The sequence below is a fragment of the Arsukibacterium perlucidum DSM 18276 genome (genome assembly GCF_000382165.1).
GTDB lineage: Bacteria > Pseudomonadota > Gammaproteobacteria > Enterobacterales > Alteromonadaceae > Alishewanella > Alishewanella perlucidum.
On sequence record NZ_KB907727.1, the window covers coordinates 1 to 54,669 of the forward strand.

The following is a 54,669-nucleotide window of genomic DNA, read 5'->3' on the forward strand; positions in this document are numbered from 1 at the left end:
ATGTTTTAGAACGCGAGAAAGCGTTTAGAAGTACGGTTGTGAGAACTTAATCAGCTTGCTAAATAATGGAAATGGTTTTTATAAATTCCTGTCCTGGAATTTACCCTAACGGGCCGCACTGAAGTGCGTTAAAAACTGTTCCCGACAGTTTTTTGCCTGGTGGCAATAGCGCTGTGGACCCACCTGATCCCATTCCGAACTCAGAAGTGAAACGCAGCTGCGACGATGGTAGTGTGGCATTCGCCATGCGAGAGTAGTACACCGCCAGGCTCCCAATTCAAGCAAAAGGCCTACCCTAACGGGTGGGCCTTTTTGCTTTATCCACACTATAAAATCTGGCTATTATCTAGACAAAGCAGCGAATTAAGTTAACACTGTATCGACAGTCAAAAGGAGTTGCATGTGTCTCTTGCCCGCTTATTTAAACAAAAAACCTACTCCAGCTGGTTAATTATTCTGGCTTCCAGCCTGATATTTGCCAATATTTTATTCGGCATGGCGCAAGTATCTGCTTTAGTTAGTTTGGCAAATTGGCAGCTAATTTTGTTGTTCAATACAACTATTATTATCTTTCTGGTGGTCTTATTTTACGGTGTACAGCGGCATCGCCGCTCGTTAGCAACCACTGTATTGCAAGTCGATCACGCGATTAAGCGGCTGGAAGAGCGGCTGGAATTAACCCAGCGTGCTGATTTAACTCCCGACATGCGGCTAGACAAAATTAATGATCGCCTGCTGAACTATATTCGGCGCGATCATGAAGTACGCCATCTGGTAAGGGTTCAGGGCCTGATTGACCATGAGCTGGCGATTGGTAACCGCATTTTTTTTGAAAGTAAATTACAGCACTTTCTGAGTGATGCTTCAGAAGAGGGCAGCGGTGCTTTGTTTATTATTGAGGTGTCGCATCCCGGGCACAGTGTCAGTGCACTGAAGCAACTAGCCTGCCTTAAAGCCTGTATTGAAATTATTAACAGCTACTGTGAGTCTTATCAGGATAGGATTCTTGCCCGCTTATCAGAAAACGATTTAGTACTGTTACTGTCAGGCATTTCTAAGAAAGAAATGGCTAACCTGGCTGATTCTCTTGTTGTTGCAATGGGCCGGGCAAATTGTTTCGCCAATTACCTGAGTTCAGACTTTGTCCATATTGGTTATGTTGCCTATCAGCGCAACCAGACGACCTATCAATTGCTGTCTGAAGCCGATATGGCGCTTCGCACCGCTCAGTTATATGGTCATAACAGTGCTTTTGGCTTTGAGCCGGAAAAAAAGCCCGCAGCCAAAGGCTCGGTATGGTGGCGTTCAGAATTAACTAAAGCATTAGCACAGCATCGATTTAGTTTAAGTTTTCAACCGGTATTTTCCTGGCAGGATCAGGAGTTGCTGCAGCAAGAAGTGCTTGTGCGCTTGCAAACTTCAGAGGGTGAAAACATTCAAGCCGCTATTTTTCTGCCTATGGCTCATAGTTGTGGTTTAACCATACAAATTGACCAACATGTATTGTTGCGAGCTGCTAAGTTGGGTTCTCTGGAAAGCCGCAGTGCCATTCGGTGTAGCGTTAATATTAATGCACACTCTCTGTTAAGCAAAGATTGGCAACAATGGTTGGAACAGCTTGTGGTTGCCGGCCAGCTCGATCCAACCCAGCTGGCTTTAGAAATTACCGAGCATCATCTTATCCGATATTATGCAAAGTTGAAGCCTGTATTAGATAAGGTGATTAACCTTGGTTTCTCGCTGGTAGTGGATCAGGTGGGGTTGACTATCGATATCCCTCCTTACGCCGATGATTTAGCTATAGAGTCTGCCAAACTGCATCCGTCTGTCGTGCGCAATATTGATCAACACCTGGAGCAACAGTTGTTTGTCCGGGGTTTGATTTCTCATTTCGGGGAGCGGGGTATAAGGGTGATTGGTACCGGCGTAGAATTGGCTGCTGAATGGCAAACACTGCAAAAACTGGGTGTTGCCGGGGGGCAGGGTTTTTACTTTAGCCAACCGTTGCCGCAGACAGTATCTGGTACTGCTGCTGATTAATTAATTGCCGGTAATATAAGCCGGCCAGGCCCTGCAAACCACCGGTATGAAAAAAGCTAATCCGGCTGCCTGGGGCAAACTCACCCGCTGCTATCATCTGATAAAGTTTAAATAACGCCCTACCCGTGTAGACCGGTTCAAGCGCTATATTGTGGCTAAGGGCAAATTTACAGCAAAAATCGATATGTTCAGCGGCACACCTTGCGTAACGCTGGTCCGGTGCAGTGGCTATTATGCGCCAGGGTGCCTGATGGTCTGCTTTAGCTTTAAGCAGCGCTTTTATCTTCGCCGGCAGTGACGCATCGTTAACCACCGCCAGTCCTAAGATCTGTGTTTGAGCAGTACCGGTATTCTGTTGTTTGCTTGCGCTAATTATGCCGGCAAGCGTACCCCCGCTGGCAGTAGCGGTAGCTATCACATCTGCTGGTCCTGCGGGAGTGTCGTTAAGGTTTAAACCGGCAATACCACGAACCCCCAAAGCAGAACTGCCGCCTTCCGGGATGATCAGACAATCAGGATGGCGAAGGGCCAGCAACTCCAGAAAATCTGACTGCTGGCGTCGCCGGTATGTCTGACGATCTGTGGCAATTAGCGTCATACCTTTTGCCAGGCAAAACTGCAAGGTGGGATTTTGCTGGTCAATGCTGTCAGCACGGACATAAGCCGTTGCCGGAATACCAAACAATTCAGCGGCTGCAGCACTGGCTGCCAGATGGTTAGAGAAGGCGCCACCAAAAGTGACGAAGCCACGATATTGTTGTTGCTGAATCAGCTTTATATGATATTGTAATTTCATCCATTTATTGCCGGATATCATTGGCTCAGCAGTCTTCGGGCAATATAACCAAAGTTCAACCCGGGCCTTTGCCAACAGAGGGTCAAGGATCTTGTACCAATTGGCAGAAAGATCTGCAAAGTCAGCGATTGGTAATAACATAAAGCGGAATGGCAAATTTGAAATAGAAGTTGCCAGTATTATAAACCGATATCAGGGTTAAATAGCATTAAGATGTTAGCCAGTGTTTTGCAACAGTTCAGATTTGGCCACAATAGCGTAGCGGGTGTTGCTGTGCTGCATATTCGTGAGCATGAAATGCAATTGCTACTTCGACCAGCTGACGGAAAAGAAGCGACAGTGCAAGTTCAGGCTGTGAATCGGGGTAACTGGCAGTTGGCAATGCAGGATGTCCTGGCGAAAGTCAGTAAAGCGATGGCTGTTACCCTGATCATTCCGCCCAGCATGTATCAGATTATACAACTGGAAAAGCCCGCCATAGCTGAACAGGAATTACTAACTGCTTTACCATGGCAAATCAAAGATCTTACCGATATTGCGCTAGATGATCTGGTACTCGATTACATTGATTTACCTGCGGCTCCTGGCCAGCCAGCAAAAATTAATGTTGTCGTTAGCGTAAAGAGCCAATTGCAGGAGTTGGTAGCAGTTGTGCAGCGTGAAAAATTGAATTTGCAGCAAATCCTGATTGAAGAGTGGTTAATACACGAGTTACTCGACTATGCAGACCATGCTGCTCTGGTATTAATGCATCAACCCGATCAAGATGTGTTACTGCAAGTTATTCGTCAGGGACAATTGCAGTTCTCCAGACGCTTACGTGGTTTTAATATGCTGCATCAATATACTGAATCAGAATTGCAGCAAGGGGTGTTTGATAATTTACTTCTTGAAATTCAACGCTCTATGGACTACATCGAAAGCCAGCTTAAGTTGCCGCCTGTGCGCAGTATTCATTTGCTGTGTAGTGGCTCCGAACGTACCGATCTAGTGCCGCTATTTCATCAGGCAGGATTTAGCCAGGTTCAGGCGTTGCAGCTGAAACCGGGGTTGCAATGGGCTGCAGCGTTCGATGTAAATGAGTTTTGGCCTGTGATTGCGGCCACTGGCATCTCTATCGGAGAGCCTTCAGCATGAAACAGCGGATAAATTTGTATCAGGTTGGCTTAAAACCACAACAGGAAACCCTGGCACTATCGTCACTTTTTGGTTTGTTGGGGCTGGTACTGACAGTTAGTTTGCTGGTGTGGGGAGGCTTACAGTGGCAACAACGCCAGCAAATACAGGTAAATAAGCAGGCAGAGCAGCAGTTAAATCAGCAGCAAGAGCAGCTTGGGTTATTACAACAGGCTTTATTACAACGCCAGCCATCTAAGACATTAGTTTCTGAACGTGATCAACTTAAACGACGGGTTGAGCAGCAAATTGCGCTGCAACGTTATTTATTAGCTCAGCAAGTAGGTGCTGATTATGCCTATAGCAAAGTATTACAACAGTTAGTTGATGCGGATATTAACAGTGTCTGGTTAACCCGTTTTAAATTGCGGCCTGGGAGCAGTGAGTTGCAGGGTCTGACAATAGCGCCAGCCGCAGTACCCGGATGGTTGGAAAGTCTGCGCCACTTCGACTACTTTAAAGGTCAGCGCTTTAATGAGCTGCGTTTATCTCAACTGCCAGAGCAGCCGGCGGTGCAGTTCCATCTTATTGCTGAGCAGAGAGACTGAGCATGGCTAACTGGCAACAAATAAACCAACGCTATCAGGCTTTGCAGTTCAGGGAAAAACGGCTTATTTTCTTCGGCTCTATAATACTGGTTTTCTGGTTACTATTAATATATCTGCTCGAACCGGCCTGGCAGCAGCAACAGCAGTTGACAGGACAACAGCAAAAGTTACGGTTACAACAGCAGCAGGTGCGCCAGCAACTTGAACTATTACAATTGCAGCTGGCAATAGATATCGATCAACCTTTGCGGGATGAAATTGCCAGCCTTACCCAGCAACAAACAGAGTTGACCGCGCAACGGTATAACCAGAGTAGTTTGTTTATTGGCGCTGATCAGATGTTAGCGCTGCTGCGGGAAATTCTTGCAAAAAGCCAACAGTTAACGCTGAAGTCGTTATCAACTTCAGCAGCTGTACCAGTCGTCCTTGCCGGGCAGCTGGCGGGCGAGGCACCTTTATTGTATCAACATAAAACAACCTTGATAGTCAGCGGTGCCTATAGAAATGTACAACAGCTATTAAGCGAACTGGAAAAACTGCCCTGGTTAGTGCAGTGGCAGCAACTGGATTATCAGGTAACTGACTACCCGGCAGCGGATATTAGCATTGAGTTTATTACAGTGAGCGAGAATGAAAACTTTATTCAGCTTTAGTGCTGTGTTGTTAATAGCGTTTGCCAGCCATGCTGACCCAACCCGGCCAGCTTCTGGTTACACAGAAAGCTACAGCAGTAATAGCGTGGCAGCAAACCCAGTCAGCGCGTTAAAGCTACAGATAATCCACAACAGCAGTAAGGGTAAAACCGCCACCATAAACGGTCAGCTGCTGCAGCCGGGTGATCAATATCAAGGTTATACCCTTACCGATATCAGTGCCACCGCGGTAGTGCTGAGCCGGGGGGATGAACAACAAATTTTGCAGTTACATAATAAAACGATAAAAAATTATGATAAATAATACCCCATTTAAAGTGTGTGTTGTCAGCAGCGTGTTGTTGCTTAGCGCTTGCCAGGCGCTGGAACCTAATGCCGGACCAACTGCCGCCAAAAAAGCGTTGCAACCAGCAGAGGTAACAGCAAAGCCGGCGCTGGCGGTTCCGGCCGCGGTAACCCAGGATTTACTGGCCAGACCGCCAGCTGCAATTGCCAGCACTGAGCCACGGTTTAATGTGTCTGCAACGGACGTGGCACTTACAGATTTTTTCCATTCGATAGTACATGACACACCCTACAGCCTGGTGGTTCATCCCAGCATTAGTGGCACTATAAGCCTGCAACTGAAACAGGTGACCCTGGCGGAAACTCTGGCCATCGTCCAGTCACTGTATGGTTTCGATATCCGGCGCCAGGGCATGGTGTACCAGGTTTATCCTGCTGGTTTGCGGACTGAAACTATCGCCGTCAATTATTTAATGCTGCAGCGCAACGGATTTTCGTCTATTTCTGTTAACTCCGGTGGGGTGTCGCAGGACAGCGCAAACCAGAGCAACAATAATCGCAGCAATCAGGGCTTGGCCAACAATAACCAGCAGAATAGTCCTTTAGGTAACAACAATGGCCAGAACCAAAATAGCCAACAGCAATTTAATGGCAGTTCTATTCAAAGTGAAAGCCGTACAGATTTCTGGAGTGATTTAAAGGAGGCAGTTGAAGGCGTGTTAGGTGAGGGACCACAACGGATGGTTGTGGTCAGCCCGCAGGCAGGCTTGGTTACGGTCCGCGGCATGCCGGATGAAATTGCTGCTGTTAAAACCTTTTTAGGGCAGTCAGAGCAGCAACTGCAGCGTCAGGTTGTGCTGGAAGCCAAAATTATTGAAGTAACATTAAGCGACGAATACCAGCAAGGTATTAACTGGCAAAATGCGCTGGCAACCATAGGCTCTACCAGCTTTAACTTTACCACCTCCGGCGTTATACCTACCAACCCAACCACTACAAATTTAGGGGGGGTAACCGCTATTTCGTTTAGCAATGCTGATTTCAGTGGCGTAATTAACTTACTGGAAACCCAGGGTAACGCTCAGGTATTGTCCAGCCCGCGGGTTACCGCGATGAATAACCAGAAAGCCGTTATTAAAGTGGGGCAGGATGAGTATTTCGTAACCGATGTTACCAGTAACACTACCATTGCCGGTACCGGAGCAACGACGACATCTCCCAATATTTCACTGCAACCTTTTTTCTCAGGGATTGCGTTGGATGTAACACCGCAAATAGACCAGCATGGTAACGTTATTTTGCACGTACACCCTTCAGTAACAGAAACGTCTGAACAAAGTAAAACCATTCGCTTTAGTAATGAACAAATCGTGTTGCCGCTGGCGCAGAGCAACATTCGCGAGTCTGACACTATTATTAAAGCGCAGAGTGGCGAAATTGTAGTGATTGGCGGCTTGATGCAAACAGTCACCAGTGACAGTGAGTCACGCACGCCGGTGCTCGGTTCAATCCCATTGCTGGGCCAGTTGTTTACCAGCAAAAATAAGATTGAGCGTAAAAAAGAGCTGGTGATCCTGCTCAAGCCAACAGTGGTAGGTAATGGTGTCTGGCAACAACAGGTACAGCAGTCTGCAGAATTAATTACTGACTGGTATCCCGAGCAATAAGCTTATGTATGCTGCCCATTTTAATCTGGCCTTAACGCCGTTTTCACTCACCCCTGATACCCGGTTTTATGTTGGCTTACCGCAACATGAGGCCGCCCTGGCGGTGTTGAACACAGCGTTAAATGCCGGCGAGGGCTTTATTAAAGTGACCGGGGAAGTGGGTACCGGCAAAACCTTACTGTGTCGTCTGCTGTTAAAACAAGCGCCAGCTGACTGGCAATTAGCCTACCTGCCCGACCCGAGCGTAAGCCCGTTAGAGTTACGCTGGGCCCTGGCAGCAGAGCTGGGGTTAAAGTATTCAGCTAATATTGATGCCAGTCAGTTACTGCAGTTGCTGCAACGACAGCTGATCCTGCTGGCAAAACAAGGTAAAAAAATTATTCTGGTGATTGATGAAGCGCAGGCGTTACCAGACGATACACTTGAATCACTGCGCTTGCTTACTAACCTGGAAACTGAGCGTCGTAAACTGCTTCAGGTAGTATTGTTTGGTCAGCCAGAGCTGGATCAGCGCCTCGCCAGTCAGCAATTCAGGCAGTTACGGCAACGTATTTCCTTCGCCTATAAACTGCCGGTCATGTCCCCTGAGCAAATTCGTTATTATGTCCGGCAGCGCTTGCAAATAGCCGGAGCTACACCTGCATTGTTTAACCGTTTTGCCTTGCTGGCGATTAACCGTTATAGCCGCGGTATTCCAAGACTGGTTAATTTGCTTGCCCACAAAGGGTTGATGTTGGCCTATGGCGAGGGCAAAAGCCGGGTAACTGGCCGGCACATCCGTTTTGCGGCATTGGATACAGAAGATACCCGGCGCGCAATTCCCCGTTATTTATGGTTGCTGACCGGAGCTGCTGTATTTAGTGCGGCCTGTTTCGCCTGGGTGATGCGATGAGTGTCATTAATAAAATGCTGCAGGATCTGGAACAACGGCAGCAACCCCAGGTTACAGCAAGTAACAGACAATACCCGCCCCAGCCTGGCCGTGGTAGTAAAACAGTTTATATCTGGCTGGTACTGCTGCTTGTTTTTATTATGCTCAGTGTGCTTTGGTTTAGTCAGCGAGCTCAGCCGCAGGCGGTGTTTGCTGACAGCAACGGTAAAGTGACTGCGGCCACTTCAGAACAGGTGAAAGTTAACATTGAGCAAAGTTTGCTAACCGATAGTGCTGAGCCTGCCACTATAATGGCAGCGCTGACAGTTGAGCCTGCCAGGGTGGCTGAACCAACAAGTAATACTGAGCTTACTGAAATGGCAGAGACAGCAGAGCCTGCGGCAATTAAACAGCTCGCAACCCAGCCGGTGAGCGCCCTAACTGAGCAAGTGGCGATTGTTTCGGTAGCAGAGCCTGAAGTTTCAGCTGTGCTAAATTCACAGGCTATTGTCGATAAACAGCCGCTTAGCGCCGAAGCTGAGCAGCATAATATGCTATTACGGGCCAATGCCAGTGAGGCGGCCGGTGACACCAGTGGCGCTATAGTGATCTGGCAGCAAATTGTTGCCAGGCAACCGGCAGAGGCCATTGGTTATCTTAATCTGGCAAGACTTTGGCTTAAGCAGCAGCAAATAGTCAGTGCCAGTCAGGTATTGTTGCAGGCCCGGCAAAACGGCGTACTTAGTGCTGAAATAAATATGCAGCTGGCACAACTGGCCGTGCGGCAAGGCCAATGGCAGCAGGCGCTGGAGTTTTTGCCAGATCAGTTTGAACTGGCAGCAGAACCCGAGTATTTTGGTTTTAAAGCCACTGTACTACAGCAAGTACAGCAGCATGACGAAGCGCTGCAATGGTACCAGCGTTTGCAGCAGCTGCAACCAGAGCAGGGCCGCTGGAGCCTGGGCGCGGCACTAGCCAGTGAGCAGCTTGGTCAGCCGCAGCAGGCGCATCAGTATTATCAGCACGCCTGGCTGCACCGACAGGCACTGTCGGTAAGCAGCCATAACTTTATCCAGCAACGGCTTAAGGCAACAGAACCCTAGTATGCAAAAACCAAAGCTTAAAATGCGCCTGGGCGATTTGCTGGTGCACGAACACATTATCACTGAATCTCAGCTGGAGCAGGCGCTGGCACGTCAGAAAAGCAGCGGCCGCAAGCTCGGTGCCACCCTGATTGAAATGCAGTTTCTGTCAGAGCAGCAATTGTTGCAGTTTTTAGCACAGCAATTGCAGGTGCCTTTTCTGGACATTGCCCAGCGGAAAATCGACCCGAAAGCCGCACAGCTTTTGGCTGAAGTGCATGCTCGTCGCTTCCGGGCGCTGGTTATTGAAGACATGGGTGACGCAGTCTTGCTGGGTATGAACGACCCCGCCGACTTAGCAGTGCTGGATCAGATAGCGCCTTTACTGGCACCGCGTGAAATTAACATTGCGGTGGTGCGGGAAAGCCAGCTGCTGGAAGCGTTTGACTCGTTATACCGGCGCACCAAAGATATTGAAACCTTTGCTACTCAGTTAAAACAGGAGCACAGCGGTGATACCGAAGATGTGCTGCTGGCTGATGAAAACGGGGAAGAAACCGACAATACCATTGCTAAACTATTGCGCTCCATTTTTGAAGATGCGGTGCAGGTAAAGGCATCAGATATTCATATTGAGCCCGATGAGAAAGTGCTGCGCATCCGCCAGCGGGTAGATGGTATTTTGCAGGAAAGCACCTTAAATGAAGTCAGTATTGCGGCGGCGCTGGTGTTGCGCTTAAAACTGATGGCCAGCCTGGATATATCTGAAAAACGGCTGCCACAGGATGGTCGTTTCCAGATTAATGTGAAGCAACATAAAATTGATATCCGGATGTCGACTATGCCGGTGCAGTATGGCGAGTCAGTGGTAATGCGACTGCTGGATCAATCAGCCGGGCTCTTGAAAATGGAAGATACCGGAATTCCCGGGCCCATGCTGGCAAGGCTGCGCCGCATTGTGCAAAGTCCGCATGGCATGATATTAGTCACTGGGCCAACCGGCTCAGGTAAAACCACCACCCTGTATGGCTTACTTAGCGAGCTTAATCAGGCGGGCAGCAAAATAATCACGGTGGAAGATCCGGTCGAATATCGCTTACCACGAATTAATCAGGTGCAGGTTAACCACAAAATTGGCCTGACCTTCAGTAATGTGCTGCGTACCACCCTGCGCCAGGACCCGGATATTATTATGGTGGGGGAGATGCGCGATCAGGAAACTGCGGAAATGGGCCTGCGCGGCGCCTTAACCGGCCACTTAGTGTTGTCTACCCTGCACACCAACGATGCGGTATCAAGTACCCTGCGCTTAATTGATATGGGCGCTGCACCTTATCTGGTAGCCAGTGCCCTGCGGGCGATTATTGCCCAGCGCCTGGTACGCCGGCTTTGTGATTATTGTAAAAAGCCCCATCAACCCGACGAGCTGGAGCTGACCTGGCTACGCCATCATAAAGCTAATGAACAGGCGCGCTACTGGCAGGGTGCGGGGTGTCAGTCTTGTCACCATACCGGTTATAAAGGGCGGCTGGGTGTGTTTGAACTGCTGGTGATCAACAAACCATTGGCAGATGCGCTACGCCGCTCTGATATTGAAGGTTTTAGTAACCTGGCATATCACAGTGCCGACTTTATCAGCCTGGGTAATATGGCGCTTGATTATGCGCAGCAGGGGGTGACGACTCTGGAAGAAGTGATCAGGGTATCAGAATATCTGGAAACCGAACCGCTGACACCTGATTTTGACGATACCCCGTCTGAAGCGGCAGAGGAAAACTAAATAATGGCCAGCTTTCAGTACAAAGCGCGTGACGCCAGCGGTAATGCGGTATCCGGTCAGCTGGAAGCAGGGAGCCAGGCCGCGGCGGCCGATATCCTGAAGCAGCGGCGCTATATTCCGCTTAGTATTGAGGCCGTGGCCGCTGCCGATACCACGGTAAAGTTCGCGTTGTGGCAGGCGAAAGTCAGCCTGACTGAGCTGATTATTTTTTCCCGCCAGATGTATTCCCTGATGAAAGCCGGCATCCCTATTATCAGGGCGATTAAAAGCCTGGCTGAAAGCACCGGCTCGCCACGCTTACGCCAGGTAATGAGTGACCTGGCGAGCGAACTGGAAAATGGCCGCAGTTTATCTGTGGCAATGGCTAACCACCCTACAGTATTCAGCCGTTTAATTGTCAGCCTGGTGCATGTTGGAGAAAATACCGGCCGGCTGGATGATGCATTTTTGCAGCTTACTTTTTATTTTGAACAGGAACTGGAAACCCGCAAGCAAATAAAGCAAGCCACCCGTTATCCCATTTTTGTGTTAATTGCCCTGGTGGTGGCGATGATAGTGCTGAATATTTTTGTTATTCCGCAATTTGCCAATATGTTTGCCCGTTTTAATGCCGAGCTACCCTGGTCTACTCAGGTGTTGTTGGCAAGTTCATCGTTCTTTATCAACTTCTGGCCGTTGTTGCTGGTGTTGCTGCTGGCAACGGTGATTGCTATCAGCTTTTACTTACAAACCCCTGCCGGCAGGTTGCGCTGGGGTCGCTGGAAACTTAAAGTGCCTATTATTGGCAGTATTATTAACCGGGCGACTCTGGGCCGCTTTGCCCGCAGCTTCTCGATGATGCTAAAAGCCGGGGTTCCTATTACCACCGCGCTTAACCTGGTTGCCGAAGCGGTCGATAACGACTATCTTGGTGATAAGATCCGCGAAATGCGGCGCAGTATTGAACGGGGCGAAAGCCTGCTGCGGGTATCGCAGCAAAGTGAGATGTTTACTGATCTGGTGTTACAGATGGTATCGGTGGGCGAGGAAACCGGTCAGATGGATGAAATGCTGACTGAAGTGGCCGGTTTTTATGAGCGTGAAGTGGCGTTCGACTTAAAAAGCCTGACCGCGAAAATAGAGCCAGTGTTAATTGTTATCGTCGCAGCGATGGTGCTATTGCTGGCGTTGGGGATTTTCACACCAATGTGGGATATGCTAAACGCTTATAAAGGCGGTTAATTGTTGACACAAATTAAGCTACTAACAATAAATAACGATATACTCAATATTACAAGTGCCTGGGAGAAACCAATATGAAACAACAACGTGGCTTTACCTTAATTGAATTAGTGATAGTAATTATTATTCTTGGCCTGTTGGCTGCTACCGCTTTACCGCGGTTTTTAAGTGTTACCGAGCAAGCAGAAGATGCTGCGGTAGAGGGAATTGCCGGTGGTTTTGCTTCTGCTGTGGGCTTGGTACGGGCGCAATGGGAAGTAGCAGGGCGGCCTATTGGCAACAATGCGGTGCCTGCCGATAACGGTACTTTTGTTAATGTCGATGGCGTTGAAGTGGGTGTTAATGGTGACGGTGTAGTCCGCGGTTACCCTACAGGCGCCCGCTCTACTGATACCAGAGCAACGGCCGTTGATGCAGATAACTGCCTGGAAACACTGCAACTGATACTCCAAAATGCGCCGACTGCAGCAACCGCTTTTAATACCAGTAATAACCTATTTGTTCGGTTTGCAACACCAAATTGCGTGTATCACCAGACTGTAGGCCTGACCTCGGCCCCAACTGATAATGCAACAAGTAATGGCTTTACCTATAATCCTGCCACTGGCGTAGTAGCAGTATTCCGCAATAAACCATAATTTTTAAAGGTAGTAAAAAATGAAACGTAATCAAGCAGGTTTTACACTAATTGAACTAATCATTGTTATCGTCATTTTGGGCATCCTTGCAGTAACTGCTGCGCCAAAGTTTTTAGATTTTGGTGCGGATGCTAAACGCTCTACATTAACCGGTGTAAAAGGAGCGTTGGAGTCAGCAAGTTCTTTGGTTTATGGTAAAGCTATTATTGCTGGCAAACAGAATGCTGAAACCGAAACACTTACTGACCCCGCTATTAGTATTGCCTATGGCTATCCAGTCGCGACCGCTATAGCAATTCGGGCAACGGCTGAACTAGCAGCGGCGGAATGGGATATTGTGGTTAGCACGGCTGATGATACGCCTGGGTTTGGTGCTGTAGGTACGACCAGCGTAGTTGTTTCAGCTGCAGGATCTACTCTTGGCACTACAGCAGAAACAGCTTGCCATACGGTTTATGTACAATCCACCGGGCCTGCTGTTAAGCCGGTTATTACCGTTTACGGCGCTGGCTGCTAATCGCAGTAAGTTGTAATGAACAGTCCTCAGCGTCACTCTGGCTTTACCTTAATAGAGCTTATTGTGGTACTGGTAATAATAAGCGTGTTAGCAGTGTCCCTGCTACCACGCTTTTTTTCTGGTAGTGGTACTAACGAGTACTTATACCGCGACCAGGCCTTAGCCCTTATTCAGCGCCAGCAAATGCAGGCGATGCAATGCACTGATTGTGGCCCGGTGGGTTTTCAGGTTGATAACTTCAGCATAAACCCGGCAAGCAGTCCCGGTTGTGACAATACCGCTACCCGGCTTTGTATCAGCGAGAGGGATCGCAGCACAATTCGTCTGCAGCCAGTGGCTTTTAATCTTGATTTGTATTTTAACAATCTGGGCCAGCCTGTTACTCAAACCGGAGTGCGGCGTTGCAACGCAAACTGCCGTCTGAATGTGCAGGGCAGCGTTACCCTGGCTATTTGTATTGAGTACGAAGGGTATATTCACTTATGTTAGCCCCAGCTATGTCAGCCCGAAGCCAGCAAGGATTTAGCCTGATTGAGCTGATTGCCGGCATAGTTGTGCTGGCAATAGCACTCAGTCTGGTTACTGCGGTGCTGGGGCCTCTGTATATTAAAAGCACTGATCCCTGGCATCAGGTACGGGCCACTGAACTGGGCCAGAGTATGCTAAATGATATTATGTCCCGTTCGTTTGACCAGCAGAGCCCTCGCAGCGGCAGTATGTTACGCTGCGGGGAAAGTAGCGCCCCGGCTTGTACAGTGCAGAACGCCGATGGCAGCTGGCCGGCCGACCCGGGGGAAAGCGCTGCAGACAACCGGCTGCGTTTTAACGATGTCGACGATTTTGATAACTTTACCGTTAACGGGTCCTTGTTAACCAATATTCTGGCGGAAGATTTAGCCGACGTATACCGTAGCTATCAGCTGACAGTAAGTGTCAGTTATGCCGCTGCTGGCGAGGTTGGCGGCATCAGCCTGGCGTCTGATCAGGTAAAAGTGATTACCGTCACCGTCCGCACCCCAACAGGCAACGAGTTACAGTTCAGCAGCTATAAGGGGAACTGGTGATGAGGCCGACAATCCAGGTCAGAGCGCTGCAACCGCTGTACTTAAAAAAACAGCATGGTTTTACCCTGATAGAGCTCACCATTGTTATCGTGCTGTTATCGGTGCTGGCATTGGGATTAAGCAGTTATATTGGCCTGGGGGCAACGATGTACAGCGACGCCACTGAACGCGAGCAGGTACTGAACCAGAGCCGCTTTGTTGCCGAGCGGTTGCAGCGGGAGTTACGTAACGCCGCCCCGAACAGTATTCGCACTAACAATGCAGCTTTACTGCGCTGTATTGAGTTCGCTCCGATTCTGGCCAGTGGTGTTTATTTGCAGGCACCGGTGGCGCCGGACGCGGGCAATGAATTGCGATTGGCGATGTTAAGCTGGCAGGGCACTTATCTGGGCTCACCCTTTACTATTTATCCACGCGAACTTGCTGATATTTATGGTAATAGCGGCAGTACCATCCTGCTGGCTGGTACTGAACAGGATGATGGCGACGGCAACAGTGCAACCCGCACTGTGCAGCTGGCCAGTAGCCATAGTTTTCCGCTGGACTCGCCCGAACAACGGTTTTATTTACTGGCAGCAAGCCCGGTAAGTTATTGTTTTAATGGAGTGGATGGCAGTATTCGCCGCTACAGCAATTACAGCTACAGTGCGGCGCAGCCCTTACCTCCTGCAGGTAGTGCTGACTTAATGGCCAGCGATGTGCAGCAGGTTCGTTTTGCTGTAAACGACGCGGTACTCACCCGCAACAGTGTGGTAAATTTGCTGCTGCAGTTTGGCCAAAGCCCGGCCAGCGACATGTTTTTCAACTATGAGGTGCACATTCCCAATGTCCCTTAAGCTGGCATTATCTCAAAATAAGCAGCATGGCAGTGCGCTGGTCGTTGCCGTGTTTATTATCGTGGTAATGCTGGCCATCGTGTTGGCGTTGTCCCGTATTTTATTGAGCAGCAGCGACAGTGTGGTATACGAAGTGCAGGGCACCCGTGCCTTATTTGCCGCCCAAAGCGGTATGGAATTAGCGTTAACCGAATTATTTCCACGCAGCGGCGCCAGCAACTGCAGTAACTGGACGTTTAATTTTGGCACGGCTGGCTTAGCCGGGTGTGAGGCGCAGGTGCAATGCACCGCTCAGGCCATCACCAGCCCGCAACTTAGCCAGTTGTACTTGCTGCAAAGCACCGCCAGTTGTAATGCCAATGAATTTATTACCAGTCGCAGTATTGAACTGGAGGTTCGGCAATGAGATGGTTACTGGCCAGTTTGTTAGTTATGTTCAGCATTGATGCGCTGGCGATTAATTGTGAGGACATCTGGACTCAGGCTATTCGCAGTAACAGCCCGCAGCCAGATTTAATTAACTATCCCACCACTCCAAATCAGAGTTTTCCAGAGCCATTGCAGGCCATTGACTATTACTATGCTGAAAACGCCGACTGGTTTGTCGCTAATAACACCGTGCGCAGCACTGTTGGTGCCACCACCCGACTGTTTATTAATGGCAACCTGGAGCTCAGGAATGGTGTTGAGCTTAATGCCGGAGGCCCGCCCGAAAACTTTATTTTGGTAGTTTCAGGTAGTCTTTCTATTCAAAACAATGTTCAGATAAATGGCTTTATTCTGGCCGGCGGCGCCATCAGTATTGGTAATAACAGCACTGTTAACGGTGCAGTAACCGCTAAAGGGGCTGTGGCGAACGCAGGGACTGTAACTTACCAGCCTACTGCGTTAAGCGAGCTACAAGGTGGTGTATTGTGCGATACACCTCTGGTGTTGCCGTTAGCGGAATACCGCTTTGATCAATTCAACTGGGACGGTAGCCCGGATGAAGTAGCCGATAGTATAGGCAGCAATCGTGGCCGGGCGATCAATACTGAAACCATAGCGGAAGGTCAGATTTGCCGGGCAAGTGATTTTACTGGTGCCGGTTATATCAGTTTGAATGATTTATCGGTGCTGGGTGGCACCGCCTCACTTAGTTTCTGGATAAACACCACTGCCAGCGGTAATAATACCGGTTGGCAGGCGCCTGCGGTGGCCGGTGTTGAACAAACCGGCGGTACCAACGATATTTTCTGGGGCTGGTTGGATGCCAGTGGTCGGATTGGTCTGACCAAGGGTAATGACTTTGCTGCGACCAAGTCGACGGTAGCGGTCAATAATGGCCAGTACCGCCATGTGGTGCTAACCCGCAATGCCAGCAGTGGTGCGTTTCAGATTTTTATTGACGGTGTGCTCGATAACAGCGGCACCCTTGCATCGCAACAGGGTGTAGTGACTACACCTTTTAATGATCTGGGCCGGGTGCTTCATACCAATGGTGTTGGCGTTAGTTTTTTAACCGCCGCTCTGGATGAGGTGCAGGTGTACGATCGGGTCCTAAATGCCAGCCAGGTGCAGCGGTTATACCAGCAGCAAACTGAGCAACGTGACGCAGACGGCACGGTTCGGCTGTGTCCGGCTGAACCGTTGCAGTGCCTGGCCGACGATTTTGCCGATGATTTAACCGATTGGGTAACAGCCAGCAGCCGGGGAACCTTTACCCCAAGTATTGTTGGCGGCCGGCTGCGAATGACCCAGGCGGTTACCAACCAGGCAACATCTGCTACATTTCAGCGACTGTATCCAGCAGCCGATAATCTGGTGGTGATTGAGTTTGATTACTGGGCTTATGGTGGCAGCGGGGCCGATGGCCTGGCGGTGGTGCTGTCAGATGCCACGGTAACGCCACAACCGGGTAGTTTTGGTGGTCCACTTGGTTACGGTTTTAAACCCGGCATACCTGGCTTTGTTGGTGGCTGGCTGGGATTTGGTCTGGACGAGTTTGGTAATTTTTCAAATGAAGGTGGTGCTGCCAGCATCGGGCGGCGCCGGCAAAGTGTTGTGGTGCGGGGTTCCGGTGAGGGTACTACCGGTTATCGTTACCTGCGGGGAACCTGCAACAATGGAACGACTAACACTGGTGGAAACTGTTTGTCACCGGCCGTTGATGGTAACGAGAACTCTCCGCACCGTTATCGCTTTACGGTTGACTCCAGAGCCCCAGGTACCACTATTGTATCGGTTGAACGCGACCATGGCACAGGGTTTATTACCCTGATCCCGCCATTCGACGCTCGCAGCCAGCCCGGACAGGCGCCGGCACCAGAGAATTTCTTTTTGTCGTTAACGGGCTCAACCGGCGGTTCAACTAATATTCATGAACTCGATAACATTAATATCTGCGCCCTGCGGTCGTCACCGGTTGGCCAGCAAATTGATCATTTTGAATTTGATCACAGCGGCCAGGCGTTAACGTGCAAGCCTGAAACCATTACTGTTCGTGCTTGTGCCAATGCCGATTGCAGCCAGCTTATCACCGACCCGGTAACGGCCACCTTAAGCCCTGCCACCATTACCAGCGGTGGTTGGGTGGGGGGTAATGTTATCAATTTTGCAGGTGGTACTACTACGGTCGATTTAAGACGTAATACTGCTGGTAACACCCTGGTTGGGGTAAGTGGTTCTGTGCCGAACAGCCGGCCGCTTAGCCAAACCTTATGTCGTGCTGGTGCTGGCCCCTTAACTACTGCAGCCTGTAATATCAGTTTTGCCAGTGCCGGTTTGGTGTTTAATGTGCCTGATGGTGTTGCTAACCAGCCCGCTAACAACATTATTGTCAGTGCAGTGCGCCAAAGTGACAACAGTCAGCAATGTGTACCTTCGTTTGCTGATGTCAGCCGTAATGTCGGTTTCTGGAGCAGTTATATTAACCCCGGGCCGGCAGCCCGCCCGGCATCATTACCTCTGCAGGTCAATGGTAGTGATATTGGTCTAACCGAGGGTAGTTTGACCCCTTTGGTGCTTAATTTTGATGCAAATGGCGAAGCGGTTATCAACGTTAATTATGCCGATGCCGGCCAGGTCCAGCTAAATGCCCGCTACAGTGGCAGTGCTGCCAATGATGATAACGGGCTTGTTCTAAATGGCAGTGATCAGTTTATTCGTCGCCCGGCAGGCCTTTGTATCGAAACCGCCGGCCATTGTCTGGCAGCTGATGCCAGTTGCCCGGTATTTAAACGTGCCGCAGAGTCGTTCCCGCTAACAATCAGTGCCCGTGCCTGGCAGGACGGCAGTACAGATCTCTGTGCTAACCCGGTCACCCCGAATTTTCAGCAGGCTGCAGTCGGCCTGAGTCATAGTCTGGTAGCGCCAGCCGGCGAGCCCGGAACCCTTGGTTTGCTTAGTTATGCGCATCAACGGGCAGTCAGTGGCATTACCACAATCGAGCAAAGCGTGTCAGAAGTTGGCATTTTCAGGTTCAATACGGCAGCTGTAAGTTATTTAACCATGGCTGACCCAATTTCGGCGGCCAGTGGTCAACCCACTGGTCGCTTTATCCCGGCCGACTTTGCCGTTAGCGATATCAGTAGCAGCGCGGCCTGTGGCAGTTTCAGCTATATGCAGCAGCCTTTTTCGCTCGGCTTTACCTTAACGGCGCGCAATACTCTGGGCCAGCGCACCCGCAATTATTTCGATGCTTTTGCTAACAGTACCTTATTGTTGCAGGCGGAAAACGCTGATGACGGCATTGAGCTAACTGGCAGGTTAACCAGTAGTGGTTTTGGTGGCTGGGCGCTGGGCCAGCAATCATTCAGCACTACTGAGCTGCAGCTTAACCGCCAGGCCAGCGGTGCGGCAGATGGTCCCTTTTCAGAGCTGACCGTGGCGTTAAATGTTATTGATGCAGACGGCAGCCTGGTTGCCAATCCTGATACTAATGTCAGCAATATCGCTTGTGCAGCCGACAGCAGTTGTAATGCTGCGGCCCTGCTGCTGACCGATATCCGCTATGGCCGGATGCAAATGGCTAATGGTTTTGGCCCTGAATTTGACGACATGCCGGTTAATTTAACCGCAGAGTACTGGGATGGCAGCCGTTTTCTCAGCAACAGTGCGGATAACTGCAGTGTGATCAGTGCTGCCAGTCTTAATTTAAGCAACAGCCTGACCAGCGCCGTCGCCAACACGGCTGCACTGAGCGCTGGCAAAACGCCGCCAGACGGCTTATTGTTGCTGGCCCCTGATGAAACAGGCACTGTCGGTGCCACCTATCAGGTACCGGTTTGGCTGCAATATGACTGGAATGATGACGGTAGCTACAATAACTCGCCGGTTGCTGAGTTTATGTTTGGCCGTTATCGCGGTAACCCACGGCAAATATACTGGCGCGAGCGCTTTTAGCTGTTAAAACCCAATGCTTAGCAGAGTAAGCACTGGCTTCGCCGACAGATAGCGCGATAACACTGATTAATTTCTGAAAATTGTCATAAAAGGCTATTTTCTTGGCATAGACTTACTTAGAATAGCCTGAGTAACTGATTTTAACTCCGGCGTTAATGCTGCAGTGTGCCCGCCAATGGTGCCTCTGCTGGCGGAGTACTTGTTAATAGGATCTGGCGTCTACATGTTTAATAAATTGCGTGGCCTCTTTTCAAACGATTTATCTATCGATTTAGGTACGGCGAATACTCTGATTTATGTAAAAGATCAGGGCATAGTGCTGAACGAACCGTCAGTGGTTGCCATTCGGCAGGAACGTGCCGGTGGCCCGAAAAGTGTTGCGGCAGTAGGCCATGCCGCCAAACGAATGTTAGGCCGTACCCCGGGAAACATCAAAGCTATCCGGCCAATGAAAGACGGCGTAATTGCTGACTTTTATGTCACTGAAAAAATGTTACAGCACTTTATCCGCCAGGCTCACAGCAACAGTTTTTTACGTCCCAGCCCACGGGTGCTGGTGTGTGTGCCCTGTGGCTCCACCCAGGTAGAACGCCGCGCCATTCGTGAATCGGCGCAGGGCGCTGGTGCCCGCGAGGTGTATCTGATTGATGAGCCGATGGCCGCGGCCATAGGTGCTGGTTTACCAGTGTCAGAAGCCACCGGCTCTATGGTGGTCGACATTGGTGGCGGTACCACTGAAGTCGCCATAATTTCTTTAAATGGCGTGGTTTATTCATCATCAGTACGGATCGGTGGCGACAAATTTGATGATGCCATCGTTAACTATATTCGCCGTAACTACGGCATTTTAATTGGCGAAGCGACAGCTGAGCGAATTAAAACTGAGATTGGTTCTGCTTACCCTAGTGATGACGTGCTGGAAATTGAAGTCCGCGGCCGCAATCTGGCAGAAGGTGTACCACGAAGTTTCACCATGACCAGTAATGAAATTCTTGAGGCACTGCAGGAACCTCTGGCAGGTATTGTCAGTGCGGTGATGGTAGCACTGGAACAGGCACCACCGGAGCTGGCTTCAGATATTTCTGAGCGCGGTATGGTATTAACAGGTGGTGGCGCTTTGCTGCGTGACCTGGATCGGCTGCTAATGGAAGAAACCGGTATTCCGGTAGTAGTAGCTGATGATCCGCTTACCTGTGTTGCCCGTGGTGGTGGCAAGGCCCTGGAGATGATTGATATGCACGGCGGTGATGTATTCAGTTATGAGTGATAGGGCGCTTAGCGCAACTGGTAGCGCTCTGACTAAAATAGTGATTTTATGAACGCCATATTCAGCCGGGGCCCGCTGCTCGGACTGCGTCTGTTACTGGCGGTGCTTTGCAGTGTCGGCTTAATGGTAGTAGATCGCTACACTGAGCGGTCTACCCAACTTCGCAGTTTTCTCACTTCGGCGGTCAGCCCGCTGTTTTACGTTGCCAGCTTACCCGAAACCCTGCTCTCCGGCGCCACCGAGCAGTTTATGTCGCACCAGCGCCTGCTGGATGAAAATGCCCGTTTGAAAGAAACAATGCTGCGCCAGAATGGCCAGTTGCAACTGCTTGGGTATCTGCAGCAGGAGAACAGTAAATTACGCGCTTTACTGGGCTCGGCACCACTGACGGATGGCCAGCGCTTGGTTGCTGAAGTGCTGGCCGTATACAGTCATCCATTCAGCCATCAGGTAGTATTAAATAAAGGCAAGAATGACGGGGTAACAGTGCATCAGCCCATAATTGATGAAAGTGGGGTGGTTGGCCAAATCGTCAGTGTCGGCCCTACCAGCAGCCGGGCCTTACTTATTTCAGACAACACCCATGCTATTTCAGTCCGGGCGGAGCGTACCGGCATCCGCACCGTGGCCGAAGGTCTTGGCCAGTGGGATTTATTGCGGGTAATTCATTTACCGCAAAGCGCCGATATCCGGGTGGGCGATCGTTTACTTACCTCCGGGCTGGATGGTCTGTTTCCCGAAGGATACCCGGTAGCTGAAGTCAGCCGGGTACAACAAGATGAAAGCCAGCCTTTTATGACTGTTTATGCTAAACCATACGCGCAACTGGATCGAATTCGCCACGTACTGCTGTTGTGGCCTGGCTCCAGGCTGGAAGATGTGCTGGATGCTGAGGAGCCAAACTAATGCGCAGAAACGGTGGGCTGGGTTTTATCTATTTGTCGCTGCTGGTCGCCTTGCTGCTAACCGTTATGCCTATGCCGCAACAAGTAAAGTTATTCCGGCCAGACTGGGCTTTACTGGTGGTGCTGTACTGGACGATGGCATTGCCGGGGCGGGTAAACATTCTTACGGCTTTTTTACTCGGTTTTTTAACAGACGTGCTGATTGGCACCGTGCTTGGGGTAAATGCCCTGGCATTTTCTGTTGTTACCTTTATTGTCGCGGTTAATCATTTAAAGATCAGGAACTTTTCAGTGATCCAGCAAGCCTTACTGATAGGCCTGTTTTTAGCGCTGTATCATTTACTGTTATTCTGGCTCAGCCATTTTTTAACCGGTGTATACTTTTTGCCCGCATATTTATGGCCGGTATTAACGGGTATGTTGGTCTGGCCCTGGTTATTCTGGTTGTTAAGGCGTTATCGCCGGCAGTTTAAGATCCAGTAATTTACCTTTTAACACGACTAAGATCCTATAATAATGTATCCAGAAATCGCTCTAGCCTCTGCTTCACCCCGGCGCCGTGAATTGCTGCAGCAAATTGCTGTGCCGTTTAGCCTGGTGCAGGTTGATGTTGATGAAAGCCACCAGGGCAACGAAAGCCCGCAGCTTTACGTAACCAGACTGGCGCACGCTAAGGCACAGGCAGGTGCTGAAAAAATACAGTTTGCCCTACCGGTGCTGGGCGCAGATACCATAGTAGTGGTAGACCAACACATTTTAGGCAAGCCGGCTGATCAGGCTGATTTTAGCCGGATGATGCAGCTTTTGTCCGGCCGCTGTCATCAGGTAATGACTGCAGTGGCGCTGGTTGGCAAGGGTAGCAGCGATAGTTGCTGTGTCAGCACAGAAGTGTGCTTCCGTGAGCTCAGTGCGGCAGATATCACGGCTTACTGGCAAACGGGCGAGCCGCGCGACAAAGCGGGTGGTTATGGTATTCAGGGCCAGGGGGGGCGTTTTGTCAGCCATATTAGTGGCAGCTACAGTGCGGTGGTAGGTTTACCACTGTGCGAAACTGATTTTTTATTACGTAACTGGCAGGAGCAGGCATGAGTGCAGAACTACTGTTAAACGTTACGCCCACCGAAACCCGGGTTGCTCTGATTGAAAATGGTGTGCTGCAGGAACTTCATATTGAGCGTCAGGCAAAACTGGGTCTGGTCGGCAATATTTACGTAGGTAAAGTCAGCCGGGTATTGCCGGGCATGCAGGCCGCTTTTGTCGATATTGGTATGGATAAAGCGGCTTTTTTACATGCCTCTGATATTGTGCAGCATAATGAAAGTACCGAGCAGGATAGCAAGCCCGCCGTCAGTAAAGACATCCGGGTACTGGTGCGCGAAGGGCAGCATTTGCTGGTACAGGTGGTCAAAGATCCACTTGGTACTAAAGGCGCCCGTTTAACCACCGACATTACCCTGCCATCCCGCTACCTGGTGTTTATGCCTGACTCCAACCATGTTGGCGTATCACAACGACTTGAAACCGAAGCTGAACGCAAACGCTTAAAAGACATTGTCAGTGATTGTCTGGACGACAGCGGTGGTTTTATTATCCGTACTGCTGCAGAAGGGGCGGGCGCTGAAGAACTGGTGCAGGATGCCAGATTTCTGAAGAAACTCTGGAGTAAAATTGTTAAGCGCAAGCAGAAAACCAGGAAAGAAGGCGTAGTATACGAAGACTTAACCCTGTGTTATCGCATCTTGCGTGACTTTGTTGGCAGCGAGCTGGAACGGGTACGCATCGACTCAAAAATTACTTATCAGCAACTTACTGCCTTTTGCGAAGAGTTTATGCCGCACATCTCGCCATTGCTGGAGTATTACCCCGGCGAGCGGCCTATTTTTGATATGTTTGATGTTGAAAATGAAATTCAGCGCGCATTAGAGCGCAAGGTTCCACTGAAAAGCGGCGGCTACCTAATTATCGACCAGACCGAAGCGATGACCACAATTGATGTTAATACCGGCGCCTTTGTTGGCCATCGCAATCTGGAAGAAACGATATTTAATACCAATACTGAAGCGACTCAGGCCATTGCCCGCCAGCTGCGGTTACGTAATCTGGGCGGTATTATTATTATCGACTTTATCGATATGCAAAGTACCGAACATCAACGGCGGGTATATCACAGCCTCGAGTTAGCGCTGGCACGTGATCGGGCGAAAACCAATATTCATGGCTTTTCGGCCCTGGGCCTGGTAGAGATGACCCGCAAGAGAACCCGGGAAAGTCTGGAACACATCCTGTGCTCTGAGTGTCCGGTATGCAAGGGGCGTGGCACGTTAAAAACCGTCGAAACCGTCTGTTTTGAAATTCTGCGGGAAATCGTCCGGGTCAACCGGGCCTATGCCGCAGATAAATTTGCAGTATATGTATCGCCGGTCGTCAAAGACGCCCTGACAACCGACGAGTTTCATAGCCTGGCGGAGCTACAGGTTTTTATTGGCAAGCAAATAACTATTTACGGTGAGCCAATGTATTCTCAGGAGCAATTTGATGTGGTGATGATGTAGTGCAACAAGCAAAGCGAGTCTGCTTTTATTGTTTACATAAGATCTGGCTACTGTTGGCCATTGGCCTGGTGTTGCTTGCTACTCTGGTGTCCATCCTGCGTCTGGCATTGCCCTATGCCGATAGTTACAAACATCATCTGGAACAACTTATCGCCAGCCAGCTGGATACCGAAGTACGAATAGCGCAAATCAGCGCAGGCTGGCAAAAACTCGGCCCGGCTTTGGTGTTAAACCAGATGGAACTGGGTAACCCGCAGCAGGGCGTGCAGCTTAGTATTGAGCAAACCAGAGTTCATTTTGATTTCTGGAAAAGTTTACGTAGCATGCAATTGCGGGCGGAGCACTTTGAACTCAGCGGCCTGCGCTATGCAATTGACAGCAGTGCTTTGCTAAATAGCCCGCAAAGTGAGCAGCCACTTGATACCGCCCCGGCGATTAACGCGCTTGAGCAATTATTTTTTCGCCAGTTAAACCACTTTACTCTGCTCGACAGCGAGCTGGTGTTAACGGCCGAGAGTAGTGACGCTATTGTTATCTCTGTTCACAAGCTGGACTGGCGCAACGAAGGCGAACGCCATCAGGGAATTGGTGAACTGGCGGTCGCTGATATCACCGGCAATTCCTTGTCTTTTATTATTGATTTATATGGCCCCAGCTTAGACCAGGCTTTTGGTCAGATATTTCTGGAAAGCCGTGAGCTGGATATTTTGCCGTGGTTTCAGCAATCCTTGCCAGAAACAGGCCGGCTGGATCTGGCCAACATTAACTTTGAGGCCTGGGGCCGGGTCGATAAGGGCGAATTACAGCGCTTTCAGATTGAACTGGCTGATAACAGTTTAAGCTGGCAACGACAGGGCCAGGCCCATCAGTTGAAACTGGGGCCTGGCCAGCTGTTGTGGTACCCCACTGCAGCTGGCTGGTCCTTATATTCAGGGCCTTTGGCATTATCAGATGGTCAGGCTCTATGGCCTGATCTTAGGGTGCAGTTACATCGGAGAACCGCGGGTTGGCATGGCCAGTTGCAGCAATTAAAGCTGGACGCCTTAGCGCCACTTAGCCAGTTACTTAGTGATGAAATACCTCAGCTGGCAAGGCTGACATCTACTGAGTTACAGGGTGAGTTAACGTTGGCACAGTGGCAGTTTCAAAGCAGTGACAACTGGCAGCTGCAGGGACAGCTTAGCAATTTAAGTAAAACAAGCAGTAATGAGCTGCCGGGTTTAGACGGCCTGGACGGCAAGTTCTGGGCAAGGCCGACTGCGGCAGGCTTAACCCTGAGTGGCCAGCAAAGCGAATTAAGCTGGGATAGCATGTTCAGTGCGCCGATAGCTTATCAGCAATTACAACTGGAGTTACTGGCCCGGCAAAGCACAGCAGGGATCTGGCAGCTACAACTACCCGCATTGCAATTGACGGCAACAGATTTCAGCCTTGCTGGCAGCGCGCAATGGAGTATGCAGCAACAACCTGAACTGAGCTTATTTGCGGTATTAACCGGGGCCAGTGCCAGCAACATTGATCGCTACCTACCGTTGCGTTACTTACCGGAAAAAACCAGAGATTATCTGACGGAGGCAATTGTTGATGGTCAGCTGGAGCAGGCGTCTGTGCTGTGGCAGGGGCAGCCAGCCCAGTATCCTTTTACCGAAGGTCAGGGCATCTTTCAGGTTGGGGCAAGTGTGAGCAATGGCCACTTTAAGTTCAACCCTGATTGGCCGGCTTTGCAGCAGCTGAACAGCCGCTTGTGGTTTGAAAACGCCCGGATGCAAATAAGTACCGACAGCACTACTATCGGCGGTATGGTATTGCAGGGTAATGTTACCGCTGACATTGCCAATTTACTGGACGCAGAATATCTGACTATTGGTATCGACAGCGCCGTAAAACTGCCCGACGCCACAGGCCTGATTAACGCTTCACCGCTGAGTGAAAATTTAGGTAAGGTATTACAGCAGCTGGCGCCGGACGGCCCGGCCCGTGCTGATATTGAGTTGCAGGTGGGTTTACGCCAACCCTCGGTTCAGGCCAATGGCACAATAACACTAGATAACGTTAGTCTGGATTTAACTACACCACCGCTGGCTATCCGGCAGTTAACGGGCCAGGTAAAATTTAGTGACAGCGAGGTAAGCGCTGAAAATCTTCAGTTCAACTGGCGTGAATTGCCGGTAACGGCCAGCCTTAATGGCGCGCAACAGAGCGACCATTACCTGTTCAACCTTAATGCCAGTGCTAATAATACCAGCAGTACTGCAGTGCAAGCGCTGTGGCCGGCAGCTATAGATCTGGTTGAGGGCGAGCTGAGCTGGCAGTTGGCGTTAGCGCTGCAACTGCAAGCTGATGATTTCAGCTATAACTCGAAGCTAACAGCTGATTTAACCAATACCGGGTTACTGCTACCGGCTCCCTATCATAAAGATGCTGCGACAGCTGCCCAGCTGGATATTATTGCTCAGGGTGGCAGCCAGCAGGGTTTACTGACCCTAAATTACGCTGATCAGTTGTATTTTAGCGCTGAGCTGGACCATTCAGCAGCGCAGGTGCGGCGGGCTAACCTGAGCCTGGGCGCTGAAGATTCTGGGATCAGTGGCCCACATTTTACTATCGATGTCGATGTAGGCCAGGCTGAATTATTACCGTGGCAACAACTGCTTAGCGAGCAATTGTTAAGCCGCGATACTTTGGCAGGCGGGGTTATGCCACCGTTAAGCAGGGTAAGGGGCAGAATTGCTAAGCTTGGGTTGGTGGCAGGTACTGCATTAAACAATACCGTATTTGAACTGGAGCCGGGATCGGATGCCTGGCAGTTAAGTTTACATGGTACTGAAATCGCCAGCCGCTGGTCATTCAGCCACGACTGGCAGCAACAGGGCGTACAGGCCGACATAGACTATTTGCATTTGCCGTTACCGGGGAAAAACCTCAATCAGGCAGTTGTCGCGACTGAAGGTGAGGTGCTGCCGCAACTGCAGGCCAGTCTGCTGACCATGCCACCGCTAACGTTAAAATGTAATGACTGCTCAGTTGGTAACTACCGCTTTGGTAAGCTGGAGCTGATGGCGCTTGGCCAGGGCGGGCACTGGCAGTTATCAGAGTTTAACAGTCGTTATAAAGGCAACCAACTGACGCTGCAGGGCAACTGGGTGCCGGACCAGCAGCTGGGCGTTACCGAGCTTACCGGTCGTTTTCAAAGCCCTAATCTTGGCGCGCTGTTAAACGAATTTCAGCTGACAACTGGCATCAGTGGTAGCCGGGCCGATATGAACTTTAAACTTAACTGGCCAGCCGCACCTACCCAGTTTGATTTAGCCGGGCTTAACGGCCAACTGCAGTTTAATCTGGGCGAAGGAGCCTTAACCGAAGTCAGTGATCAGGGCGCGCGGCTTTTTTCCATTTTCAGTCTCGATTCACTGGTACGTAAATTACGGCTGGATTTTCGTGATGTCTTCTCCAAAGGGTTCTTTTACAACAAAATGAGTGGCGCGCTGGCTATTCATCAGGGTGTGGTGCAAACCAGCGACACTACTATCGACGGTGTACCTGGCAACCTGGCCATTCAGGGCTATGCTGATTTAGTCAGTCAGCAGCTGGATTATCAAATGTCATTTTCACCTAAAGTTACCTCCAGTTTGCCGGTGATTATTGCCTGGATGGTTAACCCGGCTACCGGCCTGGCGGCGCTGGCGCTGGATGAAGTATTTCAATCAGCAGAAGTGATCTCACGGATTAACTTTACCGTTACCGGTAACTTTGAACAGCCGGTGGTTACCGAGGTTAACCGCCATAGTACCGAAGTACCGGTACCGGTGCGGATAGCTCAGCCTGAGACAATGATTGACCAAGAGGAGCAACAGCCCCGTGGCGACTAGCTGGCGTTTATCAGCCATTCAGTTAACCAGTGGTCCTGAGCCTGCGGCTAACCTGGCAACAGTAGAGTATTACCTGCAACAACTGCCCCGGGCTAAGCAGCATCTGGTGCTATTGCCAGAATGTTTTGCGGTATTTGGTGGTGGTGACAGACTGCAACTCACTCATCAGGCGGCTATTGGCGCAGGTGATATTCAGCAGGCCTGCCGGCAACTGGCTGTTAAATTTGGGGTGTATCTGGTAGCCGGCAGTCAGCCAACTACCACTACTAACCCTGAGCGGTTTGCTGCCAGCTGCCTGGTGTACAGCCCGGCCGGTGAGCTACTGGCCGATTATCAGAAATTGCATTTGTTTGACGTCAATGTGGCTGATAGTACCGGCAGCTATCGTGAGTCGGCCACTACTATCCCGGGTGAAAAGATTAGTTTATGCCAATTGCCTGATCTGAAACTGGGGTTGAGTATATGTTATGATGTGCGCTTTCCCGGTTTAATGCAGGTGTTAGCCGCGCAGGGTATGCAAGTATTAACAGTACCATCGGCGTTCACCCGGCCAACCGGCACGGCCCACTGGCATACCTTGTTAAAAGCCAGGGCGATAGAGAACCAGTGCTTTGTACTGGCCGCTAATCAAACCGGAGTGCATGCTAATGGCCGCGAAACTTATGGCCACAGCCTGATTATCGACCCCTGGGGCGAGATATTAGCTGACGCAGGCACAGGCCCAGGATGGGTGTCAGCATTGGTTGATATCAACCAATGCCAGCAACTTGGCCAGAAAATGCCGGTCCACCAGCACAATCGTTTTAACAGTGAGCTGAAATAATGAATGCAGTTGAACAGAATTTAATTACCGCCTCCGATCTCAGCATGGCAGATCTGGAGCATACTCTTGGCTATTTATTTGGCCATCAGCTCGATTATGCCGATTTATACTTTCAATCCAGTATTCATGAATCCTGGGTGCTGGAAGATGGTCTGGTTAAAGATGGCTCTTTTAATATTGAACGCGGTGTGGGTGTCCGGGCCATCAGTGGTGAAAAAACCGGGTTTGCCTATGCCGACACTATTAGTGCTGCCGCGTTGCAGCAAGCCGCAGGTGCAGCGCGGGGCATTGCCAGCCATGGCCAGCAAGGCCGGGTAAAAGCGTTCAGCAAAAGTGGTAACAGTAATATTTACCTGCCATGCGAGCCGCTGCAAAGCATGACTAATACCGAAAAGGTGGCGCTGTTAAAGCAGATCGAAGCTTTTATCCGCACTCTTGATAGCCGGGCTGAGCAGGTGATGGTGAGTTTGTCCGGCGTGTATGAAGAAGTATTAGTTGCCGCCAGCGATGGCACCTTTGCTACCGATATCCGGCCACTGGTACGGTTGAACTGTTCAGTGTTACTGGAGCAGGATGGCCGGCGCGAGCGTGGCAGTGCCGGCGGCGGAGGTCGTACCGATTATTTGTATTTCAGTGAGCTGGTAAATGGCCAGCCGCGCTGGCAGCAATACGCCCGTGACGCGGTGCGGATGGCCCAGGTTAATTTAACCGCCATAGACGCCCCTGCCGGCACCATGCCGGTGGTGCTGGGTTCGGGCTGGCCCGGCGTGCTGTTGCACGAAGCGGTTGGCCATGGCCTGGAAGGTGACTTTAATCGCAAAGGTTCGTCAACGTTTAGTGGCCGGATTGGCCAGCAGGTCGCCTCTAAGTTGTGTACTATCGTCGATGACGGTACTTTAGCACACCGGCGTGGCTCGCTTAATGTCGATGATGAAGGGGTACCAAGTCAGCACAATGTGCTAATCGAGAAAGGCATTCTGAAAGGCTATATTCAGGATAAACATAATGCGATGCTGATGGGGGTTAACCCTACCGGCAATGGCCGGCGCGAGTCGTTCGCTCATTTGCCAATGCCGCGAATGACCAACACCTATATGCTGGCCGGCGAGCATGATCCGGCTGAGATTATCGCCAGCGTGAAAAAGGGTATTTATGCTCCGAATTTTGGTGGTGGTCAGGTAGATATCACCTCAGGTAAATTTGTATTTTCGGCCTCAGAGGCTTATTTAATTGAAGACGGTAAAATCACCAGCCCGATTAAAGGCGCAACTTTAATTGGTAACGGCCCGGCTGCTATGCAGCAAGTGTCGATGGTGGGTAACGACTTAGCGCTGGATACCGGGGTTGGCGTTTGTGGTAAACAGGGCCAGAGCGTGCCGGTAGGCGTTGGTCAGCCAACCTTAAAACTGGATGCTATGACCGTCGGCGGCACCCAATAACTGATAAAGATCAACAACAGGAAGTAACAATGGCTGCATTTGGTAGTGTTTTTATGCCACAGATGGCATTAACCCGTTTTGAACAGGGCGCCTGGAGTACCCCGCAGATTGTCCCGGCAGACAGTATTAGCCTGCACCCGGGGGCACATGTGCTGCATTATGCCAGTACTTGTTTTGAAGGCTTAAAAGCCTTTAAACACGGCGATGGCTCGATTAATTTATTCCGGATGGAAAAAAACGTCGCCCGTTTAATTCAAAGTAGCGGATTGCTGTCATTACCGCAGCCCGATGCTGCAACGTTAAGTAATATGATTATCGATATCGTCCGCCAGTACGCCAGCGATGTACCAGAGCCGCCAGGCTCGATGTATATCCGGCCAACCCATATTGGTACCGAGGCGGCGATTGGTAAAGCAGCAGCGCCGACTGCCAGCTCAATGCTGTATGTGCTGTTATCACCGGTAGGCGACTACTTTGCTGGAGGCAGTAAGCCGCTGCGCTTGTTGCTGGAGCAAAACGGTGCCCGCTGTGCGGCGCATATGGGTATGGTTAAAAGTGGTGGTAACTACGCCAGTGCGCTGCAACCCATTTTAAAAGCTCGGGCCAGCGTGCAGGCTGATCAGGTGCTGTTCTGCCCGGGTGGCGATGTTCAGGAAACCGGTGCCGCTAACTTTTTGCTGATCGATGGTAATGAAATTATTACCAAGGCGCTGGATAGTAGCTTCCTGCACGGGGTTACCCGCGATTCAGTACTTACCCTGGCCCGAGATATGGGCATGGTAGTGTCAGAGCGGGAGCTGAGCGTTGCTGAGTTACTGGAACGTGCGGCCAAGCCAGGTACTGAAGCAGCCCTGTCAGGCACCGCCGCGGTATTAACTCCGGTAGGTACCTTAATTGCCGATGGTGTCGAGCATAAAGTGGGTAGTGGTGAAGCCGGCCCGGCTACCATAAAACTGCGCCAGGCGCTGAATGATATTCAGTGGGGCCGCGCCGAAGATAAGCATGGCTGGTTAACCCGTATTTAAGACTGAATAATTGACCATTTAAGCGGAGTCGGTTTGCCCTAAACTAACCGTTGAAGCCCTGGATGGGCGGAAACGAGCACCCAGGGATGGGTTCACGGCGTGTTAGTGTGGGCAAACCGATGAAAGCGGAAACCCTAACCGTTCTCGCCATCCATAATCACCGGCCGGATCAACTGAAACAGCTCGCGAAAGGCTTTTGGTGGTTGCTCTTTTTCCTGCTCTTTCTTGGCCTGGCGGATCAACAAACGCAATTGCTGAATTTCTACATCCGGATAGGCTGCCACAAACTCAGTTAAGGCATCATCGTTATGCAGCAGCTTTTCACGCCATTTTTCCACCTTATGAAACTGTTTATCAGCGGCTTGTTTGGTATTACGCATTACCGCCAGTGCCTGCTCTATTTGCTCGACATCGCGGGTACGCATTAAGCGGCCGATAAACTGAATATGGCGGCGCAGTGCTTCGCGCTTTTTTGCCAGCTTATCGGCCAGTTCCAGTGCATCCAGCAGTTCTTCATCCAGCGGTACTTTGGCCCGGGCAGCCGGGCTTAACGCCACCAGCTCTTCGCCCAGCGCTTGCAGGGCATGCATTTCACGTTTGATCTGGCTTTTGCTGATATGGTCTGGTTGTTCCAGCCATTTACTGTCGCCATATTTAAATTCGGTTTCGGTCATGGTGCTTCTTCATTAGCAGATTTGTGCTAAGTATAACACTAAACTTATGTCTGCTGGCAGCAGCCTTAAGCAGTCTATGGTAAGCTTGGCACAAATAGCCCGATCAGCAAGAGTGAATATGCAAGCAACAGAACAAAACGTCTGGCAGGAAATTGCCGAAGTTAAAGATGCAGTAAGTGCAGTACTGGCCCGTGCTAAAGAATTGGGCGCCAGCAGTGCTGAAGCCTCAATGAGCCGCACCCGTGGTTTAAGTGTGGAAACCCGCCATGGCGAGGTTGAAACGGTTGAGTTTAATCAGGACGGTGGCCTGGGCATCAGTTTATATTTTGGCCAGCGAAAAGGCTCAGCGTCGACTGCTGATCTCAGTCCGCAGGCACTGGAACGCGCTGTCGCTGCTGCTGCTGATATCGCCCGTTATACGTCAGAAGACCCGCATGCCGGGGTGGCTGAAGCGGGTTGGCTGGAATTCAGCCCACCAGATTTAGATTTATTTTACCCCGACAGCATCAGTACTGAGCTGGCTATCAGCTTATGCGCAGGCGCAGAAGAAGCGGCCTTTGCCACCGATAAGCGGATCACTAACTCTGAAGGCGCTTCATTTTCATCCCATCAGGGCTTAAAAGTGTATGGTAATAGCCATGGCCAGTTAGTGGGTTATCCCAGTTCACGGCATAGCTTTAGCTGCGTAATGATTGGCGAGCAAGACGATGATATGCAGCGGGATTACAGCTTTACTGTGGCCCGCCAGTACAGCAAATTGCTGGATCCGAAACAGATTGGCCGTGAAGCAGCACTGGAAACCGTAGCCCGTTTAGGTGCGCGTCAGGTACCTACCCAGAAAGTACCGGTTATTTTCCGGGCCGATATAGCCAGCAGCTTGTTTGGTCATCTGGTATCGGCCATCAGCGGCGGCAGCATTTACCGTAAATCCAGTTTCTTACTGGATAAAGTAGGCAAACAGGTAATGGCAGCGGGCGTAACGATTCAGGAACAACCGCATTTGCCCCAGGCGCTGGCTTCCAGCCCGTTCGACGCAGAGGGCGTTAAAACCCGTGATTTAGCAGTGATTGAAAGTGGCGTATTAAACACCTACTTAACTACCAGCTACTCTGCACGCAAGCTGGGTATGACCAGTACCGGCCATGCTGGTGGTATTCATAACTGGCTGATTAGCCACGGTAATGATGATTTAGCCGCGCTATGCCGGCAAATGGGTAAAGGTTTGCTGGTTACTGAACTAATGGGCCAGGGCGTGAATACTGTTACTGGTGATTACTCGCGGGGCGCCAGTGGTTTCTGGGTTGAGCATGGCGAAATTCAGTTTCCGGTTGCAGAAGTAACTATAGCCGGTAATCTGGCCGATATGTTTCTGAATATTGCAGCAGTGGGCAACGATGTAGATCGCCGTGGCGGGGTGCTGACCGGTTCAGTGTTGATAAGCCAGATGCAGCTGGCAGGCGCGTAACCTTTTCAAAATATTTTTCTGGTCGTATAAAAAAGCCCTGCTAAGAAGCAGGGCTTTTTGTTTGAGTAACAGTTAGCGGATAAGCTGCTTACTCTACCTTGGTTTTCAGACCACGACGGATCAACAGCGCGTCAGTGGTAGGCTCCTGGCCACGGAATGCTTTGTAGGAATCCATGGTAGGACGGGAGTTACCCACTTCCAGAATGTTTTTCCGGTAGTGATCACCATTCTCACGGGTTAAACCGCCGCGCGATTGCACATAGGCAAAGGCATCAGCTGCCAGAATTTCACTCCACATATAGGCATAGTAACCGGCTGAATAACCGCCGCCCATTGAGTGGGAGAAAAACGGCGACTTATAGCGTGGTGGTACTGCTGGCAAATCAACACCATGTTTTTTCAGGGCAGCGGCTTCAAAAGCGTTCACATCCTGCAACGGTGCATCAGCAGACAGCGAGTGCCATTCCATGTCTAACAGAGCGGCTGACATATACTCTAAAGTATCGAAACCCTGGTTAAAGCTGCGTGAACGTAACACTTTATCCAGCAGCTCTGCAGGAATTGGCTCGCCGGTTTCATAATGCTTGGCGTAGTTCGCTAATACTTCAGGGTGCTGGGCCCAGTCTTCTTCAAATGTCGACGGAAACTCAACAAAGTCACGCGATACTGAGGTGCCAGCTAACGTTGGGAACTTCACGTTAGAGAACATACCGTGAATACCATGACCTAGTTCATGGAAAATGGTGGTGGTATGGTCGTAACTGATTAACGTTGGGTTGCCATCCGGTGCTTTTGGAATGTTCATTACATTCACTACTACCGGCTTGGTACCTAACAGGTGCGACTGGCCAACGAAAGAACTCATCCAGGCGCCACCACGTTTACCTTCACGGGCAAAGTAGTCAGCATAGAAAATAGCCATGCTGCTGCCGTCGGCATCAAACACTTCATAAGCTTTCACGTCCGGGTGGTATACCGGCAAATCTGGACGCGGTTCGAACCGGATACCATAAAAGCGGTTTAAGGTGTAAAACACACCATCTTCCAGTACCCGGTTAAACTCGAAGTACTTTTTCACTTCGTTCTCGTCTAAATCGTATTTGGCCTGGCGTACCAGCTCAGCATAGTATTCCCAGTCCCACGGCTGGGCTTCGAAATCACCGCCTTGTTGTTTAATCATGGCATTAATGTCAGCCAGTTCTTTTTTTGTATTCTCTACCACGGCTGGCACCATACTGCCCAGCATGTCGAAAACTGCCTCCGGAGTTTTGGCCATTTGCGCTTCTAAACCATAGCTGGCCCAGTTAGCATAACCCAGTAATTTTGCGCGCTCTGCCCGCAGTTGCGCTAAGCGGCTGACGATAGGTGTGGTATCAAACTCACCGCTCTGGCCACGGTAGGCTGAAGCTTCCCAAACCCGCTGCCGCAGTTCGCGGTTATCCAGCTGGCTTAATACTGGCTGGCGGGTGGTATTGGTAATGCTCAGCAGGTACTTGCCTTCATGGCCGGCTGCTTTCGCTGCGTCAGCGGCTGCTTTGATCTGAGCGTCGGTTAAGCCTGCCAGTTCGTCTTTGCTCTCAACTACCACAGCAATGTTTTTGGTTTCAGCCAACAGGTTTTGAGCAAACTTGGTGGTCAGAGTAGAGTGCTCTTCATTCAATGCCCGGATAGCGGTTTTCTGCTCTTCCGTTAACTGAGCGCCAGCCCGGACAAAACGATCGTAATACACTTCAGCCAGACGCACACCTTCGGCATCCAGTTTTAACTCGTTGCGATTATCATAAATCGCTTTAACCCGGGCAAATAACGCCGGATTCAGGCTGATGTTGTCAGAGTGGGCGGCCATTTTCGGCGCCAGCTCAGTTTGAATTTTACGACGCTGTTCGTTACTGTCAGTACCGGTCAGGTTATAAAATACCCGGGATACCCGGGATAGCATCTCACCGCTTTTCTCAAGCGCCACCAGGGTGTTTTCAAAGGTGGGGTCGGCCGGGTTATTGGCAATAGCTTCTACTTCAGCCATATGCTGGCTCATACCTTCGGCAAAGGCTGGCAGGAAGTGATCGTCTTTTATGGCACTGAAATCAGGGGCCTGATATTGCAGGCTGCTTTGCTGAAAAAACGGGTTTGTGCTGGTCACTTCGCTATTCTCAACGGCTGATGGGGTAGAGGCTACCTGAGTTGGGGCTGTATTGTCTGAGCAGGCGCTCAAAGCAAAAATAGCACCCATCGCAGTAGCGAGTAATGTTTTGCGCATTGTTATGTCTCCGTGGCGTGATTGCGGCTAAAGCCGCTAGTCATTATTATCAGCGGCACCAGATAAGGTGCGCTGTAGCAGATGCAGTATGCCAAAAATGGCAGCAAAATGCCGGGCTTTGCAGCCAATGGTAAGCAAATTAAGATAAAAACCGGCTAAGTGCAACTTTTAGCCCGCTGCAGGCCCTGCAGCGGGCAATTCAAAGTAAAAGCAGCTGCCTTGCTCGCGGCGTTGGTAGCCAATCTGACCAGCCATTTGCTCAATCAGCGCTTTACTGATCGCCAGGCCTAAACCGGTACCACTATGCTGACGACTGTCCTTATTGTCGGCTTGGGCAAACCGCTGAAACAGTTGTGGTAAAAACTCGTTAGCCACGCCACCACCCTGATCAATTATACTAACCCGGATCATCTGGTTGTGCTCACTCAGCTTAATTTCTACTGTACTGTCGGTCGGTGGAAATTTTACGGCGTTAGACAGTAAATTCAGGCACACCTGGCTGAGGCGACCTTTATCGGCGAGCACCAGATAAGGCTTTTCTTTGTCGTAGGTTATAACCAGTTTTTGTTTATGTTGCATAGCGGCAATTTGGGTAATGCTTTGTTCCAGCAAGGGGATCATCGCTACGGCAGTGATATCAAAGCGCATTTTTCCGCTGATCAGCCGCTCGGTATCAAGTAGATCATTAATCAGCTGATTTAGCTGACCACAGCTGCTGTGTGCCATGGTTAACATTTTCTGGGCAGAACGGTTCAAGTCACCCAGCGCGCCACCTATCGCTAAACTTAAGGCGCCATTAATGGCAGTTAGCGGTGTGCGTAATTCGTGGCTTACTGTGGCCACAAAGTCATTCTTCAACTTTTCAATTCGCTTGCGCCCGGTAATATCGCGAATCAATAACAGCTGATGTTGCTGCTGGCCCAATACCAGCAGGCTGCGCGACAGCGATAGCTCGAACTGGCTACTGTCCTGGCGCAAACCATTACCTTCAAACTCCTGGCCTGGGTCTGATGTTGCGCTGTATATTGCTTCAACACTTTCCGGTGTAGCCAGCAACATCGACCAATGTAAGCCTTGCAAACTGGCTTTAGGGTAATCAAATAACCGACAACAGGACAAGTTAGCGTCTTCAATAATACCTTCTTCATCGGTAACAATAATGGCATCAAGTACATTATCGGTTACCGCCCGCAAATAGCTTTCGCTGTGGCTCAGCTCATTGGCGGTTTGCCGTAGTTGCTGCCGTGAATAAAACAACCACGCTAATAAGATCAGCAAACATAAGGTAGTGAAATACAGGCCTGCACGTAACATGTTGCTGCGGTCGAACGCTGGGTCGGTGGCCCGAATTGCCATTTGCCAGTCGGCCCCGCGAATCGCCAGGTTCAGCAGCAGGCTGTCGTCGTAAAATAAACGTGGCTCACCAAAAAAACTGTTGCCATATTCATTCTGACCCGGCGTTTTGCCACGCAGTGCTATCGCCACATTTTGCTCGGCAGCACTTGCAGCCAGCAGCGACCAGACAGTTTCTATATTAATTACTGTGCTTAAAATACCCCAGTAGCTATCGTCCGGAATAAAAACAGGTAGGCGATAAATAAATGCCTGGCCGCCCTGCACTAAGCGCACAGGACCAATCAGACGGGCCTGACCACTTTGAATCGTCTCCTCAACTACTGGCCATTGGTCAGGTAAATCAGGGTAATATAAGTTTATTGCCCGCTCATTGCCGGCCAGCGGGTAAATATATTGCAGCCGGTTGCCCGGGGCCACGCCAATATTGCGGATGTGTTTGGCTTGTTGCACTAAACCCGGTAGTAAAATATCCAGCTCGGCTTTATCAAGTTTACCGCCACTGGCTTTCACATAAGAAGCCAGGCCCACCGTTAAATACAGTGGAATATTTAACTCCGCTTCCAGCATCGCTTTCAGCAGGCCGCCACTAGCGACCTCATGCCGTAATTGCTGGCTGCGGGTATGCTGTTGTTCGTGCTTTACCATAGTTTCAGTAGCCAGCATCGCAGCGCCAGCCAATAATATCAACAGTAACCAGTGCCAATAGCGCAGCGCGCTAAAAAAACCAAGCATTAAAAAGGGTTCCATAACAACAGTTAAACTACTCTAGCCTGTCGTTGGCGGCGGTGCAATCATCAGTTAAATAAACTGTTTGCCTAAAAAACGCACTGCCAGGTAATAGACTTACATTAAAAGCCTGTCTATAATGCGCGCTCGCACCTAGGTGCGAAGGTTGCACCCGTAGCTCAGCTGGATAGAGCGCTGCCCTCCGGAGGCAGAGGTCAGAGGTTCGAATCCTCTCGGGTGCACCATAACAATCAACCACTTACGCGAAAGCTAAGTGGTTTTTTTGTTTAATGTGCCTCGATTGTGCCATGTTTGTGTCTTGCTTCAATATTATGCCAGCTATAAAGAGCGATATTTGACCTTTGCTCTCTTTTTAAGCTTTGATATGGTGAGCGTCTACCAGAGTTCTGACATGAGATAGATATCGCACTTTTTGTCTATCCATCATCTATTAAGCATGATTTAATACCTTAAAACTATAATTCTAATTTCTGCTTAGGTTCCCTTTAAAGGAATCTAAAAATTGCGTTAAAACAATATTCTGACAAACTATAAGGTAATCGTATGGCACAAGCTGATACATTGGTCGCTTTGGTAAGATCTGCAAGCAACGGTGATCAGCAAGCATTTCGCAAATCGGCTGAATTGCTCATCCAAGAAGAAAGAGGTAAAGGGCATCGTATTTTGGCTGACCGATTAGCGAAGGCTTTACAGCCTGTTCCTCAAGGTTCTGGTTTTAGTTTGGGTGGAAACGTTGTTAAACAACCACAAGGCAATGTAACAACCCAAAAAAATTTGGTTATCGAAACAACACCAGAGCTTTCGTTAGACAGTCTAGTACTTGCTGATAACATTCGTGTACAACTTCGAGAGCTAATTGAAGAACAGCATCGTTCAGAATTGCTGCATGCTCATGGATTAAGTCCCAGACATCGTATTTTGCTTGCTGGTCCTCCAGGTAATGGGAAAACTTCTTTGGCCGAAGCTGTTGCTTTTGATCTGATGGTACCTTTAATTGTGGTGCGTTATGAATCTTTGATTGGTAGTTATCTCGGAGAAACGTCTAGTCGACTAAAAATGCTGCTCGATTATGCAAAGACGAGACGTTGTGTCTTGTTTTTTGATGAGTTTGAAACACTGGGTAAAGAGCGCGGTGATACTCATGAGACAGGGGAGATTAAACGAGTTGTTAGTTCGCTGCTTCTTCAGCTCGATGATCTTCCAGACTATGTAGTAGTAGTTGCGGCCAGTAACCACCCGGAACTACTGGACAAGGCTGTGTGGCGACGTTTTCAATTGCGGCTGAATATTTCTTTACCTACACGGACGCAACTTACATCCTTTATTAACGACATTAGCCTACGTAGTAATATTAACTTCGGGTTGGCGCCAGAGACTATCGCTAAAAAACTATTGGGTTTGAGTTTTTCAGAAGTTGAGGAGTTTTGTCTGAGCGTTGTGAGACGCGCTGTTCTTGATCAAAAGACTGAAAATGCAAAAACAACTACGGCCTCAAAGCTTGAGCAGTGGAAAATGCGGGTAGTCCCGCAAGGAAACGCCGAAAAAACTGATTAGAAATAAGGAAGTTTAATATGCCTGATCATTTCCCGCTGTTGGTTTTTCCCGAAAGGCGGATCTTTGAACCGGATAAAGGAAAAGGTTTTCCACCTAGCGTGCAAAAAGCACCAGGGCACAGCAAACAAATTAGCCGTCTAGAGAAACAGGTAGAAAAGCTTTCATCAGATTTTGTACAGTATCAAGCAAGCCTAAGTGGTGCTTTGGCCGGTCTTGAACCTGAAATGGTATTAGTAATTGAGGTTGTTGGCCGAATTGACGATTTTAAACAAGCTGTGGAAGCAGTTGGTTTAGAGTGGTTAGGTGAAACTGATATCGAAGAATTGGAAGTAGAGGATGATGGCTTTTACGAACTAGACGATACTGGAAATCGGATTGGTAAACCGTTGAGTGGCCGCATGTTTCTTGCTATGAGCAACATGGCTGGTTTACAAGAAGTTCTTTCACTTTGGCAGCAGTGGAAGTCGAATGGTCAGTTACCTTATGGAAAATCTAAATGGAAAATTGTCTTTGAACAGCTCAACGTCTTGCGACGGTGGGGGATTGAGGAGGCATTGTTCGAAACCGGGATGATAGAACGGTGGCAACATGTGTTGCAACCTTTTGACGGTGCAGAGAAAATCAACTTCCAGATAGAACTTTTTTATAGACGAGATCCAGTTAAGCGACGTAAAACTGAAGCGCTTGTAAAAACACTACTTGAAGAATTAGATGGTAAGCTACTGTCAAATTTTCTGGATATTTCAGAGATTGCCTATCATGCTGCTAAAGCGCAATTGCCAGCAGGAGTAATCAAGACACTTCTCGATAAAGTGGCAGTTCTTGGGGCTGATATCGATATAGAAATCTTTAAGTTCCCTGGCATTATGTACTTTCGGCCGACAGGACAAAGTCTTGCTGTCTCCGAAGAGGGTGATGGGGAGTCTGGTGTTTTTCCTCAAGGTACAAGTAGCCTTGCCCCTGTCGCTGCACTTTTGGATGGTGCCCCTCTTCAGTTACATAATGCGCTGAAAGACAGGGTTTTGGTTGATGATATTTTTGCTTTAGAAGCACATTATCAACCAGGAGAACGAAAACATGGTACTGCCATGGCTTCTTTGATAGTGCATGGTGATCGGAGTAATCCAACGTCAGAACCGTTAGAGCGTCAGCTATATTGCATTCCGGTTATGCAGCCAGACCACCAAACGCAAGACCACGATGAACACATGCCGGATAGTATTTTCTTTGAAGACCGTATTCAAATTGCAGTCCGACGGATGTTTGAAGGTTCTGGAGATGTGCCTGCTCAAGCTCCATTGGTAAAAGTCATTAATCTTTCGATTGGAGATTCGACAAGGGAGTTCATTCATTCCCCTAGTCCTTGGGCGAGGTTACTTGACTGGCTGTCTTACAGGTACCGTGTGTTATTCTGTGTAAGTACAGGTAATTACTCAGATGATATTGATCTTGGTATTAATCAGCAAGAGTTTGCAAAGCTTAATGACGAAGAGAAAATTAAGTTAACGATAACCGCGATAGCGCAAAAGCTTTCTTCAAGGCGCCTGCTGTCTCCTGCAGAAGCGATTAATGTTATTACGGTAGGTGCCGCCCACGCCGATGATTCTGGTGAAGCCTATCCTCTGATAGGGCAGCGTACAGACATCTTTCCTTCTCAAACTTTATTCAGCCCTGCAATGAGGTTGGGTTTTGGTTTCCGGCGATCAATTAAACCAGAGATACTTATGCCCGGTGGCAGGCAGCTTTACAATGCGCCTATTCGAAATAACGATTATTGTTACAGCATTAACAAATCCGCACTAGCACCAGGGCAAAAAACAGCAAGCGACAGCATACAACAAGGCGATATTTCAAAAGAGCGTTTCACGCGTGGCACTAGCAATGCCACAGCTCTTGCTACCCGCAGTGCTGTGCGTTTGTATGACATGCTGGATAAACTTCGTATTGATGAAGGGGAGAACATCCCAGAGTCACTAATGTCTGTGTTAATGAAGGCACTGCTAATCCATGGTGCTAAACAGGATGATGGAAGTAAAAAACATATCGAATTAGCGCTGAGAAATACCAGCAATTCTCGACAGTTCAAGCAAGTGATCGCTCGTTACCTTGGTTATGGAGCTGTGGATATAGAACGAGTTCTTGCCTGCACAGCTCAAAGGGCGACAGTGCTTGGCTGTGGAGAAATTCAAGAAAATGAAGTACATGAATACGCCTTCCCAATACCTGTAGGTTTTTCTGCAAAAAAAATTTGGCGGCGACTGGTGGTAACTTTGGCCTGGTTGACGCCAATCAATTCAGATCATCGTAACCTTAGGGAAGCTAAATTGGTAATTGAACCCGGCGGTGGAAATTGGTCCAATCAGGTTTTGAAGCTGAATCGTCAAGACGGAGATCACAATCAGGTTGAGAGAGGTACTGTGCAACATGAAGTACTCGAAGGTAAAAGCGAAATCCAAGTTTTCGAAGATGGAGAAAATCTGAGAATTCGCGTTACGTGCAAAAAAGACGCTACGGCCCGTCTCGATGCAGTGATTCCTTACGGCCTTGCAGTCACGCTTGAGGCAAAAGAAGACATTCCAATATATCAAGAGATTAGAACAAAACTTAAGGTGCCTGTACGTATTGCTAGAAATATATAAATAACCATTTTAAAAAATCATACCTGATATCGGAAGCTGGTTGGCCGGTATCAGGTGTGAATCAAACCTTCTCAAACAAATCTTCGACTCTGCAATTAAACAAATCACACAGTTTTTCCATGGTTTCAAAGTCCACTCGAATTGCAGTTTCTTTGTATAGCAAAGTAATGGTATTGCGGTTCAGCCCGGTTTCACGGGCAACATCTACCACCTTTAACTTGTGCTCACCCATGAGTTTTGCCAAGTGACACTTAATCAAAATACACCTCGGATAGCAAAATGTCATCTAAAATGACAAAAAGTGTTTGCAAATGTCATTTTTAGATGCTAAATTGCATTTGGGATGACATTTTGAGCTTTAGAATGTGATTCTGTCATCTAGGATAATTCAACATTGGAATTAATGCCATGAAAAACACAGCAACTTACCTTACTACCGATGAGCTATCTGAGCTCATCAAATATGACCCCAGGACAATCCGCGAGACACTGAAAGATCGCGTTCTGTTCGAAGGCGTTCATTACATCAGACCATTTGGCGGGCGCAAAATTCTTTACGTGTGGGAAGCGATTCAGCGTGATATCGGCAAACCACAGAATTTGATGCTTATTCCTATGGCTAACGGAGGACGTGCACATGGCTAGTATCCGTAAACGTGAAGGTTCTCCAAACCTGCTGATTGACTTCAAATTTATGGGTACACGCTGTCGCGAGCAGACAGCCTTGCCAGATACGGCGGCTAATCGCAAAACGCTGGAAAAACTTATCCAGAAAATTGAAGCAGAAATTTTGCTTGGCACTTTTGTGTACAGCAATTATTTCCCTAACAGCAAAATGGTTGCGCGGTTTGAAAAGCAGCAACAGCGTTTGCTGGCTGGCAACAGAGCAGAACATTTGCCTACCTTCGAGGAGTTCGCTGTTATCTGGCTGGATGAGATGCAGGTGAGCTGGCGCGTGTCATACGAAAAAACGATGCGGTTAATAATTCAGAACCGCTTGATCCCATATTTTGGGGCAATGGAGGTCGACCACATCACCAAGGCTGATTTGATCCAGTTTCGCGCCACACTCGGCAAAGTTCACCGCGAAAATGGACAGCAAATCTCAGCAGGTTACATAAACCGTCATCTGAAGGTTATCCAGATGATCCTTTGCGAAGCAGCCGACCGGTATCAGTTTACTGCGCCAGTGCGTTTAAAACCACTGAAAATGAAAAAGAGCGATGTGGATCCTTTTACGCTGGATGAGGTGGAACGTTTCCTGATGCTAGTCCCGGTAGCGTTTGTCGATTACTACATTGTGCGGTTTTTTACCGGTATGCGTACCGGCGAAATCGATGGCTTAAAGTGGCGCTTTGTTGATTTCGACCGGGGTATTATTTTGGTGCGTGAAACCTGGGTTGGGGGCAGGGCGGAGTACACCAAAAATGACGGCTCTCAGCGTGAAATTATTATGTCGCAACCAGTGCGGGAATCACTGGAGCGGCAATTTGCGGCAACAGGGAAAGGTGAATTTGTATTTGCGACCCGCAACGGTACGCCATATAACCACCGCAATATTACCCAGCGGGTATGGTATCCCACGTTAAAAGCCTGCGGACTGCGTGAGCGGGTGCCATATCAGACGAGGCATACCGCTGCCACGCTCTGGCTGGGTGCGGGTGAGAACCCGGAATGGATTGCCCGGCAGATGGGCCATACCACCACAGAGATGCTGTTTCGGGTATATAGCCGCTTTGTGCCTAACCTGACGCGTCAGGATGGTTCAGCATTTGACTTGTTATTAAAGGCCCATCGCACAGGAGGTGCCAAATGATCCAGATTGAAACCACACCCGCTTTTCGTGACTTTATGCAGAACAAAAAATTCCGGGCGCAGGTTCGTAACCTGGCTACCAGCCTGATCACCGCGCTGCGGATTAGCCCGCATGGTCGTGAACTGGTATCAGTTTGTGGGCAGGGCGATGAGGCAGATAACTGTGAGGCTGTTTTTGCATGGGTAAAGCGTGAGGCCTGCTGTGCCAGCTGCATCAAGGTGCTGGATTTTAAAGCCTTGCAGCGGCGCTTTGTGCGCTTCCTGTTAGAAAATACCAGCCAGACGGAGTATTACGAATGAACGAATTACGGGTCTACGCAGGAACATTTCTTAGCTATTTTATTAGCTTTGACCATTCACTTCCGTTTACCTACGTTTATGGGCTGCGGGAAAATGCGGCCGGTCAGATTCACATCGTCAGAACAGGCCCAGTACTGGAGATCAAAGAGGAGGATGGAATACTTTTTACCTGTGGTCTGTACTACCGGTTAGGGACGAGAATGACGGATAAAGCAGAGAAAGAATTGTATCGTGCTATGTTCGAGCGGCGAAATTTACCGATCATGGACAATGAAATTATCGCTTCACCTGTAATTATGACACCGCAGTAAACAAACCTCTCTGTAAAACAGCGCATATTAATCAATGCGCTGTTTTATTATAAAGCATGTTAAAATTATACTCATAGTATGCTCTATATTATCATTGTTGTTATTTTCCCTGCTTTCTGCTTTTTTGATTTATTTTGTTCTGTTGCTTTAGTTTAGTTTGTTTTAGCGTTGAGCTGGAATTAACTTACTTAATTTACTTTTGCTTGGTTATATTATTGTTTTAGTCTTTACTTGAGCTAATTCAATATTTTTACTTGAAACATAGTCTTATTGGTTCTATATATGAATTGTTGATGGTGGTTTCAGCTGTTGAACTGCTGCGGCAAAACAATCAGAGGTGGTTATGACTGAAGGATGTAGTTCGCTCAAGAAAACAGAAGATACTTTCGTAGATGATTTGTTTGACGCCATTGAATCACTAAATGAAACGATGGTAGATAGTTTTTACTTACTGAAAGAACAAAATCGTTTGCTGGTCTACCCGTTGTTGGATTTGACAGTTGAGTCAGTGGAAAACAAACTGGTGCTGCATATTGGCAATCGCGGCACTCATACGGCATTTAACGTTGAGGTTATTTCAGTAATTAGCTACGACACGAGCAAAAAGAACGTTTCTACGTTCTTCAAAAAACATGCCCCAGGCGTTTCAGCTAATTCTGAGAGCTGTGTGGGTGCGGCCAACTATATTTCATACAGGTTGTTGCCTCAGAAAAAAGCGATACGAGTGCCATTGGATACGCCACTGGCCGCAAGCAGCGTTCATGTATTTGTTCAACTCGCCGATGTTAGTGGCAACAACTACCAGCAGTCGTATTGGTTTTTTAACGACAATCTGGAAAGGAGTGCGGTGTTTAAGCTAGGCGCACTATATCCGGAAATACCTGAAGTGGGTCCAAGAATAACTCGGCCTGAATTAGATTCCGAGACGCTATCTCACGGAGGTGATGTGGATGAATTCGTCAGCAGTGAATTTATCAGCATTTATAAAGCCAGCTCTCCGGGAAGTATAATGTGTGGGACTGACCGCGAAATCGAAGATCGTGGCAGTTGGTATGAACTGAAATCGTAGCTGAAGCGGAAAGCACTTCTGTAAAGGATGTTACCAGGGGGCGCGAAATATTTTGTCACGCTTCCTCGTAACACGCTAAATGCTGATGTAGGGTTGATTTAAATTTTAATGCTTGTACTAATACAATTAATAGGTACATTAAGTTATTTTTTTTCTTAAATCAATTGATGCATTACATGGGCTTGTTCTGTTGATAGTGAAATTCGGAGTGTAGATGGACCTTTTTACCCTGTCAGCCATAAATTTTGTCATTGGCCTTTTTGCAACGGTGTACTTTTTTACTGAGTTTCGCCGAATCCGCTCACAAAAGTATTTGCTGGATTTATGCTTCGCTGGGGTATGTTTGGTTGCTCACTCCGCCTTTTCGATGCTGCACCTGAACCATACGCTGCCAGGTTTTATCAGTCCTTTTGTTATTAACACTGTTACTGTGGCTCTCCACCTAATGGTGTTGAGTGCATTACACCGGTTGCTAGAGCTACCGTTGCAGCGCTTTTATCTGGCAACAGTGGTGATAATTTTTTATGTCCTGCAGCTTACTCCGATAATCCAGCAAGACCAGCTTTCCCGGCTGTTGTTAGCATTTGGAATCATCATTCTTATTAACGTGTTTTGTTTAAGAGTATTAGCTAGAGCCAATAATGAAACGCTTTCTTCTGTAGTCACGTTTTTTAAATGGGTTATGTTTTTTAATATTGCGCAGATGACTATTAGGGGAATGCTGTTTATTTCGGGCAAATATGGCTTTACAACACCAGCGCCGAATCCCATCGTTTATCAACTTGGCTGGTTTAGCCTAACAATCTATGGTGCCTTGATTCTTACTGGCGGTTTAATGATTTTAGCACGACAGCGGCAGCGAGAGCTTGAGCATCGCGCCGAGCGAGACTCATTAACCGGTTTGCTTGACAGATCGTCTATGCAAAATAAGCTGAATGCGGAATTAAATCGCTGCCATCGGCAGGGCCAGCCATTAACATTAATGATCTTCGATATTGATTTTTTTAAGCGTGTAAATGATAAATATGGTCATCAAGTCGGCGATAAAGTGATCCAAGCTGTAGCAGATATTGCGCAGAAAAATCTTCGGAATTATGACCTGCTTTTTCGAATAGGAGGGGAGGAGTTTTTGATTTGCTTACCCGGTACAAACGCAACGCAAGCAACGCATAAAGCTGAAGAGTTAAGACTGCGAATTGAGGCGCTCGACCTTCTACCAGAAGAGAAAATAACAATTAGTATCGGATTTGCGATAGCTGAAGAAAAGCAGGAGCTTGATACATTAATTAAACAAGCCGATGATGCGTTATATCACGCTAAGGGTGCAGGCCGTAATAAGTCAGTTGCCTGGCAAGAAGGAATGCTTACCGTTGCGATGCAAACACCGAACGGCAGCATTACCGTATGATCTATAAACTACTTACTTGTTAAGTAAATATACCGAAGTCGATATTTACATCTCACAAGCTTTCCTCGATGCATGTCTAATATGTTTTTGTATGCTGTGCATAGCACGCTTATCGCTTGGAGAAGACGCAATAACTACAGACTCTTTACCACTTGGATGGACTAATTTGCCGTGTTTTTTCCCTTTTATGAACGTCCAGCCTAGGCTCAAAAAGTATTTAATAAGCTTGTTAATATCTTTATTACTACAGTACATCACAGCTACCTCCAGCGTTGTTACTGGCATAGCGTCTATTAAATTTTTCTGTAGAAAATTGGATCTCTTGCAGCGCCAGTGAGGCTCCAACTGAAAGTATTGGGCTGCTGTAAACATAACCAGAGCCTGCCTCAGCCAGGCTGTTCTGAAAAAAGCGACCATGAGGGTCGATCATCAGGTAGGAATTACGCATGTCGTCGTTTTTTTCAGCACAAATGATGTTCTGAAAAGCGTGATGACGGGCGATAAACTTTTCAAAACGTGCTTCATCAATCACATTTTTCGTTGTGATGATGGGAAGCATCTGTAAAACTTTCCATTTTTGAGGTGCTAAGCGTTCGACAATATCTGATAAATCGTCAAACACATTGATCGCATTTACTACGGTGTTTAGTTTTATTTTCAGGTGTGGGTTGGCCTGTTTTCCCATGTCAATGATAGAGAGCAGTCTATCAACGTCGAGTTTTTGCTGATGTGTGGTATGGCGTCCGATTAAATGATTAGAAGACAGCCGAGTGGAATCAATGCTTATGCCAAACCAAGTTAGCAGCGGTGCCATCTGAGCCATTAACTCTTCCGTCAGCAAACTGCCATTAGTGATAATGGACACGTCAAACCCGATTTTTTTTGCCTCAAGCATAATTGGCAAAAGTTTCTTTGATAACAGTAATGGTTCGCCCCCTGCAAAATTCAATCGTACTTTTTTGTAAGTCGGGGAATTTGAGGTATCCAATTTGTTGTACTGGAACTGGATACAGTTATATAGTTCGAGTAGAAGCTTTTTAGTCGAATTTGAATCATGGAACAACTCGCGTTTCTCATCAGGCTTTTTCCAGGCAGCGTAGCAATAATGGCAGCTGTAATTGCATACTTCGGTGATATGCCAGTTAATTACAAGTGTCTCGGTATGGTTAGTATTCATGTTTCAGGCTCCTCATGTTAAGCCTGCTAAGCTTGCCGCCGAGACGGACTAGCCGTTATGAAAAGTGCCGTACCTACCCTGATCTTTTCGCATAAGCTGTTGTTTTTTAAACAATTAAAAAGAGAATTTATTTTGGTCCGATTTCCATCAGTTGAATCCATTCTGCTCGAAGTGTATGAAAGTCTTGGTTGCGGCAGCTTTCAAACAAAAACAAAGAACAAATTCAAATCCGGGATGTCGTTGCAAAAACGACAAGAGATGCTCGGTAACATTTTTTCTGCAATTATCGAAAAACTTGGTGTGGAAGCTGATGTAAGAGACATCCTGCACAACTTTTTTGAATTCTCAGCATCGAACAAAGCCGTTGAGGCGCATTGTTTCACCCTGAACGCCTCTCAACAGCAGATTGTTTGGTGGGTAGCGGCATTCAGGATAGTTCCTTTCTTTGCCAGGAAAGCTGCATTCTGGAGTTTAGAAGAACCAGTCGATAAAGGTATGCCCGGTGGGCGCTTCTGGTATTTGCCTAACCTGGAAAATGAGGCTGTAACATTACCTGTTACCCACGTTGTAGATTGGCTGTTGGACTTGATGGGCGCTTCTATTCATGGAGTTTCACAGGATTTGGCTATGAATTCTGATCCAAATATTGACCGCTATGAGACAGTTTACCGATCGTTAAATAACTGGAAAAAAGGCACATTGCCTTCACCTGATACGATAGAAAAGTATTTTTCCGATGATTCCATGCTCGTTTTTAATGGCACTTTTACGCCAACGGCAGACTTAAAGTATCAGGATGTTTATAAAGAAGCTCTTGATTTTGTAACCAGAAAAAATCTCGATGCGGAAAAGCTGCGCCATGAAATTCCAATGATTGAACCGGGTCGTATTGAGAGTGTGTTATCAGGTAATGCAGAGCAGAGTGAGGTAATGCGTTTTATTAACCTATTGGCCATTCGGTATGCCAAGCCCCCAATTGCATTGATAAGAACACGCTTACTTTTCGCCAGAATGGTGCAAGACGGCTATCGTCGTTTACTTAAGTTTCTTTGTCCTGGTGTCGACCAATATTGCTCCGATCCGAGTAAAAATAAGCTGTTACAGTTATTGTTCAGCTTTCAGGCAATTTACAACTTAACCATTGCGGCAGAGCGCGAATACTCACATATCGACGATACAGCAACTCGTATTGCCCATGAAAATATTTGGTTTGACAGTAAATTACCACCCTTTGAAAAAGCAATGATGTACCTGTCTATTACAAATTCAGCTTCAAGCACTACGCCGCAGGAGTTGGCGGGGCCACTGAATTTCATCTTTTCTCAGCTGCAACCAGAAGGTGGAATAATAGATATCTTTAGCTGTAATGAGCGAGGCATGCTCTTTCCCTCTTTAGCCCGGTTAGAGCTGATCTCACTTTATGAGAAGTTATCAGGGCAGGTCTCATCAGCAATGCAAGAGGTAAAGGCCGGATCGCCATGGCGGGCATTTCAGAAAGTTACGATATTTCAAGCTCTGACAACGTTGGTTCTCCAAAAGCTCAGTAATAAGGGCTATGCCGCGGCATACCAGCGGTTGGAAGAGATAGCGGTTACAGACGATGAGAAGCTCCAGATCATTGCATTAAAACTGGAAAATATACTGATCCGAAATGAAAAGTTTAGTAAAGATTCATATAGCCTTGTTGATGGTTTACTAAATCAAGCAAAGATTAATGCTGCTTACGAAGGTTGGCAAAATGTCAATTTACTCAGACTGGAATCCAGACATTTAGTTAATTCGAATCAGTTTGATAAAGCAACTGAAGTGATGCGTGCAGCATTTAAACGCTGCGGTGCAGGTAGTTTTGGTTCAATGAAAGGTGAGCTTGCAAGAGATTGTCTGGCATTGGCTGTTTCAAATCAAAGGTTAATCCCTGAAAACCATACCACGTATTACGAGTCGATACTGGAATGGGATTGTCTGGAGAATATGCCAGGCATTTTTCAGCAGCCTAATTTAGAGGACGTCGCTGTTGAGTGTGCTACTTTTTTCTGGGATAACTTATATAAGCCTTACCCGCAGTTTAAAAAACAATTGCCACTAATTCAATCGCAGCTGGAACATGTCACAAAACTAGTGTTTGCGGGCGATAACTCTGCCCTATTGACGTGGTTCAAACAGCACAAGAAGCTTTTGAACAAACCTTTGCCTTATGTAAAAGCCGACAGTATCTTGATGTTTTGGTTAAAAGGCTTTCAGAAGATCCGCAAGAACATTTTAAGCGGTTTTGCAGGGGGAAAGTTATATGAAAGAGGAATGGTTAACGGCATTCTTAATAATATCCGCAATGGGTTAATGGTTTTAGCAGAATTTGCGCCTAACCAAATTAATATATGTGACTTTAAACAACAAACACCATTGATGTTGGCCGCTGGTCATGGTGACGCGGAGTTTGTAGAAATGCTTTTAGCTCACGGTGCCGAAGTAGACAGGCAAGATTTTACAGGCAAGACAGCGTTGCATGGTGCGATAAAATCGATGAATGACACCTGTGTAAAACTACTACTAGATGCTGAGTGCGCCATTGATGTTGAAGCATTGGGTGGCAGAACACCTTTGCATACTGCTGCCTGGCGCTGTAATGTTTTCGCGGTCGAACAGATATTGCAAAGAGACGTCAGCCTTGCAAACAAGAAAGATATAACAGGAAAAACACCCCTTGAGACAGTAGTGTCATTGCTAGATTACCCGGAGCAGTTGGCATTACTTAATAATAAGCTGAAGAGTCAGGGGGATAAGCTCGTAACGAGAACTGCGCTTGAAAATGCTCGCTTGAGCTTTGAAACACAACTTAGATTGTAATAACGATCATTATCAGTTGGACATTAATAACCTGGACCAATTTAGTTGAAAATATCAATAACTTGTTTCTATTTACAAATTTAACTATTAGTATTTATAAATATTTATTTTAGGAAAATTCATTACACATATTTACATTTATATTTTTATTAATTACATTTGGACCTGAATTATTGTTGAGCAGTCTATAATGAGCGCTGAAAACCCTCTAATCGCGTATTGGTTATCTGATAAAGGTAATCGGCCCTTGTTCATGGAAATGATCAACGGAGTCGTAGAAGATAGAAACTATACTCTCGCATTAAGTCTTATTGATCAGGCGCCTGAGTGCTTTGGTAGCGACAGCCTATTTATAAAAATAGATATTTTGTTGGCTATGGGCGAATATCAAGACGCGTCCATAGAATTGACGAAAGTACGTAATAAACCTGATGATCGGCAACGTTACAACTATTACATTGCAAAAATCGCTTTTCTACAAGGACAGCTAGATGTAGCGTTAACACATCTGGAGAAAAATACAGTTGATTTAGACTCTGATGGTATATTGTTAAAAGCTCGTGCTCAATACCTGTCGGGCGCTACAGAATCGTCGGCAAAAACCTTAAGTGGCATTTCAGAAATAGAAAGTAATTCTCAGGCTATTGGGCTAGCTGCCATGGTGGCATTGGATTTAGGAGATTATCTTAAAGCCGATGTGTATTGTTCTAAAGCGTTGCAGCTAAATCCTATTCAACCAGATGCACTTTTGGCTAAAGCCTCAGTCTTGATATACCACCAGAATCCGACAGATGCAGATATCTTCATAACGCAGTTTTTGTCGCAACTGCCTAGTTCTGGCCGCGGCTGGTCTGTGCAAGGGCAGACTTCTTTACTGCGTCAGAATTTCAACAAATCTTTATCTGAATTAAATACTGCAGTGAAGTTGATGCCTGAGCATATAGGTACATGGCACTTGTTAGCATGGAATTACTATTTACTTGGCTTGTTTGATAAGGCTGAGCAATCCTTCGAAAGTGCTTTGAAATTGGATGAAGCTTTTGCAGATAGTTACGGCGGTCTTGCTGTTGTTGCAGCTATCAGAGGTGACGTTGACGTTGCGCAAAAACATATCAAGCTTGCATCACGATTAAATAAATCTTCATTTTCAGCAGAGTATGCCAGGGCATTACTTGAAAATGCTGCGGGTGATAATAACGCTGCAGATATTCGTATAGATAACTTATTAGCTCAGAATACTCATCTTGAAAACGTTACCTACCGTGAGCTTATCCGACAGGTTATAGAGCGCAACGCAAATGAGTGAAGATTTTGTCGTTTCTTTAATGGGAAATATGTTTCACACCGCATTGAAAGTGGCTTTTCCGCTGCTGTTGTCGACGCTGGTTGCCGGAGTGTTGATTAGCATATTGCAGGTGGTCACTCAAATTCAAGAAATGACGTTAACTTTCGTTCCCAAGCTTGTTGTCGCCGTTGTTGTTCTGGGCGTCGCAGGCGCGTGGATGTTGTCAGTGCTTACTGATTTTGCCAGGCAAACGATACTTAGCACCAGTTTGTTATGAATTAAGTGTTTAGTTATGAACAGGACGTTTAAGGCAAAAGCATGATTATAGCTGAGACGATGCCATTAATAGGGTTGGTAGTTCTGAGGCTCAGTCCAGTTTTGCTGTCGGTTGGCATGGGACCAATGCAAAGAATACCAATGATGGTGCGTTTAGTTCTGCTGTTGGTATTTACTATAGCAGTAACGATGCTGATTGGTGATACCAGCCCTTTGATAGAGAACAAGTTAGTTTGGGTGGTTGTATCTGAGTTATTAATCGGGATTTGTATTTTTTTCACTTTTCAATTGATATTTGCGGCACTAAGTTTTTGGGGAAGAGTAGTAGATATGCAAATTGGATTTGGTGCAGCAGGTATATTTGACCCTTCTGTTAATACCCAGGAATCGATCACTGGCAGTATTTATATATTGGCTGGCACAGCGCTATTTTTTATTCTGGGCATTCATATAGATCTCATTCAGATACTGCTCAAAAGTTATGAGGCTATCCCTTTAGGAACGGGATTATTTTATATACCGCCACTACAGTTAGCGGCTTTAATGACAAGTATATTCTCAGTTGCACTACTTATTTTTGCGCCCGTGATGATACTGCTCTGGTTACTGGATATGTTTACCGGATTTATATCCCGTACCATGCCTCAAATGAACATTTACTTTGTGATGATGCCGCTGAAAATTGGCTGCGGTTTATTTTTACTGTCGGTGTTCTCACAACAGAGCCTGATGTTATTTAACAATATTTTTAATAGCTTGGTCCAATACTGGTCAGCATTACTTTATTAAAGCAGTCTATCAATGAGTACAGATCAGAATAAGACCGAAAAGCCTACGCCATTTAAATTAAGCGAGGCCCAAAATAAAGGACAAGTCAGCAAGAGTCTGGAGCTTAATGCGCTAGTTACGTCGCTATGCTTTATTGGTTTGGTAGCAATGCTATTCGCACAGTTAGCCTGGGCACTTGAGGCTGAAAGTCGCAGATTGCTGATACTAGCATCTGATTTTATGTGGACTGGAAAAAACCTAACGGCGCTTTTTACTGAGTTGACATCGAAAGTACTCGGCTTGTTTGCACCTGCAATTATCATTTTTATTATTGCCGCTATTGCTGTAACCATAAGTCAAACAGGTTTCGTATTTACGTCCCACCCTCTGAAGCCGGACTTCACTAAATTGAACCCTGCTACTGGTTTTAAGCTTCTCTTCGCAATAAAAATACTTTTTGATCTAGTCAAGAATGCGCTGAAAATTGCATTCTTTTTTATTGTCATCTGGTTCACATATCCTTGGTTTATCAGTGAAGTGTCTATTGCCATGCAAGGGTCCGCTGCTCAGTTACCTGATTTATGGGTGGCATTGTTTATAAAGATGGCATTATTAGCAGCAGTGATGGCTGTCCCTTTTATGTTGTCTGACTTTCTGTTCACGCGCTGGGACTTTCTGAACAAAATGCGCATGAGTACGAAAGAAGTAAAAGACGAGCATAAAAAGCGGGAGGGTGATCCGCAAATAAGGTCTAAGCAAAAGCAATTACAACGTGAACTACTGAAGAAGACGGCTGCTTTGCAGGCCGTTCAGCAGGCCGATGTCATTATTGTCAATCCAACCCATATTGCCCTGGCACTGCATTATGATAAAGACAAAATGCCGGCACCTCGTGTTGTTGCTATGGGGAAGGGGGAACTTGCCGGTAAAATCCGTGAGCAGGGGCGACGCTTTGGAATACCAATTATTCAAAACAAGCGTCTAGCCAGACGATTATATAAAAGCACGCAGTTAGGTAGTTTAGTTCCAGTTGATAGCTTTGCAGATCTGGCACCTATATTCCGCTGGTTGATGGGCATGGATATAGGAGTTGCTTAGTAATGCGGATTATCTGAGGGATCCCCACGAATTTGACCACAGTATCAGCTCTTTTCCATTTTGATTACTGCCCAATCTGACTCTGCCGCCCAGAGCATGATTTGCCTTATTGCAGCCTGTATCTGCTCAATGCTCAGCCCTAACTTTGCTACCTTGCATAGCCGCCTACCCAGGTAGTTAAACGACAAT

The 54,669-nt window shown here is 48.0% G+C and carries 46 protein-coding genes, 1 tRNA gene and 1 rRNA gene; 42 read left to right on the top strand and 6 right to left on the bottom strand.

What is annotated here, in order from left to right; all coding sequences use genetic code 11:
• Positions 1 to 155 precede the first annotated feature (155 nt).
• Both rrf and H141_RS0115960 read left to right on the top strand, forming a co-directional pair.
• Positions 156 to 270: ribosomal RNA gene (gene rrf / locus H141_RS0115955) — 5S ribosomal RNA — on the top strand.
• Positions 271 to 402: 132 nt separating this feature from the next.
• Positions 403 to 2,040 carry an EAL domain-containing protein gene (locus H141_RS0115960; RefSeq protein ID WP_019677289.1) on the top strand — a complete coding sequence of 546 codons (1,638 nt, stop codon included), beginning with the start codon at positions 403 to 405 and terminating at the stop codon, positions 2,038 to 2,040.
• Here H141_RS0115960 and H141_RS0115965 read toward each other — a convergent pair.
• Positions 1,994 to 2,977 carry a 1-aminocyclopropane-1-carboxylate deaminase/D-cysteine desulfhydrase gene (locus tag H141_RS0115965; RefSeq protein WP_019677290.1) on the bottom strand — a complete coding sequence of 328 codons (984 nt, stop codon included), beginning with the start codon at positions 2,975 to 2,977 and terminating at the stop codon, positions 1,994 to 1,996. The two genes, H141_RS0115960 and H141_RS0115965, sit on opposite strands and share 47 nt — an antisense overlap.
• A 72-nt stretch (positions 2,978 to 3,049) precedes the next feature.
• Between H141_RS0115965 and H141_RS21010 the strand changes: the two genes are divergently transcribed.
• The 25 genes from H141_RS21010 to H141_RS0116090 all read left to right on the top strand — a co-directional run bounded on the left by H141_RS21010 (position 3,050) and on the right by H141_RS0116090 (position 31,437).
• On the top strand, positions 3,050 to 3,973 hold the full coding sequence (locus H141_RS21010) for a hypothetical protein (RefSeq protein ID WP_019677291.1): 924 nt from the start codon (positions 3,050 to 3,052) through the stop codon (positions 3,971 to 3,973).
• Positions 3,970 to 4,560: a PilN domain-containing protein gene (locus tag H141_RS0115975; protein WP_019677292.1), complete on the top strand. Its 591-nt coding sequence runs from the start codon at positions 3,970 to 3,972 to the stop codon at positions 4,558 to 4,560. Before H141_RS21010 ends, H141_RS0115975 begins: the two co-directional genes overlap by 4 nt.
• A 2-nt stretch (positions 4,561 to 4,562) precedes the next feature.
• Positions 4,563 to 5,213 (top strand): hypothetical protein, encoded by a 651-nt coding sequence (locus H141_RS0115980; protein WP_019677293.1) that lies wholly within the window; start codon positions 4,563 to 4,565, stop codon positions 5,211 to 5,213.
• On the top strand, positions 5,191 to 5,517 hold the full coding sequence (locus H141_RS20485) for a hypothetical protein (protein WP_019677294.1): 327 nt from the start codon (positions 5,191 to 5,193) through the stop codon (positions 5,515 to 5,517). The genes H141_RS0115980 and H141_RS20485 overlap by 23 nt, the downstream gene beginning before the upstream one ends.
• On the top strand, positions 5,507 to 7,165 hold the full coding sequence (gene mshL, locus H141_RS0115990; RefSeq protein WP_019677295.1) for a pilus (MSHA type) biogenesis protein MshL: 1,659 nt from the start codon (positions 5,507 to 5,509) through the stop codon (positions 7,163 to 7,165). Before H141_RS20485 ends, mshL begins: the two co-directional genes overlap by 11 nt.
• Before the next feature lie 4 nt (positions 7,166 to 7,169).
• Positions 7,170 to 8,057, top strand: a complete 888-nt coding sequence (locus tag H141_RS0115995; RefSeq protein ID WP_019677296.1) for an ExeA family protein — start codon at positions 7,170 to 7,172, stop codon at positions 8,055 to 8,057.
• Positions 8,054 to 9,139 (top strand): tetratricopeptide repeat protein, encoded by a 1,086-nt coding sequence (locus H141_RS0116000; protein WP_019677297.1) that lies wholly within the window; start codon positions 8,054 to 8,056, stop codon positions 9,137 to 9,139. The genes H141_RS0115995 and H141_RS0116000 overlap by 4 nt, the downstream gene beginning before the upstream one ends.
• Before the next feature lies 1 nt (position 9,140).
• The gene (locus H141_RS0116005; RefSeq protein WP_019677298.1) at positions 9,141 to 10,898 is read left to right on the top strand and encodes a GspE/PulE family protein; all 1,758 of its coding nucleotides are present in this window, start codon (positions 9,141 to 9,143) and stop codon (positions 10,896 to 10,898) included.
• Positions 10,899 to 10,901: 3 nt separating this feature from the next.
• A complete protein-coding gene (locus H141_RS0116010) occupies positions 10,902 to 12,119 on the top strand; it encodes a type II secretion system F family protein (RefSeq protein WP_019677299.1) in 1,218 nt (405 codons plus the stop codon).
• Between the two features lie 74 nt (positions 12,120 to 12,193).
• Positions 12,194 to 12,757 (top strand): prepilin-type N-terminal cleavage/methylation domain-containing protein, encoded by a 564-nt coding sequence (locus tag H141_RS22020; protein WP_019677300.1) that lies wholly within the window; start codon positions 12,194 to 12,196, stop codon positions 12,755 to 12,757.
• Positions 12,758 to 12,776: 19 nt separating this feature from the next.
• Positions 12,777 to 13,274, top strand: a complete 498-nt coding sequence (locus tag H141_RS22025; RefSeq protein WP_019677301.1) for a prepilin-type N-terminal cleavage/methylation domain-containing protein — start codon at positions 12,777 to 12,779, stop codon at positions 13,272 to 13,274.
• Between the two features lie 15 nt (positions 13,275 to 13,289).
• Positions 13,290 to 13,763 carry a type II secretion system protein gene (locus tag H141_RS22030; protein ID WP_019677302.1) on the top strand — a complete coding sequence of 158 codons (474 nt, stop codon included), beginning with the start codon at positions 13,290 to 13,292 and terminating at the stop codon, positions 13,761 to 13,763.
• Positions 13,757 to 14,338: a type IV pilus modification PilV family protein gene (locus H141_RS0116030; protein ID WP_019677303.1), complete on the top strand. Its 582-nt coding sequence runs from the start codon at positions 13,757 to 13,759 to the stop codon at positions 14,336 to 14,338. The genes H141_RS22030 and H141_RS0116030 overlap by 7 nt, the downstream gene beginning before the upstream one ends.
• Positions 14,338 to 15,174: a PilW family protein gene (locus tag H141_RS0116035; protein ID WP_019677304.1), complete on the top strand. Its 837-nt coding sequence runs from the start codon at positions 14,338 to 14,340 to the stop codon at positions 15,172 to 15,174. Before H141_RS0116030 ends, H141_RS0116035 begins: the two co-directional genes overlap by 1 nt.
• A complete protein-coding gene (locus H141_RS0116040; RefSeq protein WP_019677305.1) occupies positions 15,164 to 15,580 on the top strand; it encodes a PilX N-terminal domain-containing pilus assembly protein in 417 nt (138 codons plus the stop codon). Before H141_RS0116035 ends, H141_RS0116040 begins: the two co-directional genes overlap by 11 nt.
• Positions 15,577 to 19,557 carry a DUF6701 domain-containing protein gene (locus tag H141_RS20490; protein ID WP_019677306.1) on the top strand — a complete coding sequence of 1,327 codons (3,981 nt, stop codon included), beginning with the start codon at positions 15,577 to 15,579 and terminating at the stop codon, positions 19,555 to 19,557. Before H141_RS0116040 ends, H141_RS20490 begins: the two co-directional genes overlap by 4 nt.
• A 223-nt stretch (positions 19,558 to 19,780) precedes the next feature.
• Positions 19,781 to 20,824, top strand: coding sequence for a rod shape-determining protein (locus tag H141_RS0116050; RefSeq protein ID WP_019677307.1), 1,044 nt, complete (start codon positions 19,781 to 19,783; stop codon positions 20,822 to 20,824).
• Positions 20,825 to 20,872: 48 nt separating this feature from the next.
• A complete protein-coding gene (gene mreC / locus H141_RS0116055; protein ID WP_019677308.1) occupies positions 20,873 to 21,730 on the top strand; it encodes a rod shape-determining protein MreC in 858 nt (285 codons plus the stop codon).
• The gene (gene mreD, locus H141_RS0116060) at positions 21,730 to 22,212 is read left to right on the top strand and encodes a rod shape-determining protein MreD (RefSeq protein ID WP_019677309.1); all 483 of its coding nucleotides are present in this window, start codon (positions 21,730 to 21,732) and stop codon (positions 22,210 to 22,212) included. The genes mreC and mreD overlap by 1 nt, the downstream gene beginning before the upstream one ends.
• A gap of 33 nt (positions 22,213 to 22,245) precedes the next feature.
• Complete coding sequence (locus tag H141_RS0116065; RefSeq protein WP_026349508.1) at positions 22,246 to 22,818, top strand: Maf family protein; 573 nt, start codon at positions 22,246 to 22,248, stop codon at positions 22,816 to 22,818.
• Positions 22,815 to 24,281 carry a ribonuclease G gene (rng, locus tag H141_RS0116070; RefSeq protein WP_019677311.1) on the top strand — a complete coding sequence of 489 codons (1,467 nt, stop codon included), beginning with the start codon at positions 22,815 to 22,817 and terminating at the stop codon, positions 24,279 to 24,281. Before H141_RS0116065 ends, rng begins: the two co-directional genes overlap by 4 nt.
• The gene (locus H141_RS0116075; RefSeq protein ID WP_019677312.1) at positions 24,281 to 28,150 is read left to right on the top strand and encodes a YhdP family protein; all 3,870 of its coding nucleotides are present in this window, start codon (positions 24,281 to 24,283) and stop codon (positions 28,148 to 28,150) included. The genes rng and H141_RS0116075 overlap by 1 nt, the downstream gene beginning before the upstream one ends.
• The gene (locus H141_RS0116080) at positions 28,140 to 28,973 is read left to right on the top strand and encodes a carbon-nitrogen hydrolase family protein (protein WP_019677313.1); all 834 of its coding nucleotides are present in this window, start codon (positions 28,140 to 28,142) and stop codon (positions 28,971 to 28,973) included. The genes H141_RS0116075 and H141_RS0116080 overlap by 11 nt, the downstream gene beginning before the upstream one ends.
• Positions 28,973 to 30,412, top strand: a complete 1,440-nt coding sequence (gene tldD / locus H141_RS0116085) for a metalloprotease TldD (RefSeq protein ID WP_019677314.1) — start codon at positions 28,973 to 28,975, stop codon at positions 30,410 to 30,412. The genes H141_RS0116080 and tldD overlap by 1 nt, the downstream gene beginning before the upstream one ends.
• A gap of 29 nt (positions 30,413 to 30,441) precedes the next feature.
• A complete protein-coding gene (locus H141_RS0116090) occupies positions 30,442 to 31,437 on the top strand; it encodes a branched-chain amino acid aminotransferase (RefSeq protein WP_019677315.1) in 996 nt (331 codons plus the stop codon).
• 134 nt (positions 31,438 to 31,571) lie between these two features.
• Here the strand turns inward: H141_RS0116090 and yjgA are convergent, their stop codons facing one another.
• Positions 31,572 to 32,111, bottom strand: coding sequence for a ribosome biogenesis factor YjgA (yjgA, locus tag H141_RS0116095; protein WP_019677316.1), 540 nt, complete (start codon positions 32,109 to 32,111; stop codon positions 31,572 to 31,574).
• 118 nt (positions 32,112 to 32,229) lie between these two features.
• Between yjgA and pmbA the strand changes: the two genes are divergently transcribed.
• A complete protein-coding gene (gene pmbA / locus H141_RS0116100) occupies positions 32,230 to 33,576 on the top strand; it encodes a metalloprotease PmbA (RefSeq protein WP_026349509.1) in 1,347 nt (448 codons plus the stop codon).
• Positions 33,577 to 33,664: 88 nt separating this feature from the next.
• On the opposite strand, the gene H141_RS0116105 is transcribed toward pmbA, so the two are convergent.
• The gene (locus H141_RS0116105) at positions 33,665 to 35,833 is read right to left on the bottom strand and encodes a M3 family metallopeptidase (RefSeq protein WP_019677318.1); all 2,169 of its coding nucleotides are present in this window, start codon (positions 35,831 to 35,833) and stop codon (positions 33,665 to 33,667) included.
• Between the two features lie 168 nt (positions 35,834 to 36,001).
• Positions 36,002 to 37,921, bottom strand: a complete 1,920-nt coding sequence (locus H141_RS0116115) for an ATP-binding protein (protein WP_157610975.1) — start codon at positions 37,919 to 37,921, stop codon at positions 36,002 to 36,004.
• Positions 37,922 to 38,083: 162 nt separating this feature from the next.
• Here H141_RS0116115 and H141_RS0116120 point away from each other — a divergent pair.
• The 3 genes from H141_RS0116120 (at position 38,084) to H141_RS0116130 (ending at position 42,129) form a co-directional block, all read left to right on the top strand.
• Positions 38,084 to 38,160: transfer RNA gene (locus H141_RS0116120), tRNA-Arg, on the top strand.
• Between the two features lie 319 nt (positions 38,161 to 38,479).
• Positions 38,480 to 39,490, top strand: coding sequence for an AAA family ATPase (locus H141_RS0116125; RefSeq protein WP_019677321.1), 1,011 nt, complete (start codon positions 38,480 to 38,482; stop codon positions 39,488 to 39,490).
• A 17-nt stretch (positions 39,491 to 39,507) separates the two neighbouring features.
• The gene (locus tag H141_RS0116130) at positions 39,508 to 42,129 is read left to right on the top strand and encodes a S8 family peptidase (RefSeq protein WP_019677322.1); all 2,622 of its coding nucleotides are present in this window, start codon (positions 39,508 to 39,510) and stop codon (positions 42,127 to 42,129) included.
• A gap of 61 nt (positions 42,130 to 42,190) precedes the next feature.
• On the opposite strand, the gene H141_RS0116135 is transcribed toward H141_RS0116130, so the two are convergent.
• On the bottom strand, positions 42,191 to 42,415 hold the full coding sequence (locus H141_RS0116135) for a helix-turn-helix domain-containing protein (protein WP_476726725.1): 225 nt from the start codon (positions 42,413 to 42,415) through the stop codon (positions 42,191 to 42,193).
• 122 nt (positions 42,416 to 42,537) lie between these two features.
• On the opposite strand from H141_RS0116135, the gene H141_RS0116140 reads away from it, so the two are divergent.
• The 6 genes from H141_RS0116140 to H141_RS21015 all read left to right on the top strand — a co-directional run bounded on the left by H141_RS0116140 (position 42,538) and on the right by H141_RS21015 (position 47,032).
• Positions 42,538 to 42,774 (top strand): hypothetical protein, encoded by a 237-nt coding sequence (locus H141_RS0116140; protein ID WP_019677324.1) that lies wholly within the window; start codon positions 42,538 to 42,540, stop codon positions 42,772 to 42,774.
• Positions 42,767 to 43,945, top strand: a complete 1,179-nt coding sequence (locus tag H141_RS0116145) for a site-specific integrase (RefSeq protein WP_019677325.1) — start codon at positions 42,767 to 42,769, stop codon at positions 43,943 to 43,945. The genes H141_RS0116140 and H141_RS0116145 overlap by 8 nt, the downstream gene beginning before the upstream one ends.
• Entirely contained in the window at positions 43,942 to 44,244 is a 303-nt protein-coding gene (locus H141_RS0116150; RefSeq protein WP_019677326.1) for a hypothetical protein, read from the top strand. Before H141_RS0116145 ends, H141_RS0116150 begins: the two co-directional genes overlap by 4 nt.
• Complete coding sequence (locus H141_RS0116155; protein WP_019677327.1) at positions 44,241 to 44,555, top strand: hypothetical protein; 315 nt, start codon at positions 44,241 to 44,243, stop codon at positions 44,553 to 44,555. The genes H141_RS0116150 and H141_RS0116155 overlap by 4 nt, the downstream gene beginning before the upstream one ends.
• A gap of 343 nt (positions 44,556 to 44,898) precedes the next feature.
• Positions 44,899 to 45,624, top strand: a complete 726-nt coding sequence (locus tag H141_RS0116160; protein ID WP_019677328.1) for a hypothetical protein — start codon at positions 44,899 to 44,901, stop codon at positions 45,622 to 45,624.
• Positions 45,625 to 45,838: 214 nt separating this feature from the next.
• Complete coding sequence (locus tag H141_RS21015; protein WP_019677329.1) at positions 45,839 to 47,032, top strand: GGDEF domain-containing protein; 1,194 nt, start codon at positions 45,839 to 45,841, stop codon at positions 47,030 to 47,032.
• Between the two features lie 244 nt (positions 47,033 to 47,276).
• Here the strand turns inward: H141_RS21015 and H141_RS0116175 are convergent, their stop codons facing one another.
• Positions 47,277 to 48,209 (bottom strand): viperin family antiviral radical SAM protein, encoded by a 933-nt coding sequence (locus H141_RS0116175; RefSeq protein WP_019677331.1) that lies wholly within the window; start codon positions 48,207 to 48,209, stop codon positions 47,277 to 47,279.
• Between the two features lie 57 nt (positions 48,210 to 48,266).
• Between H141_RS0116175 and H141_RS0116180 the strand changes: the two genes are divergently transcribed.
• From H141_RS0116180 to H141_RS20500, 5 genes are all read left to right on the top strand, one after another.
• Complete coding sequence (locus H141_RS0116180) at positions 48,267 to 51,053, top strand: ankyrin repeat domain-containing protein (protein WP_019677332.1); 2,787 nt, start codon at positions 48,267 to 48,269, stop codon at positions 51,051 to 51,053.
• 190 nt (positions 51,054 to 51,243) lie between these two features.
• Entirely contained in the window at positions 51,244 to 52,359 is a 1,116-nt protein-coding gene (locus H141_RS0116185; protein ID WP_019677333.1) for a tetratricopeptide repeat protein, read from the top strand.
• A complete protein-coding gene (locus H141_RS0116190; protein WP_019677334.1) occupies positions 52,352 to 52,615 on the top strand; it encodes a flagellar biosynthetic protein FliQ in 264 nt (87 codons plus the stop codon). The genes H141_RS0116185 and H141_RS0116190 overlap by 8 nt, the downstream gene beginning before the upstream one ends.
• A 41-nt stretch (positions 52,616 to 52,656) precedes the next feature.
• Positions 52,657 to 53,403, top strand: coding sequence for a flagellar biosynthetic protein FliR (locus H141_RS0116195; protein WP_083923075.1), 747 nt, complete (start codon positions 52,657 to 52,659; stop codon positions 53,401 to 53,403).
• A 12-nt stretch (positions 53,404 to 53,415) separates the two neighbouring features.
• Entirely contained in the window at positions 53,416 to 54,480 is a 1,065-nt protein-coding gene (locus tag H141_RS20500; RefSeq protein WP_019677336.1) for an EscU/YscU/HrcU family type III secretion system export apparatus switch protein, read from the top strand.
• Positions 54,481 to 54,669: the final 189 nt, after the last annotated feature.

Bases quoted from the DNA above. Each gene is read 5' to 3' on its own strand.
- H141_RS0115965 (WP_019677290.1), bottom strand. From the start codon at position 2,977: ATGTTATTACCAATCGCTGACTTTGCAGATCTTTCTGCCAATTGGTAC.
- H141_RS21010 (WP_019677291.1), top strand. From the start codon at position 3,050: ATGTTAGCCAGTGTTTTGCAACAGTTCAGATTTGGCCACAATAGCGTA.
- H141_RS0115975 (WP_019677292.1), top strand. From the start codon at position 3,970: ATGAAACAGCGGATAAATTTGTATCAGGTTGGCTTAAAACCACAACAG.
- H141_RS0115980 (WP_019677293.1), top strand. From the start codon at position 4,563: ATGGCTAACTGGCAACAAATAAACCAACGCTATCAGGCTTTGCAGTTC.
- H141_RS20485 (WP_019677294.1), top strand. From the start codon at position 5,191: ATGAAAACTTTATTCAGCTTTAGTGCTGTGTTGTTAATAGCGTTTGCC.
- mshL (WP_019677295.1), top strand. From the start codon at position 5,507: ATGATAAATAATACCCCATTTAAAGTGTGTGTTGTCAGCAGCGTGTTG.
- H141_RS0115995 (WP_019677296.1), top strand. From the start codon at position 7,170: ATGTATGCTGCCCATTTTAATCTGGCCTTAACGCCGTTTTCACTCACC.
- H141_RS0116000 (WP_019677297.1), top strand. From the start codon at position 8,054: ATGAGTGTCATTAATAAAATGCTGCAGGATCTGGAACAACGGCAGCAA.
- H141_RS0116005 (WP_019677298.1), top strand. From the start codon at position 9,141: ATGCAAAAACCAAAGCTTAAAATGCGCCTGGGCGATTTGCTGGTGCAC.
- H141_RS0116010 (WP_019677299.1), top strand. From the start codon at position 10,902: ATGGCCAGCTTTCAGTACAAAGCGCGTGACGCCAGCGGTAATGCGGTA.
- H141_RS22020 (WP_019677300.1), top strand. From the start codon at position 12,194: ATGAAACAACAACGTGGCTTTACCTTAATTGAATTAGTGATAGTAATT.
- H141_RS22025 (WP_019677301.1), top strand. From the start codon at position 12,777: ATGAAACGTAATCAAGCAGGTTTTACACTAATTGAACTAATCATTGTT.
- H141_RS22030 (WP_019677302.1), top strand. From the start codon at position 13,290: ATGAACAGTCCTCAGCGTCACTCTGGCTTTACCTTAATAGAGCTTATT.
- H141_RS0116030 (WP_019677303.1), top strand. From the start codon at position 13,757: ATGTTAGCCCCAGCTATGTCAGCCCGAAGCCAGCAAGGATTTAGCCTG.
- H141_RS0116035 (WP_019677304.1), top strand. From the start codon at position 14,338: ATGAGGCCGACAATCCAGGTCAGAGCGCTGCAACCGCTGTACTTAAAA.
- H141_RS0116040 (WP_019677305.1), top strand. From the start codon at position 15,164: ATGTCCCTTAAGCTGGCATTATCTCAAAATAAGCAGCATGGCAGTGCG.
- H141_RS20490 (WP_019677306.1), top strand. From the start codon at position 15,577: ATGAGATGGTTACTGGCCAGTTTGTTAGTTATGTTCAGCATTGATGCG.
- H141_RS0116050 (WP_019677307.1), top strand. From the start codon at position 19,781: ATGTTTAATAAATTGCGTGGCCTCTTTTCAAACGATTTATCTATCGAT.
- mreC (WP_019677308.1), top strand. From the start codon at position 20,873: ATGAACGCCATATTCAGCCGGGGCCCGCTGCTCGGACTGCGTCTGTTA.
- mreD (WP_019677309.1), top strand. From the start codon at position 21,730: ATGCGCAGAAACGGTGGGCTGGGTTTTATCTATTTGTCGCTGCTGGTC.
- H141_RS0116065 (WP_026349508.1), top strand. From the start codon at position 22,246: ATGTATCCAGAAATCGCTCTAGCCTCTGCTTCACCCCGGCGCCGTGAA.
- rng (WP_019677311.1), top strand. From the start codon at position 22,815: ATGAGTGCAGAACTACTGTTAAACGTTACGCCCACCGAAACCCGGGTT.
- tldD (WP_019677314.1), top strand. From the start codon at position 28,973: ATGAATGCAGTTGAACAGAATTTAATTACCGCCTCCGATCTCAGCATG.
- H141_RS0116090 (WP_019677315.1), top strand. From the start codon at position 30,442: ATGGCTGCATTTGGTAGTGTTTTTATGCCACAGATGGCATTAACCCGT.
- yjgA (WP_019677316.1), bottom strand. From the start codon at position 32,111: ATGACCGAAACCGAATTTAAATATGGCGACAGTAAATGGCTGGAACAA.
- pmbA (WP_026349509.1), top strand. From the start codon at position 32,230: ATGCAAGCAACAGAACAAAACGTCTGGCAGGAAATTGCCGAAGTTAAA.
- H141_RS0116105 (WP_019677318.1), bottom strand. From the start codon at position 35,833: ATGCGCAAAACATTACTCGCTACTGCGATGGGTGCTATTTTTGCTTTG.
- H141_RS0116115 (WP_157610975.1), bottom strand. From the start codon at position 37,921: ATGCTTGGTTTTTTTAGCGCGCTGCGCTATTGGCACTGGTTACTGTTG.
- H141_RS0116125 (WP_019677321.1), top strand. From the start codon at position 38,480: ATGGCACAAGCTGATACATTGGTCGCTTTGGTAAGATCTGCAAGCAAC.
- H141_RS0116130 (WP_019677322.1), top strand. From the start codon at position 39,508: ATGCCTGATCATTTCCCGCTGTTGGTTTTTCCCGAAAGGCGGATCTTT.
- H141_RS0116135 (WP_476726725.1), bottom strand. From the start codon at position 42,415: ATGACATTTTGCTATCCGAGGTGTATTTTGATTAAGTGTCACTTGGCA.
- H141_RS0116140 (WP_019677324.1), top strand. From the start codon at position 42,538: ATGAAAAACACAGCAACTTACCTTACTACCGATGAGCTATCTGAGCTC.
- H141_RS0116145 (WP_019677325.1), top strand. From the start codon at position 42,767: ATGGCTAGTATCCGTAAACGTGAAGGTTCTCCAAACCTGCTGATTGAC.
- H141_RS0116150 (WP_019677326.1), top strand. From the start codon at position 43,942: ATGATCCAGATTGAAACCACACCCGCTTTTCGTGACTTTATGCAGAAC.
- H141_RS0116155 (WP_019677327.1), top strand. From the start codon at position 44,241: ATGAACGAATTACGGGTCTACGCAGGAACATTTCTTAGCTATTTTATT.
- H141_RS0116160 (WP_019677328.1), top strand. From the start codon at position 44,899: ATGACTGAAGGATGTAGTTCGCTCAAGAAAACAGAAGATACTTTCGTA.
- H141_RS21015 (WP_019677329.1), top strand. From the start codon at position 45,839: ATGGACCTTTTTACCCTGTCAGCCATAAATTTTGTCATTGGCCTTTTT.
- H141_RS0116175 (WP_019677331.1), bottom strand. From the start codon at position 48,209: ATGAATACTAACCATACCGAGACACTTGTAATTAACTGGCATATCACC.
- H141_RS0116180 (WP_019677332.1), top strand. From the start codon at position 48,267: ATGAAAAGTGCCGTACCTACCCTGATCTTTTCGCATAAGCTGTTGTTT.
- H141_RS0116185 (WP_019677333.1), top strand. From the start codon at position 51,244: ATGAGCGCTGAAAACCCTCTAATCGCGTATTGGTTATCTGATAAAGGT.
- H141_RS0116190 (WP_019677334.1), top strand. From the start codon at position 52,352: ATGAGTGAAGATTTTGTCGTTTCTTTAATGGGAAATATGTTTCACACC.
- H141_RS0116195 (WP_083923075.1), top strand. From the start codon at position 52,657: ATGATTATAGCTGAGACGATGCCATTAATAGGGTTGGTAGTTCTGAGG.
- H141_RS20500 (WP_019677336.1), top strand. From the start codon at position 53,416: ATGAGTACAGATCAGAATAAGACCGAAAAGCCTACGCCATTTAAATTA.